Genomic DNA, 57671 nt, shown 5'->3' with positions numbered 1-57671 from the left:
TCGGGAAGCAAACGATTGATCGCCTTTCGCATCGCGTTCCTGTCAGGGAAGATTAGATGAGCACAATCAACGAAACAATTGAAGGTGAAGAAGGCGCCACACGGCGTGATTTTCTTCATGTAGCAGCCACCGGTTTGGGTGGCGTAGGCGCCGTTATGGCTGCCTGGCCATTCATTGACCAGATGAATCCAGCGGCCGATACACTGGCCCTGGCCACTGTTGAGGTAGACCTCAGCGCCATCGGCGTGGGCGAAGCCATTAAGGTCATGTGGCAGGGTAAGCCAATTTTCATCCGTCATCGTACGGCCAAGGAGATCGAGGAAGCTCGCTCCGTTGACATGTCTGAGCTGGTTGACAAGCAAACCGATGCAGAGCGTGTTCAAGAAGGTCGCGCCGAGTGGTTGGTGGTGACAGGCATTTGTACGCACCTTGGCTGTGTACCTGTCGGTACATCCGACGGTGAAGATAAAGGCGACTTTGGCGGCTGGTTCTGCCCATGCCACGGTTCGCACTATGACACGGCTGGTCGTATTCGGAAGGGCCCGGCACCAAAGAACCTTGCGGTGCCAACATACGCCTTCCTCAATGATACGACGTTGCAGATCGGTTAAGGGGAGCAATCATGGCTGAATGGATTGACGCAAAGCCTAAAAACAAGGCTGCCGCCTGGTTGGAAGAACGCCTTCCGGTCATCGGTCTCGTGAATAACGTCGTGGGTGTTGATACGCCAACCCCGCGTAACCTGAACTACTGGTGGAACTTCGGTTCCCTGGCTGGCCTGATGCTGATGGTGCAGATCATCTCCGGTATCGTGCTTGCAATGCACTATACACCGAACACGCTGATGGCTTTCGACAGCGTTGAGCGCATCATGCGCGACGTCAACTATGGTTGGCTGATCCGCTATATGCACGCCAACGGCGCAAGCTTCTTCTTCATCGCTGTGTATATCCACATCCTGCGCGGTCTTTACTATGGTTCCTACAAGGCACCACGCGAAGTACTGTGGATGCTCGGCCTGGTGATTTTCCTTCTCATGATGGCAACTGCCTTCATGGGTTACGTGCTGCCATGGGGCCAGATGTCCTTCTGGGGTGCGACAGTGATCACCAACCTGTTCTCTGCAATTCCGGTTGTGGGCGACAGCATCGTGACCCTGCTGTGGGGTGGCTTCTCCGTTGATAACCCAACGCTGAACCGCTTCTTCAGCCTGCACTATCTGCTGCCGTTCGTGATCACCGGTGTTGTGATCCTGCACATCTGGGCCAAGAAGGTATCCGACAGCGGCAACCCGCTGGGTATTGACGTGAAATCCAGCGCAGACCAGATCCCGTTCCACCCGTTCTACACGGTGAAGGACGCTTTTGGCGCCGCTGTATTCTTCGCGATCTTCGCCCTGTTCCTGTTCTACATGCCGAACGCGCTTGGTCACCCGGACAACTACATTCCGGCTGATCCGCTGGTAACGCCAGGTTCCATCGTTCCTGAGTGGTACTTCCTGCCATTCTACGCGATCCTGCGTTCCATCACGTTCGACATCGGCATTCCTTTCACCGACGTTGTGATCATCCCCGCGAAGCTTCTGGGTGTTATCGCAATGTTCGCAGCGATCATCGTGCTGTTCTTCCTGCCTTGGCTGGACCGCAGCAAAGTTCGCTCCGGTAAGTTCCGTCCGATGTTCCGCTGGTTCTTCTGGTTCCTGGTGATCGACATGGTTGTTCTGACCATCGTTGGCGGCAAGAAACCTGAAGGCATCTGGCCTGTCATCGGCCTGATCGGTACGGCCTACTATTTCGCACACTTCCTGATCGTGCTGCCGCTTCTCGCCAAATTCGAGAAAACGCTGCCACTGCCAGAGAGCATCGCGAACCCAGTAGTCAAAGCTGCAGAGTAAGGGGAATATGACGATGAAACTTGTTAAGAATATCGCGATTGCCCTCACTGCTGTTGCTGGCCTTGCCGGTACTGCGATGGGCGCGGGTGCTGCGAAGCATCCAATGCAAATGGAATGGTCCTTCGAGGGCCCGACCGGTACGTATGACCGTGCATCCGCTCAGCGCGGCTGGCAGGTTTACCAGCAGGTTTGTTCCGCATGCCACAGCCTGAAATACTTCCGTTTCCGTAACCTGGCTGAGCTGGGCTACGAAGACGACATGATCAAGGCATGGGCTGCTGAATACACGGTTGTTGACGGTGTGGACGACGCGGGTGACCCAAAAGAGCGTAAGGGCCTGCCACAGGACGCGTTCCCAAGCCCGTTCCCGAACCCAGAGGCTGCTGCGGCATCCAATGGCGGTGCGGTTCCTCCGGATTTGTCGCTGATCGCCAAAGCCCGTCATGACGGCCCGAACTATCTGTTCAGCCTGCTGACCGGTTATCAAGATGCACCGGCAGACCATGAGGCACCAGCTGGCAAGAGCTACAACCCATACTTCCCAGGTGGCAACATCTCCATGGCGCCTCCGCTTGCCGAAGGTATCGTTGAATATGAAGACGGTACAGCAGCAACGCAGGAGCAGATGGCTAAGGACGTTGTGAACTTCCTGATGTATGTGGCCGAGCCGAAGCTTGAGGCACGCCATCACATGGGCCTGAACGTCCTCCTGTATCTGATGATCCTGGTTGTCGTTCTGTACTTCTCCATGAAGAAGATCTGGAAGCCGGTTAAGGAAGGCAAAAACTTCTATAAGAAGTAAGCCTTTCCAAAGAGAATGACTGAAAGGGCTGCGCGTTGCGCGGCCCTTTTTCTTTGCGCGGGGCAGAAGGGTTCCAAGGCTTGCAACAGGCCGAATATGTGCAAGCTTGTCGTCGGGCAACAGTTATGATTAGATGGCGTTGAAAATACATTTTAAGGCGCGTGCGAGGGGGATAATCTGCCTGATTTTGAAATTTCCGATGCCCAGCATGCTGTGATCGATCAAGTTGTCGAACTGCAGAATAACAGGGAGCATAATTCCCTGAAGATTGCAGAAACGCTGCGTTATATGGCGGCAATGTATGTCAAGCCGCTCAGGGATCATGTGCACATCGAGGATGCGGTCCTGTGCGACTGTGCCGCTGGCTTTGGGTGGTTGGCTTTCGCGTATCTTTTGTCCGGTGGCAAACACGCTATCCTTGTTGAACCGCATGCCGGGAAGCTTGAGGCGTCGCGCAAGTTGGCTGCCGTCCTTGGTGTTGCGGACCGGTGCGAATTTCGGAACGATCTATTGCAGGACCTGTCACTCGCTGACAAATCGGTTGATGTCTTCGCCTCGATAGAGACCCTGGAGCATGTGGGGCGCAAGAACATACGGGCGGCGGTGGCCAATATCGCGCGCGTTACCCGGCGGGTGGTTCTGCTGACAGCACCAAACCAGCTGTCTCCCCTTGTCAGCCATGATGCGGGCGTGCCGTTTTCACACTGGCTGCCCATTGGCTGGCGCAGGCCCTTCTGTCGCATGCTTGGCGTAAGCCATAGCGAGTACCACCATTTTCCTGCTCCATGGCACTTGGGAGGATTGAGGAAAGATTTCCGCCCAAGCGCGTCTGCGCTGGTTTTTAGGGATTTCCGAGCTTGGCGCGACCACTACCCCATCTATAGTCCCTATGCTGGAGGCAGGTGGAAAATGGCTCCCCCGGTTGGCTAAGCATCTATATTAGAATTACCGCCGCCTTGTTCGGTCGGCATTCCTTTTGGATCAGCCCCAACCTGGCAAATGTGTGGGTGGCTCGTTCTACGCACTAGTATGATCGCTCGGCTGGCCCTGTTGTTAAGGTCCATGCGCGAGGCTACTATCCCATGCAGCTTCAAAAAAAGGATAAAAACCTGTGAAAACATTTGTCAGACTGACTGTTGCTCTCATCGCCATGTTTGCCCCTACAGCCACTTCGGCGGACGAGCAGGCAACACTGCCGTTCTCAAAAGCGGTGCGGGTTGGTGACATGCTTTACCTGTCTGGTGAACTGGGCGCGAAGCCAGGTGCCATGATGCTGGTGCCGGGTGGCATCGGGCCTGAGACCCGGCAGACCATGGAAAACATTAAGGCAACGCTGGAAGCCAGCGGGTCAGACATGGATCATGTGGTGAAATGCCTGGTGATGCTGGCAGACATTGGCGAATGGGCGGAGATGAACGAAGTTTATCGCACCTATTTCAAGCCTGGTCGGTATCCAGCACGCAGTGCTTTGGGCGCGTCTGGGCTGGCGCTGGGTGCTCGGGTCGAGATCGAGTGTATGGCCCGAGTGAAAGAGGACAGTTAGGTTCCCTGCGGCTTTATATGGCTGCCTGTGCCGTCGCCACTGGCGAGCCAGGAGCGGGCGCGGTTCTCCGCCATCTTGGCCGTAACCTCTTCGGTGAGGTTGAGGCCATTGAGCTCCATCAGGCGGTAAAGAAGTATGGCGATGTCCGCCGTTTCCTTACCGATTTCCCGCTTGTCACCCTGGGCCGTAGCTTCCAGCAGTTCATCAAGCTCAACCTTTGCCCTGCGCACAAGGACAGTTTGGTCAGAGACCGGGCCGAAGGTCTCCTCAGCCCATTTGGTAATGGATTGTTGCGTTTCGCTGGCCATAGCTAGCCAATGGTTTCCACATCAAGTGTGATTTTCTGCTTTGCCCGAACCTCCGATAGGTCCCCGTTGTGGATGTCGAAAATAAAGCCGACGACGGATAGCGTGCCTGCGTCCACGCGCTCGCGCACGAAGGGGAAGCTCTTGAGGTTCTGCAGGCTCAGGTGCACGGCTGCGCGCTCCAGCATGCGCTTGCTTTCGGTCTCATTCCGCTCGTCGAAGTCTTCATGGGTGCGCAGCCATTCCCTAAGGGGGCGCATCCAGTTATGGACAAAACTGTCGGTTGGCATGCTGTGGTCGATAACGCTGGCGACGCCGCCACATCCGGCGTGTCCCATGACAACGATATTGTCCACTTCAAGCACGGTAACGGCAAATTCGATGGCTGCAGATGTACCGTGATAGCCGCTGTCTTTTTCATAGGGGGGCACCATGGCCGCCACGTTACGGACAACAAAGAGGTCGCCCGGGCCGGCAGACAATATCTGCTGGGGCAGGACACGGCTGTCGGAACAGGCAATCATCAATGTGTGAGGCCTCTGGCCCGATGTGGCCAGTTCTTCATAAAGGGCGCGGTCACTCTCGAAAACCGTATCCCTGAAATTTTGATAGCCCTTGATGAGGCGTTCGTCGATCTTGCTCATAGTGACTAACTTGTCCATTTTGCGACGTCTTGCAAGGTCAATCTTTCCGCGTCTTTGTTCGTACTATTTCTGTGGAAGATGAAATTCTCTATGTAGGCGGCAGGGGCGCCTGCGCCTAGGTCAAGGTACCGCAAGTCTTTGATGTGATCGTCGCTCTGGTCTTCAAGGGGGCGCATGCCTCTGTCGTCAATGGCTTTCCGGCCGAGGCCATAAGCCATGACATACCGAACCTTCCCGGCGTCATCGGCCAGGGGGAGGTGCAGCGTTTCATGCAGGTAGCGGCTACCGCTGTTGGTCGAGATAATGTCCCTTACAAAAGCACCGCAAGGTGTGTCCACGATATAGTCATGGAAAGCAGCGACGGATTTCCTGAACTGATCGGGCAGGAGGTCATAATAATTGACGCCGTTCAGGGGGTAGCCTGCTGCACGCTCAAAGGCGCTTCCAGCATAACGGATAGGCAGGTTCATTTTGCCTATCATCTCAGTTACGCAAATCTGCGGCAGAAACTTACCGAACCTCATGGGTGACAGGTCAGACCGGCGGGGCAGCAACGGGTGTGCTTCGCGCGGCAGCTGTAACCACCGTTCAGTGAACGGCAGAAAAGACTCAGGTAGGATGTTCATGCAGGACCCCTCGTGCAAGTCAGGCCTATCATCGCATGATGTGGCCTCAAGTTCAATTTGATACGAACGATGCCGGGCTGCGGATCAGCTTAAGGGGGCGTTTGTATATTCAGGCAGCGCTGAACTGAAAGTCGGCGACATGCTCGCGCGGTGCTCCATTACCGACATCCATATAAAATAGTTCCTTGATGTTGGATTCGTTGTGGTTGCCAGTTGACCGTGGTGAAAGGTCTCCATAGGGCTTGCGGCCTACGCCATAGACCAGCAGGTAGCGAACAGCACCTTCGTCGTTCACCAGGGGCAAGTGAACTGTATCATGGACGTATCGACTGCCTGATGCCGCAGTTATGACATCACTGACATAGGCGCCGCAGGGGGTGGTCTGGATCAGGTCATGAAATCTTTCGGTCGCGGCCAGGAATCTCTCCGGCAAGATGTCATAGTAATTTTCAAGCTCAGAGCCAAAGCCTGCTAGTCGTTCGAATTCGCTGCCGGCAAATCGGATCGTCATGTTTCTAGGGGCCAGGAACTCGGTGATGCAGACAAGGTGCAGGAATTCGCCAAAGAGGACAGGGCTGATATCCTTTTTATGGGGCAAAAATGAATGCGCCCTGCGGGGTAGCCCCCGCCAAGCCTTTATGAATGGAGCAAATTCACCCGGTGGCTCGAACATATTGATCCCGTTGCTACGACATTGCCCAGTCTATCGTGAGGCAAACCCGTTATTTTTCAATTAATAGCTACGGGGCGGGCAAGATGTCGGTTCATTCGGGGGGGGGCTTTATTTTTCAATCTGCCGCAGAACGGCTTCGCGCTCGTCTTCATTCACGATGTTCAGAAGAACTTCCCAAAAGCCTGCGACTGCTTCGGGCCCGGCCTTTTTATAAGCCTCGGCCACGCGCTGACGCTGGGTTTCAAACAGTTCTTTTTCGAACGCCTTGCCTTTGTCCGTCAGGTAAAGAAGCCGTTGGCGACGGTCCTCGACGCCTGATACCTGGTCCACATAGCCTTCTTCGACAAGTTGGCCCAAGACCCGTGACAGGCTCTGCTTGGTGATCCGCAGGAGACTGAGGAGGCCCGAGACTGTTGTGCCAGGGTTGCGGCCAACGAAATAGAGCACGCGGTGATGCGCCCGGCCAAAGCTTGAGTCTGCCAGAATATTGTCCGGGTCGCGTGTAAAATCGCGATAGGCGAAATACAAAAGCTCAATACCGCGCCGGAGTTCTTCTTCACGTAAATAAAGGTTCGAATGTGGTAATTTTCTTTGCATAAGCCTGATAAGCGATATATGTCAGTGATGTTGACATAATATCGACAGAATGTTACATCGATCAAGTAAAAAGCGACATAATCTTATTTGTTTCGTGTCTGTGGAGAACAAAAATGGCATCTGCCCCTTATGATGACCGCGATGGTTGGATCTGGATGGACGGTGAATACCGTCCCTGGCGCGATTGTACCGCCCATGTGTTAACCCATGCCCTGCATTATGGCGGCGCGGTCTTTGAGGGACAGCGGGCCTATAACGGTAAGATATTCAAACTTAAAGAACATACCGAGCGTCTTTTCAAGTCTGCTGAAATGCTGGGCTATAAAATTCCCTACACGCAGGACCAGATCAATGATGCCTGTATGGAGCTTTTGGACAAGAATAATCTGGTAGATGCCTATTGCCGTCCGGTCGTGTGGCGCGGCAGTGAAATGATGGGCGTTGCAGCTCAGAACAATACCATCCATGCCGCTATTGCCGTATGGGAGTGGCCTTCCTATTTCTCTCCGGAGGCTCGCATGAAAGGCCTGCGACTGGATATTTCCAAGTGGCGGCGTCCGGCGGCTGACACGGCGCCTGTACATGCCAAGGCATCCGGCCTTTACATGATCTGCACCATGAGCAAGCACGCAGCCGAAGCCAAAGGCTTTGATGATGCGCTGATGTATGATTATCGCGGTCAAGTGGCGGAAGCTACCGGGGCCAACATCTTCTTCGTCAAGGACGGAGACCTGCATACGCCAACGCCTGACTGTTTCCTGAACGGCATAACCCGCCAGACAGTGATCGAGCTTGCGAAAAAGCGCCAGATCAAGGTGATCGAGCGCGCTATCATGCCGGAAGAAATGGAGGGCTTCGAGCAGGCATTCCTTACAGGTTCCGCAGCCGAAGTGACGCCACTTTCCGAGATCGGTCCATATAACTTTGAAGTTGGTGATATCACGAAAGCGCTGATGCTTGATTATGACGCGCTTGTAAAAGGGGAAGCCTGAGCGGGCTCCCCGACCCCCGGTTGCGTGTAGTCCTGACCTCAAGAGGTCATGATTTTTGAGTCCTTTATCGCGCGGACCAGATCGCTGAGCGCATCCCGGACATTCACGTTCGGGAGCGTCTCAAGCTCTGGAATGATCAGGTCCATATCCGTGATCTTGCCGCTCAGGATTTCATCTCCCGCCGGTAGTCCCTCATAAAAATCGGACACTTTTGTTTGCAGGATATGTGCAAGAAGATAAAGCCGACCGGCGCTGACACGGTTCTGGCCGCTTTCATATTTTTGTACCTGCTGGTAGGAGATGCCAAGGATATTGGCAATGTCCTGCTGGCTGAGTTCAAGTGCTCGACGGCGGTCCCGAAGGCGCCTGCCGACATGCTTGTCAATCAGGTCGGCCTTGCGCGCCGACAAGCCACCCTGCTTGTCCTCAATTTCGTCACTTTGCGGCGCCATAGAGTCTCCTTCGCTCTTGAAAGGGCTATTCCCCGTTGGCGCTTGCGGCTTCCTGTGCTAGAGAATTCGCCTACGCTGAATTGATGGGTGGGAATTACCTTTCAGTGATTGTTGAAAATATACTAATGGTTGCATTAGGCTGAGACTAGAAATCTTATGCAAGAATTGCAAGCATGCATTTCAGATGTGCGGGAGTAAGGTACTGACATGGCAGCAAATTGGCTGAAAACATCTATTCTGGGCGTCGCGCTTATCAGTGTTGCTGCGTGTAGTTCCAAAGATGAAGAAGACGTATATGTCGCGCGAGATGTTGAGGTTCTTTACAACCTTGGCCAGGACAACCTGAAGAAGAAGCGTTTCCGTCTGGCGGCTGCGGCGTTCGATGAAGTGGAGCGCCAGCACCCTTATTCGGTGTGGGCACGGCGGGCGCAGCTTATGGCCGCATACGCGCACTATCAGACCAACAATTATGATGATGCGGTTCTGGCGGCTGAACGCTTCCTCCAACTGCACCCAGGCAACCGGTCGGCACCTTACGCCTATTATCTGATTGCGTTGAGCCACTATGAACAGATTTCAGACGTCGGTCGTGACCAGGCGCAGACGCTTAAGGCCCAAGCATCGCTGACCGAAGTTATCCGGCGTTTCCCGGACACCGAATATGCGCGGGACGCACGGCTGAAACTGGACCTGACACTTGATCACCTTGCGGGCAAGGATATGAAGGTTGGTCGCTTCTATATGAAGCGGCAGGAGTATCTGGCGGCCACCATGCGTTTCCGCAATGTCATCCAGAATTACCAGACCACCAGCCACACGCCGGAGGCGTTACACCGCCTTGTAGAATCATATCTGGCGCTTGGTGTCTACGACGAAGCCAAAATGGCGGCCGCCGTTCTGGGCCACAACTATCCTGGCAGCAAATGGTATCGCTACAGCTATGCGCTCCTGAGCGGCAAGGATATGAGGCCAGAAGGTAAGAGCGGCTCCTGGTTGGGTAAACTCTGGCCATTCTAAGGGAATCGGCCAATTAAGGGGAGAGCGCGATGCTGACCAGTCTCAGCATTCGTGACATTGTATTAATCGAAAAGCTGACCCTGTCCTTTTCGGCGGGCCTTACGGTTTTGACCGGTGAAACCGGTGCGGGCAAGTCCATCCTTTTGGACAGCCTTGGCCTTGCGACCGGCGCGCGGGCAGACCGGGCCCTTGTGCGCCAAGGCCAGGAAAAAGGCATGGTTTCGGCGGCCTTTTCCGTGGCAGCAAGCCATCCGGCCTGTTTGCTTCTTGAGGATCAAGGGCTCGATGGCGGCGACGGGGAAATCATCCTCCGGCGCCAGATCACCGCAGATGGTCGCAGCAAAGCCTGGGCGAACGACCAGCCGATCGGGCAGGGGCTCCTTTCGGATGTTGGCGCGCTCTTGGTGGAAGTGCATGGCCAGCACGATGACCGCGGCTTGCTGGACAGTGCAGGGCACCGTGCTCTTCTTGATAATTTTGGCGACTATGGCGCGGAGATGAAGGCTGTTGCTGGCGCGCACAGCGAACTTCGCGACGCGTCAAAGGCGCTGATGGATGCGGAAGAAATGCTGGCGAACGCCAAGGCGGACGAGGAGTTCCTTGAGCATGCAGTGGCCGAGTTGGATACGTTGGGCCTTGAAGAAGGCGAAGAAGAGGCACTGGCGGAGCGCCGCACACTTATGATGCAGGGCGAAAAGCTGGCCGATGACCTGAAGACCTATCAGGACGATCTGGCTTCGGACGGCGGCGTGGATGCAACCGTGCGCGGCGTGCTTCGGCGCATGGAGCGCACGGAAGGCGCAGCCGGTGAGCTGCTGGCCCCCGTAATCGAAGCGCTGGACCGCGCGGCGATTGAGCTTGGCGAAGGCATGGCAGCGCTGGATCGGCTGGCGCAAGACCTTGATTTCGACCCGCATGAGTTGGAGCGGACGGAAGAGCGCCTGTTTGAGATCCGCCGCCTCGCGCGCAAGCACAATTGCCAGCCTGACGAGCTTCCTGCGCTGCTTGAAAACCTGAAAACCCGATATGCAGCCGTAAGTGCGGGGGATGAGATGGTGGCTGAGGCCCGCGCCCGCGTGGCTGCTGCCCGCAAGGCCATGACCGCGGCGGTGGAGACCCTGAGCGCCAAGCGCAAGGCCGCAGCTTTGGAACTTGATGCCCTGGTGATGGCGGAATTGCCGCCCCTGAAGCTTGAGAACGCCCAGTTCCGCACGGCGGTGGAGACCCTGCCGGAAAGTGATTGGACGGCGCAGGGCGCAGACCGGGTAAGCTTTGAAGTGAAAACCAACGCAGGCACGCCCTTTGGCGCACTGGTCAAGATCGCATCGGGCGGTGAGCTGGCGCGCTTCATCCTGGCGCTTAAGGTTGTTTTAGCGCGTGGCTCCAGCACACCGGTGATGGTGTTCGATGAAGTTGACAAGGGCATTGGTGGTGCGACTGCCAGTGCCGTGGGCGAGCGCCTTCGCCGCCTGTCCGATAGCGCGCAGGTGCTGGTTGTGACCCACAGCCCGCAGGTGGCCGCACGTGGCAACCGCCAATTCCAGATTTCCAAAGGCGACCATGGAGCGGAAACCCGTACCGATGTGGTTGCCCTTGAAGACGAGGCCCGGCGGGAGGAAATCGCCCGTATGCTGGCCGGCAATGTGATTACCGATGCAGCCCGCGCGGCCGCAGACCAACTTTTGCATATCGATGGATAATTGATGGCTGATTTGTTTACAGTACCCGCCAAGGATTTGACGGAGGATCAAGCGCGCCGCGAGCTGGCGCAGCTGGCGATGGAGATCGCCACCCACGACCGCCTGTATCACGGCGAGGACGCCCCAAAGATTTCCGACGCGGACTATGATGCCCTCAGGCGCCGCAATGACGAGATTGAGGCCCAGTTCCCGCATCTGGTGCGGAAGGACAGCCCATCAAAGCGCGTGGGCGCAACTGTCCGGGCCAGCAAGTTCGAGAAGATCAAGCATGCAAAGCCCATGCTTTCGCTCGATAACGCCTTCAACGATGACGATGTGCGCGAATTTGTGGGCAGGGTGCGGCGTTTCCTAGGCGTGGGGGACAATGTTCCTGTGGCGCTGACAGCCGAACCCAAGATTGATGGCCTCTCATTGGCACTCCGGTACGAACAGGGAAAGTTAGTGCAAGCAGCCACGCGCGGCGACGGCACGGTGGGCGAAAATGTCACCACCAACGCCCGCACGCTGGACAGCATCCCCGAAGAACTTCAGGGAGAGGGCTGGCCCGATGTCCTTGAGGTGCGCGGCGAAGTTTATATGGGCAAGGAAGATTTCCTCGCGCTCAACAAGGCGCAGGAAGGAAAAGGCGCCAAAGTGTTCGCGAACCCGCGGAATGCCGCCGCGGGTTCTTTGCGCCAGCTTGACAGCAGCATTACCGCCTCGCGCCCACTAAAATTCTTCGCCTATGCCTGGGGTGAGGTATCCGAGATGCCGTCCGGCAGCCAGATGGGTATGATTGAGCTCTTCAAATCCTGGGGTTTCGACGTGAACCCGCTGATGGTGCTGTGTGATGGTGCGGACAGCGCGGTTGAGCATTATCACAAGATTGAAGTTGAGCGACCAACCCTCGATTACGATATCGACGGCGTTGTCTATAAGGTTGATGACCTGGCGCTGCAGGACCGCCTTGGCATGGTGGCACGTGCCCCGCGCTGGGCCATTGCGCACAAGTTCCCGGCTGAAAAGGCTATGACCATCCTGCGGGATATCGATATCCAGGTTGGCCGCACTGGCGCCCTGACGCCCGTGGCCAAGCTGGAGCCTGTCACAGTAGGCGGTGTGGTGGTCTCCAACGCCACCCTGCACAACAGGGACGAGATCGCCCGCCTTGACGCCCGTATTGGCGATACGGTCGTTATCCAGCGGGCAGGGGACGTGATCCCGCAAGTTGTGTCTGTTGTGCTGGAACAGCGCCCAGTGGATGCTGTGCCGTTTGAGTTCCCGGAAAACTGCCCGGTGTGCGGCTCTCACGCCGAAGCGTCGGACGATGATGTGGTTATCCGCTGCACGGGTGGGCTGGTATGTTCTGCCCAGCAGGTGGAGCGCCTGCGCCATTTCGTCTCGCGTGGCGCCTTCGACATTGAAGGTCTTGGCGCCAAACAGGTGGAACAGCTGTTCGAGCGCAAGTGGATCGCCGAGCCCGCCGATATTTTCAAACTCGCGGAAAAGAACGAAGCCGAGGGCGGCGCTATGCAGAAATGGGAAGGATGGGGAGACCTTTCCGTTTCCAACCTGATGGCCGCGATCGAGGAGCGCCGGGACATTGATTTCTACCGCGTGATCTTCGGCCTTGGCATTCCGGGTATCGGCGCAGAGACCGCCAAGCTGCTGGCCCGCAATTTCGGCACGCCGGATGCGATGGTGGCTTATCTGGCGCGCGGGCTAGAGCTGATGAACGGCTTGACCGCCAAGGGGCTTTCCGCCCATGAGGTCAGCGCCATCAACTATTGTTTGCTGGCCTTCGGACACCTGAAGGATTTTGAGGCCGCGCTGCAGCCGACAGACCTGTTCGTGGCTGGCGAAGGCTTTATTGGCCTTGTGGCCGCGCGGCTTGCCCGCATTGATGCAGGGACATTGAAGGCGGAAAATATCCGCGTCAGCCGGCTGCGCACAGTGGCGGGGCTTGAAGGTGTCAACCTTTCAAATGAAGGGCTGCGGGCCTTGCGGGCACACAACAGCGAACTGACGGATATCGACGGCATCGGCGGCGATGTGGTGCTGAGCCTTGCTGACTTTTATCTGGAAGAGCGCAATCGCGCAGTGCTGCACCGGCTTTTGGATGCGCTTAATGTGCGTGAAGTGGAGGCGCAGGCGACCGACAGCCCGGTATCGGGCCTGACAGTGGTCTTTACCGGTAGTCTTGAAAAGATGACCCGCAATGAGGCCAAGGCAAAGGCCGAGTCTCTCGGTGCCAAGGTGGCGGGGTCCGTTTCCAAGAAAACCGATATCGTTGTGGCTGGCCCGGGCGCGGGCTCAAAGCTAAAGAAAGCCGAAGAACTGGGCGTGCGTGTCATGACCGAAGACGAATGGCTCACACATATCGGCGCGTAGGGGGCCTGATGCGGATAATCGCGGTTTACATTGTATCTTGTTTTGCTTTTAGCGGCATGGTTGGCGCAGCCCAGCAAGTAGCTCACCCCCTTGGCATTCCAAAGGCGTCTTATATCAAGCGATACGGAAAGGGATTGCCACCCCCGCCGAAGGGTGAGTGCCAGCTTCTAGCCGAGCGCCTTGGAGAAGATCACGTTGAAGCCTTGCAGTGCCGCGCTGCCGATAATGACGTCGTGGCGATGTACCTTATTGGCAGGCATCATGAATTCAAAGTATCTTCGCCCGAAGATATTTCGTTCGCCGTAGAATGGTATGAGCGAGCGGCAGGCGCTTTGGATGGGCCGCTCTGCGAAGAAGTGGATGAAGTCTTTACGGGTATTTCAGGTCAGAAACTGTGCCTCCCTTTGCTAGATTACGGAACGCCTGTTGCGCAATATCATCTTGGACTGCTTTATGCGGCTGGAACCAAGCTGGATCGGGACCTCAAACAATCCCGGTTTTGGTTGCTGGCAGCAAAGGTGAGAGGGCTGGAACAAGTCGACGCGGCGCTAGTGGCTCTTGATGATCTTGAGCGCCGGATCGCCGAGCGGCAGGCGAAGGAAGCCGAGCAATAAGCTTCTTGCCTGCATAGCATCCCTTCGCTAGGCTTTTACCCTTAGGGGAGAAAAGCTATGCCGCTCAAGATGTTGCATGTCACGGTGCCGGTTGCGGCCGAAGCGCAGATCAGGAAGATCGCCAGCGCCAACAGCGTTATAAGCTGTGAACGGGCTGCTGAGCTTGAAGATGATCATGTCCAATATCACTTGCTAACACGGGCAGGCGAACGCCAGAAGGTCATTGACGATATCCAGAAGCTACTGGGGACCTCAAGCCGGGCGCGGATCAATATCATGCCGGTTGAAGCCACTTTGCCTGACGTGGAAGCGCGTGAAGCAGGCGACACCCGCGAAGAGCTAATGATAAAGATGCGCCAGGGCGCCCATCTTGACAGCGGCTATACGGTGCTGACGCTGTTGTCGACCATCGTGGCGCTGATCGGCCTTGTGCAGGACAATGTGGCTGTCGTAATCGGCGCCATGGTGATCGCCCCGCTTCTGGGGCCGAACCTTGCATTCGCTTTCGGCACCTCCCTTGGCGACAAGAAACTAATGAGCGAAGCCTTCACAACCGCCTTTGTCGGTATGTCCCTTGCTGTGGCTATGGCGGCTATCGTGGGTGTGATTTGGGGCGAGCTGCCAGAAAGCCGCGAGCTCCTCAGCCGCACGGAAGTGGGCCTTGGCGGCATGGCCTTGGCGGCTGCAAGCGGTATCGCGGGTGTCTTGTCGCTGACATCCGGGCTTTCAATGACACTGGTCGGGGTGATGGTTGCGGTTGCACTTTTACCGCCTGCCGCAACCTTTGGGTTTATGCTCGGAATCAAACAGTGGCAGTTGGCAAATGGCGCGCTTCTTCTCCTGATTGTTAACGTCGTTTGCGTGAACCTTTCCGGCCTTCTGGTGTTCTTTGCCAAGGGTATCCGGCCCAGGCTGTGGTTTGAGCGGCGGATGGCTACACCCTATATTTTGTCGGGTATGGCGGTGTGGGGCCTGCTGCTGGTACTTCTTTTTTTCGTCATCGACGCGACACCTTCCTGAAAAAACTGACCAATATCCTCCTTTCTTTATTCGTTCAGCGGGATGCTAAAACTTTCAAGCTATGCGTTTTATGCATAGCTTGTCTGCGTTTTTAACGTCTTCTTAATCATGCGACGGAGGCCTATCTAAGCCCTGTCAGCAGGGGCTGGCGAAGCCCACATAAGGGCACAAAATTGGTTAAGGAGAAGACCAATGGCTGCGACAGCAAAAATGAACGAACAAATTTCAGCATTCAGCTTCATGGGCCTGATGGCCGCTGAAGGCAAAATTCCCGGTGTTGTAAGCGGTTCCACTGAAACGCACTCTCTCTTCGCGGCTGGCGAAGAACTGATTAGCGAAGTGGCATCCGACCTGACGGCAACCGGTGACTTTTTCACCCTGATGACCGAAGCAGGCATGATGCGCCCGGTTGAGCCAAAGCAGAAGACAGCGTTCCAGATCAAAATCACCCGCCCAAGTGGCCTTGGTGGTGGTTTCGGTGGCATGAGCGGTGGCGCTTTCGGCGGCGGTGCGTTCGCTCACTAATCCCTGCGGTTGGCCGGGGCTTGAGCCCACAGGCCAATCCCTAGAATTTCCCAGTGGGGCAGTCTTCTCCTGAAACAAGGCTGGCCCACTTATCCCCGAGGCATTTTCCTCCCAAAAATGCTTCACGGCTTGCGTAAAACAAGCGCGAGCCACTCCCCTTTCTCTACTCTGCCCAGAGATACTAGTCCTCGAGCCAGATATGGTTCGAGGACTTCTTTTTCCTGGGTCACGAGAAGCCCGGAAAGTACAAGCGTGCCACCTTTGGAGAGCGCGTCGACAATATCTGGAGCGAGATCCACAAGGGGGCCAGCCAGGATATTGGCGGTGATCAGGTCAAACGGCTTCTCGCCATTAAAGGCCGGGTCATCCAACCCAGGGGCCACGACCACAGCCATGCCCGGCAGACCGGAACCAATCGCACGTGGGATACCACTATTGACGGTGATATTCTCTTCGGTCACCTCAATTGCGATGGGGTCGATGTCAGACGCGACAATGCGCATCTTGGGCCATACCTTTTGCCCCGCCAGTGCCAAAACGCCGGAGCCAGTACCCAGATCGAGCATGGTCCTCGGTTTGATCTCATCCGCCAGCTGGTCCAGCACTTCAAGGCAGGCAGCAGTGGTTTCATGCTTGCCGGTGCCGAAGGCCTGGCCTGCGTCAATCTGCAAGTTGATGGTCTCTGGCTTTGCCTTGTCGGCGTCGTGGCTACCGAAAACGAAGAACCGGCCCGCTTCCACGGGCGCCAGCAGTTTCTGGCTTTCGCTGACCCAGTCCTTGTTTTCAACGGGCGCCAGCTCGTGTTGCCAGTTTTCAAGGCCCATGCGGGAGAGTACGGCATTCAGGAATTCACTATCTGGGCGGCTCGGGAAGAAGATTTCAACGCGCCAAAGCGCTTCGCCCGGTTGTTCGAAATAGGACAGCGTGGGCGGAAATTCACCGCGCTCGTCCGCTGCAAGCTCAAGGGTTGCTTCAAGCTCGCGCGCACGGGCTTCCGGCAGTTCGCCATTCAGGCACCAGATATCGCTCATTCTTGTCTCCTCAGGCGCGGGTGACGAAGGTGTCAACCACGCGCTTGGCGCCGGCCTTATCGAATTCGACGAGCAGCTTATTGCCTTCGACGTCCTCAACCATGCCGTAGCCGAATTTGTCATGAAATACCCGCTCACCGATCGCGAAATCGCTTATGGGGGCAGGGGTCTTTTTCTTCGGTTTTGAAGGCTTCACCGTGATGGTTGGCGGTGCGCTGCGGCGCGGCCGCTGGTCAAACGACTGCTGCTCCTGCCGCCAGGTTTGTGCCCGCTGCCAGCCGGGGCCGTATTTGTCGCCGCCAGAGGTGTAATAGCCTTCGTCAGAGAAGTCATCGCCCCAGCCGCCGCGGCTCTGTCGCTGGTTGCCGTACAGGCCCTGGTTTGATTCCATTTCGATATGGTCTGCCGGCAGCTCGTCAATGAAACGGCTTGGCAGGCTGGATTGCCACTGGCCGAATACCTGCCGATTGCCTGCAAAATAGATGTTGGCTTTCTGTTTGGCCCGCGTGATGCCCACATACGCCAGGCGGCGCTCTTCCTCCAGCCCCTTGACGCCGGTTTCATCCAGCGCGCGTTGGTTCGGGAACAGACCTTCCTCCCAGCCTGGCAGGAAAACGGTATCGAACTCAAGGCCCTTGGCACCGTGGAGCGTCATTAGCGACACTTTCTCGCGGGTGTCGTTATTGTCGTTTTCCATAACGAGCGCGATATGCTCAAGGTATCCCCCAAGGTTCTCGAACTCGCCCATGGCAGAGACCATCTCCTTGACGTTTTCAAGCTTGCCCGGAGCGTCCGGTGATTTGTCATTCTGCCACATTTCCATATAGCCCGATTCCTCGAGCATCATTTCCGTGACTTCCACATGGCTGTGGGTGTGCAGCATCGCGCGCCAGCGGTCAAAATCATCCATCAAGCTTGAGAGCTTGTTGCGTGCGGCGGGCCGCAGGATATCCATGCCGCCGATCATGCGCGCGGCATACGGGAGCGACACACCGTGCGACTGCGCAAGCGCATGCACCTTCTGGATGCTGGCAGTCCCCAAGCCCCGTTTGGGCACATTGACGATGCGCTCAAACGCCAGCGCGTCGTCTGGCTGGGCAATCACGCGCAGATAAGCCATCACATCGCGGATTTCGGCACGCTCATAAAAGCGCGGGCCGCCCACAACGCGGTAGGGAATGCCAAGGGTAATCAGGCGTTCCTCGAATTCGCGCATCTGGAAGCCGGTACGCACCAGAATGGCAATTTCGCTCAGTGCATGCTGCTTTGAATGCAGGTTTTCAATCTCTTCACAGATGGACCTTGCTTCCTCTGGCCCATCCCATACGCCTTTGACTGTGACCTTCTCGCCTTCGCCAGCGTCGGTCCACAGGGTTTTGCCAAGCCGCCCTTCGTTTGACGTAATCAGCGAAGAGGCCGCCGCGAGGATATGGCCGGTAGAGCGGTAATTCTGCTCAAGCCGCACAACCGTGGCGCCCGGGAAGTCAGTGGAGAACTTCAGGATGTTTCCCACTTCGGCACCACGCCAACCGTAGATGGATTGGTCATCGTCGCCCACGCAGCAGATGTTCTTACTGGCCTGTGACAGAAGGCGCAGCCACAGATACTGGGCCACGTTGGTATCCTGATACTCGTCCACCAGAATGTAGCGGAACTGGTTGTGATATTCCTTCAGGACGTCCGGGTGGGATTGGAACAGCGTGATGCAGTGCATCAACAGGTCGCCGAAGTCGGCGGCGTTCAAAATCTTGAGGCGCTCCTGATAGGCGGCATACAGTTTGCCGCCCAGGCCGTTAGCGTAAGCGTAGCTTTCGCCTTCCGGTACGCGCTCAGGCGTCAGGGCCTTGTTTTTCCAGCGGTCGATGAGGCCTGCGAGTGCCCGGGCAGGCCAGCGCTTGTCGTCGATATTTTCGGCCTGAATCAGCTGCTTCAACAGCCTGATCTGGTCGTCGGTATCCAGAATGGTGAAGTTGGACTGAATGCCAACCAGCTCCGCGTGTTTCCTCAGGATACGCACGCAGATCGAGTGGAAGGTGCCGATCCACATGCCTTCGACCGGGCGGCCGATCACGCGGGCGACCCGTTCCTGCATTTCCTTGGCGGCCTTGTTGGTGAAGGTTACTGCCAGGATGTTCCAGGGTGCGGCGCGGCCCGTCGCCATCAGGTGGCCAAGGCGGGTCGTCAGCACACGGGTTTTGCCGGTGCCGGCGCCCGCGAGCACAAGCACAGGTCCTTCGGTGGCCAGGACAGCGTCGCGCTGCGGCTCATTCAGGCCGTCCAGATAGGGCGGCGGCATGTCATTTTGCGGCTGCGGCGCTTGTGGCGCTGGGCTCAGGTCATCTAAATCGAACGGATCACTCATCATGAGGCGTCTATAGCACCCTCGCGCGCGTGCGGGAAGCAGCAGTTGATAAGATTTTGGAAGATGTCCCAGGCTCAGGCGCGTCGGCCCATTTTATGGTCCTGCCCCTGGCTTTCCAGAAGGGCCCGGTTATATTCCTTCATCACATCGCGGTGGCGAATCAAGCCCACAACCACGTTGTTCTGGCTTGGGGAAATAACGGGCAGCACCTCCTCGCCGCTCATCTCCAGGCGGTGAAGTGCAAGCTGCAGGGCATCGGTGGCTTTCACTTTCTGCGGCGCATCGCGCATGAATTTGGCAACCGGTGTCTGGGCCTTTTCCGGGTTGTCGAAAATATCCGGCGGCAATTGGCTGAAGGTCAGGCTGCCGGTCATGTGGCCGGCTTCATCTGTCGCGATCAGCAGACCGCCGCCCTGAGCGACCAATAGTTCCCTGGCTTTTACGGCCGGTTCAGTATCGCGCACTGTGAAGAAGTCGCGGGTCATATGGTCTGCCACACGGGCGGATTTCAACAGGTATGTCGCCTTGCCGCCTTCAAGCCGCACACCGCGGTTTGCAAGCTGCATCAGGAAGAAGGAGCGCTCGAAGAAGGCGCTGGTGACCATGCTTGCGACCGCTGAGGCAATCATTACTGCGATGGTGACGTTATAATCCCCCGTGATCTCGAAGACGATCAGCATTGTGGAAATGGGTGCGCCAAGCACTGCAGAAGCCACAGCCCCCATACCCACAACAGCATACAGGCCGGGGGTGGACGCCAGGTCCGGGAAGATGGCGGCTGCGACAATGCCAAAGGCGCCGCCAAGCATGGCCCCCAGGAACAGGCTGGGGCTGAAAACGCCGCCGCCGAAACGGCCCGCATAGGAAATGACGGTTGCGGCCATCTTGGCCACCATCAGCGACAGGAGAAGCTCGAACCCATATTCGCCGTTGAGGGCCCGGCTTGTGGCTTCATACCCAACGCTGAGGATTTCCGGGTAGAAGATCGCGATGGCGCCAACAAACAGCCCGGCTGTCGCAGGCTGCAGCCAGTATGGAATTTTGCCAAGCTTGATGCGGACCTTGTCGCCCCAGTCCATGCCAGCCATGAAGGTGACCGCCACAAAGGCGGCACCGATGCCCAGGATGAAGAAAGCCGGAAATTCCCAGAAACTGGCAATCATATATTCCGTTGTCTCAAATGCCGGGAAGTTGCCCAAATGTGCACGGCTCACCAACGTACCTGCGATAGCAGCGATCACGATGGGGGCAAAGGCGTGCAGGGCATAGTGCCCTAGAATAACCTCAAGCGCGAAGAAGACCCCGGCGATTGGCGCATTAAAGGAGGCCGCGACCGCGGAAGCGACACCGCACCCCAACAGGGTTCTGGCAGCCGATGGGTTCAGGTGCAGCGCCCGGGTAAGGGCTGAGGCCATTGTGGCCCCAAGATGCACCACCGGTCCTTCGCGGCCCATAGATGCACCCGAACCCAGTGAAACGATGGTGGCCACAGCGCTTGCAATGCCACTTTTGATGCCAAGGCGACCGTTATGAAGGGCTGCTGCTTCAATCACGTTGGGCACGCCGCGGGCCTGGTGCTTGTTGATGAAGCGTAAAATCTGTCCGACAACCAGGCCGCCGCCCACAAGTGCGGCCATGATGTGCCATACGGGCAGGTGCTTGGCACCGGAGGCCAGTTCGGCTTCGCTCAGGCCGTAAACCAGTTCGAGGAGGGCGCCGATGGCAAGATAGAAGCCGATGGCAGCATAACCGCTGATGACGCCCACAATGACCGCGAGCACGGTGATCGCGCCGAATTCATACCCGCCGGCGGAAAACAGCGTGGTACGGACACGGCGCCTGATGCGGCCAAAAAAACCTGATTTTTTGCCAGACATCGGCATATGGGGATTCTCTCCCAAAAACTTCAACGCATGGTCTGGCCGCAAGGTGTGCTTACAAGGCGTAATCACCCGTTTGCGCGATATTCGGCCAGAGAACCAAGGTACCTTAGTGTTTGAAATCAAAAAGGTTAAGCGAATTCGCCGCATCAATGCCCTATTCTAAAGGCAGGCTTGCAAACTCCCCTTGTCAAAGGGGGATTGATTTCGCACTGTTCTCATTGAGGGCAAGTGAATTTGAACGGAGCCAGCTGTGAAAACCGGTAAGTTGTTGAAACTGACATATTGGCTGTTCGGGTCGCTGGTGGCGCTTTTGCTGCTGGCATCTGTAGCAATCGGTTTTCTGGATTGGAATCAGTATCGCGGCACGCTGTCGGAACTGGCATCTTCGCGGCTCGGCATGCGGGTCGATCTGGCCGGGCGGGTTACAGTCGGCCTGTTCCCGCGTCCAGAGGTGTCGGCAGAAACCGTGCGCCTGTATCCAGCAGCCGACCCGGCGGCTGATTTTGTCGCAACCGCAGACCGCATTGATATGCGGCTTGGGTTTGGTGCCCTTCTCAAAGGGGATGTTGCTATTCAGCACCTGGGGTTTGACGGCCTCAATGTGGTGGTGCAGGAAGACGCCGAGGGGGCATGGAACGTAAAGGGATGGCCAAAGGCCGAAACTAAGACGGAAACATCAGCCGTTGCCATTCAAATGGAGCGTCTGAAAATCGTGGGCGGCACGGTTGAGCTTGTGGATAACGCGGGCGTCAGCCGCACCATTGAAGGGTTGTCGTTTAATTTGAAGGGGCAACTGCCGGACGGTCCATTGGAGTGGGACGGGAGTTTTGTTGCAGCTGGGCAGACAGTCACATCCTCTGGTCGCCTGCGACCCAGCAGGGGCGAAAGTACCCTCTCGGTGAAGACTGACATTGGCATGGCCGGTGGGGCGCTGCATATATCCGGCCGGCTGTTCGGTGACGGTTTTGCCGGTCGTATTCAAACAGAAGGCGATAATCTGGCGTCATTTGCCACGGCTTTTCAGTCACTGATGGGCGATACGGCCACTGCGTCTTCGCTACCGGAATCGAATTTTCAGTTGGACGTGCAGGTTGACCGCGAGGCCGGCGTCTATAGGGCGATTTCTCGTACGATGGATGTTGGCGGGACGCGCGGACGCCTTGACCTGACAATTGCCCGCAGAGGCATCGGCTTCCACGCTGCCGGTTCCGCGTCGCTTGGCATTATCGATCTGGCGCCTTGGCTTGAGGCCTTGGAGAAGACTGACGGCCAGGAAACCGCTGCCACTGAGCCGGCGGGCACTGGTCGCCTGACCGGTGCGCTGGACGTGGCAGTGGAAGGTATTGAGGTCGGCGGCGGCGTCATCCAGCAAGTGGATGCCGTGGTGCGCTTTACCGAGAGTGGCTTGGCGCTCACAAACCTGCAGGCGCTTTTGCCGGGTGGCTCGGGGCTGTTTTTCACGGGCTCTGTGACGCCGACTGAGGGGCAGGGGAAACTGCAGCTGATGTCGGGCAATCTGCCGGTTTTGCTGCGGTGGATGCAAATTGACGTGTCGGAACGTATTCCGGCGGGGCGGCTGGCAACCGGTGAATTGTCCGCAGACGTCACGATCAGGCAGGATGAATGGCGGCTGTCCGGGCTTGAGGCACGAATCGATACATCGAATTTCAAGGGACAGGTGATTGGCAGTGCGGGCAGCATTTGGCCGACGGCTGTTGAACTGGCGGCTGATGCCCTCAATCTTGATGCTTACCTCTCAGACAAGGCTAGCGGTGCGGCGCCCAGGGATATCTTTGCGGCCATGCCGGCAGTGCCGGTGTCGGTCAAGATGACGGCGGACGAGGTTCTTTGGGGTGGTGCCAAATATTCAGGGCTTCAGCTAACAGGGGATGTGGGCTCGGAACAGGCCAGGCTGACGGGGCTTTCGGTCAGGCATGCGGGCGGGAGCCTGAACTTGACAGGCAGTTTGCGCCCCATGGGCGATACCCTGGATGTAGAAGCGGAAGCCTCTCTCTCTCGTTGGGCATTCCCGGCTCTGCGCGAAGGAAGCGAAGAGGCGGCAGGTTATCTGCAGGCCCTGGGTCTTAAGGGCGTCAGTGGCACGCTGTCTGCGGCTGGGCCACTGGAGGCCATGCGCTTAACTGTCAGACTTGCTGAAGGAGAACAGCGTAACCTGACGCTTAGTGGCGGGGTGGGATTTGCCGGCGGCGCGCTGAAGATCGACGGCCTGCAGGGAACCCTTGCTCACGAAGACATGTCGCGTCTGGCCATGTTCGAATCGTATGCTTTGCAGGGCAGGGTGCCGGTAGATATTACTTTTGCAGTTAGCGACAACGCTGAAGGCACAAGATCCATTACATTGAGTGGCGTTATTGCAGGTGGCCAGATGTTGGCCGAAGGCAGTCAGAAGGGTGATCGCGAGGACTGGCGCCTCAGCTATGATCACAAGCGCGCGGCGGATGTGCTTGCCCTTTTGGGCCGCGAAGGACAGTTACCACATCCTGCTGAGCCGGTAAGGGCGCGGGCGCGTGTAACAGCCGCAGGCGGCGGCTGGAACGCAGAAGATATTGAAATCCGTAACGGTCCAGCGCGGCTTGCTGGCGCGCTTTCCATGGGGGCGGACGACAAGGTCGCGGGCAAATTGATGGCTTCGGGCCTCACATACAATCCGCTTTTGGGGCAACGGCAGGGTAATGTGCCAACAACGCCAGAAACTGGGCAGGTACCAGCATTCTTTGACCTGGCTGGTCGGGTGGATCTTGCACTCGATCAAGTGGTGATTTTGGGGCAGAAGGTTTCAGCACCAAACGCAAGCCTGCTGGCCGGTGACCGCAGCCTGCGCTTTGCGCTGGGCGACCAGGCGACGGTGAATGGCGGTGGCTCATCAGTAACACTGAATTTGATTGCCGGTGAGGCTATGTCTCTCAGCGGGCAGGTCGATGTTGCCAATATTGATATCGGCGCGATGTTGCGTGCAGAAGGGCTTGCCGCGGCTCTGCAGGGCGCGGCTTCGCTGTCGCTATCCTTTGACGGGCAGGGCGACAGTCTGGACGCCATTCTGCGCGGGCTTAAGGGGCGGGGAGAAATGAAAGGGCAGGCAGGCAGCCTTAATTTCCTGGGTGTACCTACGCTGGTGCGGGAAATGAGCAGTGCGCCGACGGCGTCCGCCTTCCTTGGGTCCGTTGGTAATTGGCTGCGACAGGGCAGCACAAGCTATAGCACCCTTAATGCGCGCTTTACATTGGACGCTGGCACGATGCTTCTTGAAGAACTGACTGCGGCTGGGGGCTGGGGGCAATTCGGCCTTGATGGCCAGATCAACTTCAGGGATTCATTCCTGAACCTCAAGGGCCTGCTGGCCCTGACAACGCCGCCTGACACGCCTGCCATTCCAGTGGAATATACGGGGCCGCTGGATAATCCTAGTGCGTCATGGACTAGCCGGGCGCTGGAGCGATTTGTTATCGCCGGGATAGAGCGGCGGCTTCGCGGCAGCCTGGCTAAAGACCTGGAGAAAATTCAAGGCGATCAGCCGGTGACAAACCCCGGCGCTGAAGTCTTCACGCGGGCTTTTGACTTGTTGTCCCGTTTGAAGGCGAAGCAGGATGCGCAGAAGAAAAAAGCTGAGGATGAAGCTACTGATTCTTCTCAAGAGACTGAAGAACAAAGGCCCTGAGCGCGCCGGAAAGAGAACCGCTCCTGGCTTCATCGATTAGCCGCACAAGCTCGTTCATCGACAGGTCCTGCTCTTTGGCCAAGTGGCGCAAATGACGCCAGAAGCATTTTTCCAGCGAAATTGAGGTTCGGTGGCCAGCAATGGTTACCGAATGTTTTTCCAGTTTTGCATCATCAAGATCCAGCATGGTGCTGATCATGCACCGGAATTGGCGTGGGTCAAGAAGTGTTGCGCGCTTTAATCGCGCTGACAATTTCACCATGCAGTTTTGCGGTGATGGGATAGAAGAAGATCAGCAGGCCGGAAAGCACCAGCGCGGCCATAGGGATCAGGGTGAATATATGACGTATGCCGTCCGCCGTGTTTGCCATGAGCGGTGTGTCCGCCTGATAACCTACAATATTCAACAGGTGACCAAGCGCGAAGGCCGACAGCCCGATGGAAATCTTCTGGAAGGATGAGGCGACGCCGATCAGCAGGCTTTCGTTTTGCACCATGCTTTTGAACTCGCCATACTCAATCGTGTCCGGCAGCATGCTCCAGAATATGACAGAATAAGAACTGAGCCCCAATGTCACCACAACCATGGCGCCAAGGGCTAGAGCCGCGTCATTTCCAACCCCACCAAACAGGAGCGCCAGCCCAATGCTTGCAATCACGCTACCGGCCAGCCATGCGTTCCGCTTGCCGATCTTGAGCGCAATATAGGCCCAGAAGGGGATGCAGAAGAGCCCCGCGCCAGACATGATGAAAATGGCGGTGTTTCCGGGCGCGCGGTCGCCGATCTGGCTTTCAAAGAAATACAGGACGCTTTGGCCGATAATGGTGTTGGCCACTGTCACCAGCATGATGCCACCCACCAGAAGCAGAAATGGTCCGTTGTGCAAAATGGCCGAAAGGCTTTCCCCGATGGCGCTTGGGTGCCTGTCGGGCAGGTCTTCCCGCAGTGTGTGGCGCGTTGAAAAGAAACATATCCACAGAACCACAATGCCAACAATCGCGGCGCTGTAGCCCATGACCGAGAAGGCGATATCGTCTGCCATGCTCTGTTGCAACCATTTGGCAAACGCCGTGATGGAAACGCCGCCGAGGAAACCGCAATACATGCGGATGGCCGCCAGGCGGGTTCGCCCGTTTGATGCCCGGGTGACCCTTGCGCTTAAGGCGGAATAGGGAATGGAAACAAGCGTATAGCAGGTTCTGAATAGCAGGAGTGTGGCCAGGATGTAGGCTGCCTGCCAGAAGCTGTCAGCAAATTGGACAGGCGTGAACAACAGCGCAAACGATATGCCTAGAGGTACGGCGCCGAGCAAGAGGTATGGCCGGTAAGGCCCCCAGCGCCCCTTTGTGCGTTCTGCCAGATAGCCCATGACCGGGTCGGTTGCGGCATCCCAGACCATGCCAATCAGGAAGATGGTGCCGACGACCTCGGGCGGCACGCCAACAACATCTGTGTAAAAGAAGAAAAGGTAAAAGCCCACGCTTTGCCAGAACAGGTTCAGGGCGTAATCGCCCGAGCCATATCCCAGGAAGGATTTCCATTCTTGTCTGGCAGCCTTCTGGTTCAATCCGGTCCCCTGGATGGCCTTCGGCAGGCGGTCATAATGAGGTTAAGTGGCTGACAGCGCTATCATATTTACGTGACTGTCGCAATAGCAACGCTATAGTGTTATTCAGGCTTTGTCGAGCGACGCAGGAGTGTAGAAGTGGATGATTTAAAGGGAAAAAACGCGACCATCAGTGATGTCGCCCGGCTTGCTGGCGTGTCGATGAAGACCGTCTCCCGCGTGCTTAACAACGAAAAATATGTCTCGAAGGACAAGAAGGAAAAGGTGCTGGCCGTTGCGGCTGAGCTCAACTACCGCCCGTCGTTGCAGGCCCGTGGGCTTGCAGGCAACCGGTCTTTCATGATTGGCCTGTTTGTTGATGACCCTAGCGGTGATTATATTTCCAAGGTTCAGCGCGGCATTCTGCGTCGGTGTGAAGAAGCTGGCTGTCATTTGGTTGTCGATGTACTCAGAGAACGCGGCAACGATGCCAAACTTCGTCAAATCCTGAACAGCATTCGGTTCGATGGCGTGGTCCTGTCGTCGCCTGTGTGTGATGATGTGACGGTTCTGGACGCCCTTCGGGAGCGCCAGGTGCCCACCGTGCGGATCGGTCCAGGCGTGGATGCCAAGGACATGGGTCAGATCGAGATAGATGATTTCAAGGCCTCTTTTGAAGCGACCGAATATCTGATCAAGGCTGGGCACAAGCGTATCGCTTTCGTCAAAGGTGACCCGAACCACGGGTGTTCCCTTGACCGGGAGCAGGGCTATTCCAAGGCCATGCGGGCCCACGGGCTGCCTGTCAGTAACGATCTGGTTGTGCCCGGCATGTTCTCGTACGACAGTGGCTATCAAGCGGCCGAAAAGCTGCTGGCGGTCAACGGCCGGCCAACCGCAGTCTTTGCTAGTAACGATGAAATGGCTGCAGGCGTTGTCGCCTGTGCCCAGGCGCATGGATTGCGTGTGCCGGGTGACCTTTCTGTCATGGGGTTCGATGACGACTTCCTGGCAACCATCATATCACCCGCAATTACCACTGTCCGGCAACCGATCGAGGACATGGCCGCGCGTGCGGTCGACCTTATTCTGGAAGCGAAAGGCAAAAGTGCCGCGCTCGAAGATAAGACCATTACCTTTGATTATGAGCTTGTTGTCCGTAAATCTGTTCAGAAGGTTTCTGCGTAAGAAACATCAAATCAGAATTAACGGTTTCGCCGGAATCGTGAGTCGCTACATGGGGCAGGTTTAAACCTTTTCAGTATACATTTGGCGTATTTTCCCCAAATAATTGTCCGGTAGGACTGTCTTGATGCTGCTTTCTAAGTAACTGAAGTTATTGCGGGAAAAGATATTTTGCGGATTTTTGTTGGCTATAATATGACAGCGCTGTCTGAAATGTCTGGACAAATTGCCGCTGTTTTTATAGTTAGATAAGACAGCGCTGTCATGTTTTGGGAGATATGGCTCATTTAAGCGCCTATTAGGGAAATGTACTTAGCTTAGGGGAACGGAAGGGAAATTCATGAGACCTGGAAGCATTTATCGAAATTCGGTAGCGAGTACCATGTCGCTTATTATGGCGGCTGTTACGGCCTCTACCGCAGTCGCGCAGGAGGCTGATGACGCCTCGGCTGATGACCTGGGACTGGAAGAAATCGTTGTTACGGGTATTCGTGGCAGCCTGAAGCAGGCGATGGATGTCAAGCGCGACGCTCGCGGTATTGTTGACGCCATCAGTGCTGAGGACTTCGGTAAGTTCCCCGACACGAACCTGGCGGAATCACTTCAGCGCATTACCGGTGTGTCCATTGACCGCGTCAACGGCGAAGGCAGCAAGGTAACGGTTCGTGGCTTCGGTCCAGACTTCAACCTTGTGACCCTGAATGGCCGTCAGATGCCGACATCCGGCCTTGAAGATACGTCTGCGTCAGCCTCGCGTTCGTTCGACTTTGCGAATATCGCAGCAGAAGGCATTTCTGGCGTGCAGGTATATAAGACTGGTCGCGCCTCCGTACCAACCGGCGGTATCGGTTCCACGATCAATATCTCCACGACCCGTCCGCTTGATGCGCCCGGCATGAAGGCGACCATTGGTGCGAAGGCTGTTGCTGATACGTCAGACGACGACGGTACATCCGTAACGCCTGAGATTTCCGGCCTCTACAGCAACACCTTTGCTGACGACAAATTTGGTGTTGCCCTGACAGGTTCCTACCAGAAGCGCAAGGGTGGATACACGCAGGCATCTGCCGGTTGGCGCGGCGCGTTTGAAGGTACCCAGAACGACTGGGGGACTTTGCCGCAGATCCCGGATGGTGGCACGGAAGCTGACATCAATGTCACCAACCGTCCTGGCGCTGGTGACTATTATTCCACAACGCAGAACATGGCTTATTCCATGACTGGGATCGACCGTGAACGCATCAACGGCCAGCTGACCATGCAGTTCCGCCCGGTCGATACCATCACTGCAACAGCGGACTACACCTATTCACAGAACAAAATCGGTACCGAGCGTCATGACATGTCCGTTTGGTTCAACCATGGCGCAACAACAAGCGCATGGACGGACGGTCCGGTTGCAGGCCCGCTCTTGTATGCCGAAGATTTCGGCGGCAGCCCAAGCGACCTTTCGTTTGGCGGCGTTGAGTTCGCCACCAAGAATGAAAACAAGTCCCTTGGTTTCAATGTAGAGTGGACACCGACCGACAATTTCGAGCTTGAGCTGGATTACCATAACTCTAGCGCGGAGTCCGGTGCAGATAGCCCTTATGGCAGCAACGTCGCGCTCGGCACTGCAAGCTTCACGCTTCAGTCGCAATCGATTGATTTTTCGGAAGAATTTCCGGTTCTGTCCATCTCGCAGGTCGATGGCCTGACGGGAATTGACCCATCACGCATCGTGTCCACAGGCTCGAGCTTCCGCAACAGCTACATGCGGACGGATATCGAGCAGGCGCAGTTCAACGGCTCCTGGCACTTTGATGAGGGTATCGTCGAAAGCATCGACTTTGGCGCGTCCTATACGGAGAATAAAGTACGGTCGGCTTACGCCAACGTACAGCGTGACACCTGGGGCGGTGCAGGGCCGGCTTCGGACCTGCCCGATGACATCTTTGAGGTTATCAGTGTAGCTGACAAGTTTGACAATCTCGATGGCTCCGATAATGCGGCGCTCTTTAACGAGTGGGTCGTCTATGACTTCGAGACCATGGTTGGTCTGATCGATGATCTTTACGGCGCATGTGGCGGTAACGGACAATGTGCTTCTACCGACTGGCAGGTTGATCGTCGCACCACTGAAGAAACCTTTGCTGCCTACTTCCAGGTGAATGCAAGCTGGGAAGTCTCCGGTAATCCGCTGAATATTGTGGCTGGCCTGCGCTATGAGGACACGGATGTGACGTCTCGTGCACTTGTGCCAATCGCGACCGGCACACAGTGGGTTGCAGCCAACGAAGCTGTGGTAATCTTCTCACCGGATCAGGATTTCACAGAACTGACTGGTGGCTACGATAACTGGCTTCCATCCATTGATATCGACTTCTCGCCACTTCAGGATGTGGTGTTGCGGGCGTCCTACTCCAAGACGATCGCACGTCCGAACTATGCAGACATCCAAGGTGGCCAGACCATTAATAATCTCTTCCGGATTGGTGGCGGTACGGGTAGCCAGGGTAACCCGGACCTACTTCCATTCGAATCCACCAACTGGGACTTCAGTGCTGAATGGTACTATGACGATGCAAGCTACTTCGCTGTTGGGTACTTCAACAAGAAGGTGAAAAACTTCATCGGCACGGAAACCATTACGGCTACACCATTTGACCTGCCGAACCCATTCGGAGGCCCACGTTATAACGACGCCGTGGCAGCTGTAGGCAGCGACGACCTGGTGGAAATCCGGAATTGGATTTTCGCGAACGCGGACCCAAGCACCGTGGAAGTCACGGGCGTTGACTCCAACGGCGACACCACAGGCAACATCCTGGGTGTAGCGGGCGAAGATCCAACGCTTGAGTTTGTGGTAAGCATTCCGTCAAACCAGCGGTCTGCCAAGCTGAATGGTTGGGAATTTGCCCTGCAGCACACCTTTGGTGATAGCGGCTTTGGTGCGATCCTGAACTACACCATCGTAAACGGTGATGTTGGGTTTAATGACCTGACGAACTGGAACCAGGAACAATTCGCGCTTTACGGTCTTTCGGACACAGCCAACATTGTCGGTTTCTACGACAAAGATGGCCTTCAGGTTCGTGTCGCCTACAACTGGCGTGACAAGTTCCTGTCCGGGATTATCCAGGGCGAATATGCACAGCGTCACCCGAACTATGTCGAGGCATACGGCCAGTTTGATGTGAACGTCAGCTATGATGTGAACGACCAGATCACGGTGTTTGCAGAGGGCATCAACGTGACGGGCGCCACGCAGCGGAGCCACGGGCGGAGTGAAAACACCGTCCTTTGGGCAACACAGGCTGGTGCGCGTTACCAGGTTGGTGTTCGCTACAAGTTCTAGGGCAACCTCAACTTTCCCAAGCCCAAGGAAGGCCGCCATTCGTGGCGGCTTTCTGCCCAACAGGGGTAAAGCGTCGGTTCAGTGAGCCATGTGCCTTGTCTGGGCCGCCCGAAAGGGCGTAGCATAAACAGCATGCCGGTTCTGGGGAGATGCCGGATAAGCTGATAAACAATAAGAATACCAGTAGAGTGGAAGAGAAGGGTGATGACGCAACATGTCTTGCTGAACAATGTGGATCACAGGGATCTGCGAATTATCACGGATCGGTCGGCTGCGCTTGGCGACGCCATCATGAGCTGCCTCACCTTCCCCATCGAATTCCGGGATCTTCAGGCCCACTATCCGATCCTGTTTCAGAAAGACCCCAATTCAGGTGCTTTTCAGGCCGTGACGCTCCTTGGCCTTGCCCAAGGTGAAAACCTGTTCCTGACCGACAGTGGCTGGGACGCCCACTATGTACCCATGGTGGTGGAGATGCAGCCTTTTGTGATCGGTATTCAGCAGCGCCCAGGCGAAGAAGCGCAAACGGTGATCCATGTGGACATGGACAGCCCGCGCGTTAGCCAAAGCGAAGGACAGCCGGTTTTCCTGCCCCAGGGCGGCAACACGGATTATCTGGAGCATATCGCAGCCATCCTTGACCGCTTGCACATGGGGGCAACCGCCAGTGCTGATTTCTTCCAAGTGGTGGACAGCTATGGCCTTCTGGAGCCTATGGCCGTTGAGATTGAACTGAAGGATGGTTCAACCAACCGGCTGGTGGGCTTTCACACAATCAATGAAGAAAAGCTCTATGGCCTCGACGGCGAGGCGCTGAGTGCACTTAATGAGAAGGGCTACTTACAGCCGCTTTATATGGCTGTTGCGTCGCTTTCGAATTTGCGTGACCTGATTGAGCGGAAAAACCGGACATTGGCCTAACCATGCATGACCTGAAGACCATCCGTGAAATTACTGGTGCTACGGGCGCAGACCTGACGGACGAGCTTTTGGCAGGCCAGGAGCCTGTTGTGCTGCGTGGGCTCGCCGCGGATTGGCCGTTTGTGGCTGCAGGCAGGAAATCGTCCGCCGACGCCCGTGCTTACCTGAAGGGGCTCTATAATGGCTCCGAGGTCATTGTCTCCCACGCCGGGCCTGAAGCGGGTGGCAAGCCCTTCTACAAGGAAGACATGAGCGGGCTGAATTTCGACTATAAGCGTATCAAGCTCGACAAGTTTCTTGATCTTCTGGAGAGACACGAGGAGGAGGCGGATGCGCCGTTCCTTTATGTGGGTTCCACCGCCATCGGAGATTGCTTACCGGCGTTCAGCGACGAGAATAGCGTACCGCTGGGCGACAGGCGCTATATTGAAAGCATCTGGATCGGCAACCGGACGCATATTTCGGCCCACTATGACCTGGCTGACAATGTGGCCTGTGTGGCGGCCGGTAGGCGGCGCTTCACGCTGTTTCCGCCAGACCAGTTGCCGAACCTTTATGTTGGGCCGCTTGATTTCACGCCGGCGGGCCAGCCTGTCAGCATGGTGGATCTGCATGCACCGGATTTTGAAAAGTTCCCGCGCTACCGGGAGGCGCTGGCGGCTGCGCAAACAGCCGAGCTCGAGGCTGGCGATGCCATCTTTATCCCCAGCATGTGGTGGCACGCGGTGGACGGCCTCGCAGCTTTCAATGTGTTGGTGAATTATTGGTGGCGCCAGTCACCGGCTTTCATGGGGCCGCCCAATAATGCGCTGCAGCTTGCGCTTCTGGCGCTCCGTGACCTGCCACCTGAACAGAAAAAGGTCTGGCAGCAGATATTCAATCACTATGTCTTTGAAAACACAGATGAAACATCGGCGCATATCCCGGAACGGGGCAGGGGCGTTCTGGGGCCAATGACTGACGAAAACGCACGGCGTATCCGCGCCTTCCTTTTGAACGGGTTGAACAGATGACAGCACAAACGATTAAACGTGTGGTGATTGTGGGCGGAGGCACGGCTGGCTGGATGGCGGCCACAGCGCTCTCGAAAATCATGGGCGGCGTGCTTGATATCACGCTCATCGAATCCGACCAGATCGGCACTGTGGGAGTGGGCGAGGCGACGATCCCGACGCTCGTGAATTATAACCGGCTGATCGGCATTGATGAGCAAGCCTTCATGGCCGCCACCAAGGCTACCTTCAAGCTGGGGATTGAGTTTGTTAATTGGAAGCAGAAGGGTGAAAGCTATATCCACTCCTTCGGTATCACCGGCAAGGACCACTGGACAGCAGGCTTCTGGCATTTCTGGCTGCGGGGACTGAAGGAAGGCATCGACTATAAGTTCGGTGACTACTGCCTGGAACTGATCGCCGCCGAGCAGAGCAAATTTGCACACCTGCCGAAGCTTGGCCTCAATTACGCCTATCATTTGGACGCCACGGCCTATGCGGGTTTCCTCAGGAAAATGGCGGAAGAACACGGCGCCAAGCGTGTTGAGGGCAAAATCACCAGCGTTAGCCAAAACGGAGAAAGTGGCTATGTTGAAAGCGTGACGCTTGAGGGCGGAAAGGTGATTGAAGGCGACCTGTTCGTCGATTGCTCTGGCTTCCGCGCGCTGCTGATCGAAGGGGCGCTGCACACCGGCTATCATGACTGGACGCACTGGCTGCCGTGCGACAGCGCCATCGCGGTTCAGACGGAAGCAGTCTCTGAGCCGATCCCTTATACCAAGTCCATCGCCCACGACAGTGGGTGGCAGTGGCGCATCCCGCTGCAGCACCGCGTGGGCAACGGCCTGGTCTTCTGCAGCAATTATCAGGACAACCAGTCCGCAATCGATACACTGATGGCGAATATTGAGGGCAAGCCGCTGGTAGACCCGCGGGTGATCAAGTTCCGCACGGGCACGCGACGCAAGCACTGGAACAAGAATGTTGTCGCTGTGGGGCTTTCAAGCGGCTTTATCGAGCCGCTCGAGAGTACAAGCATTCACCTGATCCAGCGTAGTATCTTCCGACTGATGCAGATGTTCCCGCACACCGGCATCGTTCAGGCAGATATTGATGAATTCAACGCCCAGACGTCTTACGAGATGGAACATATTCGCGACTTTATTATCCTCCATTATCATGTCACCGAACGGCGCGATACGCCGTTCTGGCGCCAATGCGCAAACATGGATATCCCGGACGGCCTGAAGCACCGGATTGCCCTGTTCCGCGATGCCGGTCGTGTGTTTCGCCCGAACGACCAGTTGTTCGCAGAAAACAGCTGGGTACAGGTGATGTTGGGGCAGGGGATCATGCCCGGTCAGTATCATCCGATCGCGGACCGCATGACCGAAGAAGAGCTGCATAATTTCCTCGCCCATATCCGCACGAATGTGGAGAAAACGGCGACGCAGCTCCCCTCTCACCATGATTATGTGCAGCAATACTGCAAGGCCGCTGAGATGATGGCGAAGGGGGCCGCATGACTTTCAGGAAATTGCTAACTGCAGCCGGTGCCCTGGCTGCCATGAGTACGGCTGCCATAGCAGAGGATCGCTATGAGCTTGTCTGGTCGGATGAATTTGACGGCACGGAGCTTGATGAAAGTGTCTGGCATGTGGTCGAAGGCAATGGCTGTCCGTCCAACTGCGGTTTCGGAAACAATGAGCTTCAGTCTTATCGGGGCAAGGATAAGAACCTGCGTCTGGAAGACGGCAAGCTCATTATTGAAGCCCGGATGGGCAACAAGGTGACTTCGGCCAAGATTACGACCGAAAACGTGCCCGGCTGGACCTACGGGCGTTTCGCAATGCGTGCCAAGTTGCCGTCTGGTGTCGGCACATGGCCTGCTTTCTGGATGATGCCGAAGGACGCGCGCTATGGCCCTTGGCCCAAGTCTGGTGAGATCGATATCATGGAGCATGTGGGCTATAATCAGGGGCAGGTTCATGGCACCATCCACACGGAAGCCTTCAATCACCGTATTGGCACCCAAAAGGGCGATTTCATGCAGGTGGCAGATGCTTCAACCGCTTTTCACGACTATGCTGTCGAGTGGGACATGGGCGAAATCCGTTGGTATATTGACGGCCGGGAGTACTTCCGCATCGAAAAGCAGAGTGGTGATGGCCATGCCGAATGGCCCCTGGATCACCCTTTTTACATCATCCTGAACCTTGCTGTTGGTGGCGATTGGGGCGGTGCCAAGGGTGTTGATAAGGCGGCTTTTCCAGCCCGGTTTGAAGTCGATTGGGTGCGTGTTTGGCAGAAACCTGCGGATAATTAAATTGGCTTAAATCTGACAGCGCTGTCAGATTTTCATGGACATGTGAAATTTTCATGCTAGGCTGAAGAAGGATATGACAGCGCTATCATATTGGAAGGGAGTAGCGTTGTCGGTAGGGACGCGAGTCAGGGAAGCGGACGTTATGAAGTATCTTGATTACAGAATTTTTATGGCAGCAGTCGCGCTGACCCTTGCTGGCTGCGATGACGCGCCAACGGCAACGGAAAGCAAGGCCGGGCCGGTTGATTGGCCAGCGATTGAGAGCCCGGTCAGGACAGACTTAGCCACCGAACAGAAGGTGGCGGACCTTTTGGCGCAGATGTCAGTTGAGGAAAAGGTTGGCCAGATCATGCAGGTGGAAATCCAGCACATCTCGCCGGAAGAAGTGAAGGTCTATCATATCGGTTCTGTCCTGAACGGTGGTGGTTCGCTGCCGAACCGGAACAAGCATGCGACGCCACAGGAATGGTTGGCGATGGCCGATGCCTTTTATGACGCCTCAATGGACATATCCGACGGCGGTCAGGCGATTCCGATCATCTGGGGCAGCGATGCGGTGCATGGCCACAATAATGTTATTGGTGCCACACTGTTTCCCCACAACATTGGCCTTGGTGCTGCCAACAACCCGGAGCTTCTGCGCCAGATCGGTGCGGTAACAGCGCTTGAGATGCGCGTCACCGGCATTGACTGGACATTCGCGCCAACACTTGCGGTTGCCCAGGATGACCGTTGGGGGCGAACTTATGAAAGCTACTCCGAAAGCCCGGAAATTGTAGAGGCATATGGGCGCGCCATGGTGGAGGGCGTGCAGGGCATTCCGGGCACGTCAGAGTTTCTTGATGTTGACCATGTCGTTTCAACGGCCAAACACTTTGTCGCCGATGGTGGCACCGAAGGCGGTGATGATCAGGGCGATGCGAAGATTTCTGAGCAAGAGCTGCTGGACATTCATGCCGCTGGCTACAAGGGCGCGCTTGCAGCTGGCGTTCAGTCCGCGATGGCAAGCTTCTCCAGCTGGAACGGCCAGAAACTTCATGGCAGCAAATATCTGCTGACTGATGTGCTCAAGGGGCGGATGGGCTTTGAAGGTTTTATCGTGGGCGATTGGAATGGTCATGGCCAGGTGCCTGGCTGCACTAACGCATCCTGCCCGATAGCCATCAATGCCGGCCTTGATATGTTCATGGCAATTGAGGAATGGCGAGACCTTTACAAGAATACGCTGGCCCAGGTGAACAGCGGCGAAATTTCTATGGCCCGGCTTGATGATGCCGTGTCACGTATCCTGCGGGTAAAAATCCGGGCTGGCTTGTTTGAAAAGGGCCGCCCGTCTGACCGTGGTGCTGCGGGGCAGGACGGCATCATCGGCCAGCCGGCGCACCGTGCGGTCGCGCGCCAGGCAGTGCGCGAAAGCCTCGTGCTGCTGAAGAACAATGGCGGCCTTCTGCCGCTCAATCCATCTGCGACTGTTCTGGTTGCCGGTGACGGCGCCGACAACATCGGCAAACAGTCTGGTGGCTGGACCATCACCTGGCAGGGAACCGGCAATGAGAACAGCGATTTTCCTGGCGCGACCTCCATCTTCGCCGGTATCCGCGATGCGCTTGAACAAGCGGGTGGCAGGGCCGTGCTTTCAAAAGATGGCAGCTACAGCGAAAAACCTGACGTGGCCGTCGTGGTGTTTGGCGAAGACCCATACGCAGAAGGCCAAGGCGACATCGATACGGTTGAATTCGAGCCGGGCAGCAAGAAAAGCCTCGCGCTTCTGGAGAAGCTGAAGAGCGAGGGCATCCCTGTGGTGTCTGTGTTCCTCTCTGGTAGACCGCTCTGGGTGAACCCGGAACTTAATGCTTCTGACGCTTTTGTCGCTGCATGGCTACCGGGTTCTGAAGGGCAGGGTGTGGCAGACGTGCTGATCGCGGATGCGGACGGCAACCCGCGCCATGACTTCAAGGGGCGGCTTTCCTTTTCCTGGCCGGCTAACCCGCTGCAGGGCAGGCTGAACCCACAGGATGAAGGCTATGCTCCGCTTTTCCCATTTGGCCATGGACTGACCTATGCTGGCGCCAGTTCCGACCTGGGTGTGCTTCCGGAAGATGTGCCGGGTGTCGCAGCCAGTGGAGGAGGCGACCTGGACCTGTTCGCAGGTCGTCCGCTGTCTCCGTGGCGCTTGTTTGTCGCCAATGATCAGTCCTCGCAGGTGATCAGTGGCTACTATGCCCAAATTCCGGGGGGCGGCATGACAGCAGAACTTGTGGACAAGGATATCCAGGCGGATGCCGTAAAGGTGAATTGGCTTAGCGATGGGGATGGCTATTTCTTCATGGGCGATGCGCCGGCGATGGACGTGAGCGATCAGGCAGTGGCAGGTGCGGCGCTCCGGTTCGACCTTCGCGTGGACAGCTTTGACGGCGAAGGCGCCAGCCTTTCTGTTCGCTGTGGCGAGGCCTGCAGTCGCTCGCTTGATATCGACGTATTCCTGAAGGCTTCCAACGGCAAAGGGTGGACTACAGTATCCGTGCCCCTTGCTTGCCTCTCGAATGACGAAGCCGACTTTGAAGCGCTCTTGGAACCGTTCCGGTTCAGCGTGACAGGGAAGGCAAGCATGACTTTCGCCAACATTGGTTTGGTGAAATCGGGGGAAAACTCCGGCTGGTGCGATCCTGGCGCCAGCCCAGTCGCCAACTGACCCTTTGCAACTTAACCTCTCAGCCTATTGGGGCACTAGGGTCCGCACCTCGCGGGCCCTTTTTTTGTGAATCGCCTAGCTAAAGCCCCGCCGGGAAAAGGGCGGGACAAGACGAGTTGTTTCATAATCAGGAGATGACAGAAGGCTCGGTTCGGCCGGTATGTTTTGCGATTTCCGCCAACTCACCGGCGGTCTCAATGAGCGGCGCTAGAGCTTCCTGGGTGTCTTCATTCAGGCCTTCAGGCCCTGCCACATATCGTTCGATATAGACACGGAGCGTCGCACCTTCAGTTCCGGTGCCAGACAAGCGATACACCACGCGGGAGCCGCTTTTGAAGATCACGCGGATGCCCTGGGCGGATGCGACAGAACCGTCGACAGGGTCAGAGTATGAAAAATCGTCCGCGAGCTCGACAGTCTCGTCGCCGAACTGTTCGCCTGGCAGGTTGGAAAGTTTGGCCCGAAGGGCAGCCATCAGCTCCTGCGCGGCGCGAGCGTCGACCGCTTCATAGTCGTGGCGGGAATAATAGTTGCGGCCATAGGTGCGCCAGTGGCTCGTCAAAAGGTCAGCAACACTGCTGCCGGTTTCCGCCAGGATATTGAGCCACATCAGCACAGCCCAGATGCCGTCTTTTTCACGCACATGGTCTGACCCGGTGCCGGCACTTTCCTCCCCGCACAAAGTTGCACGCCCGGCGTCCAGCAGGTTGCCGAAATATTTCCACCCAGTCGGTGTTTCAAAGCAGGGTATTTTCATGGCGGCAGCCACTCGGTCCACTGCGCAGCTAGTGGGCATGGACCGGGCTACGCCGCGAAGCCCCTGGTTATAGGCAGGCACGACCTGGGCATTGGCTGCCAGCACCGCAAGGCTATCTGACGGGGCCACATAGGTGCTGCGGCCCAGAACAATGTTGCGGTCGCCGTCGCCATCAGACGCTGCGCCCATGTTGGGGGCGTCCGGGCCAAACATAATGTTGAACAGGTCCTTGGCGTAAACGGGATTCGGGTCCGGGTGGCCGCCACCGAAATTCGGACTTGGATCGCCATTGATAACGGTTCCTTCCGGTGCCCCGAGCGCTCCTTCGAAAATCGCTTTGGCGTAGGGGCCAGTGATGGCGTGCATGGCGTCAAAACAGAGGCGAAAGCCCCCCTTGAACAGGCTTCTGATGGCGTCAAAGTCAAACAGGTCTTCCATCAGCTCGATATAGTCAGCGACCGGGTCAACGATCTCGACCTGCATGTCGCCAAGGGTGACTTCCCCAAGAGCCCCCAGATCAAGGTCTGGCGCTTCAAGCATACGGTATTCGCTGATGGTTTGCGTTCTGGCATAGATGGCGTCGGTGATCTTTTCCGCCGCCGGCCCGCCGTTCGAAGCATTATATTTGATGCCGAAATCATCGTCCGGGCCGCCCGGATTGTGGCTGGCGGACAGGATAATGCCGCCCGTGTGCTTCCCCTTGCGGATCACACAGGACGCAGCTGGGGTGGACAGGAAACCATTCTGCCCCACTACAACGCGGGCAACGCCACTCGCGGCCGCCATTTTCAGGATGGTCTGGATGGCAACGTCGTTATAGAACCGACCGTCACCTCCTAGCACCAGCGAAGCGCCTTCGACGCCGCCAAGAGCATCAAAAATGCTCTGGACGAAATTTTCCAGATAGCCGGGTGTCTGGAAAACCTTAACCTTCTTCCTGAGGCCCGATGTGCCGGGCTTCTGTCCTTCGAACGGGCTGGTCTTAACGGTTTTGATGGTCATTGTTCTCGCTCCCGCAATCGTCTGCCTGGCTAGGGCGTATGCCTGTGACGGCTGTCAAAATATCCGATACCGCTTTGTCGCTAAAGATTGTTTCAATTGGATGAGACAACTTGCGGCGCCAGTTCGGTTGTTCTGACGTGGTGCCGGGCACGTTCATCTGCTCCACCTGACCCAGAAGGTCTTCAATCTGAACGGCAATCAAGCTCGCGCCCGTGCTGGCCAGGAACCTGTGCAGGCCTATGATAACATCTTTCTCGTCATCTGTGTCTTGCGCCAGCATGCCGGCGTCACGCAGCATGGCCTTGATGCGGAACCTGTCAGTATCACGGCGGGCGCGGGCGTCTGCGAGTTGCTCATCCGTCGCCCCAATGCCCAGTTCTTCCCGCCAGCGGATGTCTGCGCCGTCCAGAAAGCCTGCGATGGTCGGGAAATCATGGTTCGACAGGGAGGCCAGCCTGTTCGGCGGATAGTCGTATGGTTGTTTGAACGAGCCGTCCTCATAGCGCTCGAACAGGAAAAGCGAACAGCCCATCAAGCCGTTGCGCCCCAGCGTGTCGCGGAAGCCTTCTGGCACCATGCCCAGGTCTTCGCCAACAACAAGGCAGTTTGACCTGTTGGATTCAAGCGCGATGATGCCCAGCAGGTCATCCAGTGGATAGGTCACATAGCCGCCTGGCGTGTCAGATCCAAGCGGGCTCCAGAAACTGCGGTTGGCGCCCAGGATGTGGTCGATGCGGATCATCCCGGCTGAGGCCATCATATTCCGAAGCGTCTTGCGGAACAGGGCATATCCGGTTTCCTTCAGGGCATTTGGGTCAAGCGGGGAAAGGTGCCATTTCTGGCCGTCCGGGTTGGCGTCATCGCCCGGCGCACCCAGACTGGCGCGGGTTGCGGTGGCTTTCTGGTTGGTCCAGACCTCCGCGCCGCCTGGCACCATGCCAACAGCAAGGTCCAGATAGAGGCCAATATCCATCCCGGCGCTGAGTGCAGCCTGCTGGGCGTGGTCTATCTGTTCGGCGGCGATCCATTGCAGGTAGGCATAGAAGTGGATGCGGCTTCGGTTCTCTGCCTCAAAGGATTTGCAGGCGCGCCCTGAAGGCCTGTGATACGCCTTGTCCCATGCCTGCCAGTCATAGAGCGGGGTGTCCTCGCCGCCCAGATGTTCCGCCAGCACTTCATACAGGCAATGATGCCAAAGCGCCTTGCCCTTCTTCTTGAGATACCGGCGATAGGCGACTTTCCGCGGGTGGCGGTCGGGGTGGCTTTCAAAAATGCTGAAAGCCTTTTCAAATGCCTTCAGTTTGAGCGCATAAACCGCCGGATAGTCCACATGGTCAGTGTCGCGGGCCTTTTTGAGCGCGGCCATGGTGGAACGGGATTTCATAAATTTCTGGCCGCTCTCGTCTTCCCAAAATTCCGCGATGCGGTCGACGGCGATGTGCATCACATTGAGGAATTCGCGGCTTGAAGGCGAATAGGGGCTATACATGCCGGGCGCCTTCGGAAACAGCGCATGCACAGGGTTGATGCCGATGAAGGCCGCGCCTTGTTCGCCCGCCGCTGTTGCCAGGTTGGCCAGGTCTTCAAAGTCGCCAATGCCCCAGTTGCGGCTGGACTTCAGCCCATAAAGCGGTGTGGTGATGCCCCAGCGCTTGCGGCTGCTGTCCACATGCCGGGCCGATTGGGGGGCGATGATCAGGAAGCTTTCTTGCATCGCGCCGCTATCGGGCCACAGCTCAAGCCGGTGGTATCCAAGTGGCGTGTTGCTGGGGATTTCAATGCCATTATCGCTGCGCGCCTCGCCTTCAAGAAAATTGCCGTCTTCCATGATCAGCCGCCACGGGATTGTATGATCGTCCGCGCGGGCAGGCCAAAGGGTCATGCCCTCGTGGGCGTAGCGGATGACAACCGTGTGCGGCAGCGGGCGCCGCTGGTCTTCCTCGCGGCCCAGCAGGTGCTGCCAAGCGCGCTTTTCATCGCCGATCGGCACGCCGAAGTTTTCAAGCAGCATGTTCCTGGTTTCGGCTGACGCCTGGTGAAAATGGCCGCTCAGGTCATGGAAGCCTTCCTGAATGCCATACGCGTGGCAAAGCCGGTGCAAGAGTTCGCCATCAAGCATGTGGGCTGCCTTTCAATAGCATGACACTTTCGCCCTTGAGGCTGATAGCCTGGCTATCGGTGCGGGTTTCTTTAAATGGCGTCTCGCTGCCGGTGTCTAGCACGCATGCCCAATCTCCGCCAGGCAGGCGGAAGTCCACATCTGTTGCGTCCGCGTTCATCAGCATTAACAGCGCTTCCGATTGGCCCTTCAAGAGGCATCCGAAATGGCTGGTGTCGGAGTGCCAAGCGCTGCCTTCAAGCGGTCCGCCACCGGCGTCCAACCATTCAACCTCGTTGGCGTCATGCAGGTATTTCTCTTGTCTTAGCAAAGCGTTGGTTTTCCGTAATCGGATTAGCCCCGCCACAAAATCCGTCAGGTCGGCGTCAGTGCCTGCCCAATCAAGCCAGGTGATTTCATTATCCTGGCAATAGGCGTTATTGTTGCCTTGCTGGCTGTGGCCGATCTCATCTCCCGCCAGCAGCATCGGCGTGCCCTGCGACAGCATCAGCGTGGCCAGAAGGTTGCGCTTGCGCCTTGCGCGGCGTGCCAGAATGGCCGCATCATCCGTCGCGCCTTCATGGCCGCAATTGTCACTGATATTGTGGCCGTGCCCGTCGCGGTTCTGTTCGCCGTTGGCTTCATTGCGTTTGTGGCTATAGCTTACCAGGTCCGTGAGGTTGAAGCCGTCATGGCTGGTGATGAAGTTCACGCTATCCTGCGGTTTGCGGTGGCGCGCATCGAATATGTCGGCAGACCCCAATAGGCCGCCTGCCAGGTCGGCCTTCGCGCCCTTGTGGCCGCGCCAGTAGCTGCGCACCTGGTCGCGGTAGCGGTCGTTCCATTCGGCCATGCCTGCCGGGAAACTTCCAAGCTGGTAACCGTGCGGTCCCACGTCCCACGGTTCCATGATGAGTTTGACACCTTTGAGCACCGGGTCCTGCTGCATGGCGGCTATGAGAGGGGCATCGGCACAGAAGCCTTCTTGGGTGCGGGCCATGGTGGGGGCCAGGTCAAAGCGGAAGCCATCCACATGCATGTCTGTAACCCAGTAGCGCAGGCTGTCCATTACCATGCACATCACCATGGGGTGGTCGGTACGCAGGCTGTTGCCGCAGCCGGTGTCGTTAACGTAAAAGCGCGGGGCATCCGGTTGCAGCCGGTAATAACTGGCGTTGTCAATGCCGCGGTAGGAAAGGGTTGGGCCAAGTTCCCAGCTTTCGGCTGTGTGGTTATAGACCACATCCAAAATGACTTCGATCCCGGCTGTATGCAGCGCACGCACCATCTTCTGGAATGATTGTTCGCCCGAAGGGCCCATATAGGCGGGTTCGGGAACAAAATAATTGATGGGGTTATAGCCCCAATAGTTAGTGAGCCCCATGTCCGTCAGGCGGGGCTCCGGGAAGAAGCTTTGGACCGGCAGCAGTTCAATGGCCGAGACGCTCAGCTTGACCAAGTGATCCAGCATCTTGGGTGCTGTTAGCCCTTCAAATGTGCCGCGCGCCTTGGCGGGAACGCCCATATGCAGGCGCGTCAGGCCTTTCACATGGGCTTCATAGATAATGGTGTTTGCCATGGGGGTGCCTGGTGGCGTGTCCTCGCCCCAACGAAAGGCAGGCGCGCCGACCACACATTTGGGCATGTGGGATGCGCTGTCTAGCGTGCAGAAGGACAGGTCTTTCTCTGTGTGGCCGGGATCATACCCCAGAAGGACCCGCCGGTCGCCGAAGGTGCCCGACAGCCTTTTGGCATATGGGTCGATTAGCAGTTTGTTGGCATTGAAACGGTGGCCTTCCTTGGGCGCATAGGGGCCGTGAACACGGTAGCCATAAAGCTGGCCGTCTGTCACGCCCGGCAGGAAGCCGTGCCATATGTTGCCTGTACGTTCCGGCAGCGCATGGCGCGCGACTTCACGCTTGCCATCTGGCGCAAAGAGGCACAGGTCCACCCCTGTTGCGTTCTCGGAAAACAGCGCAAAATTGGTGCCGCCTTCAAGTGGTGTGGCGCCAAGGGGATTCGGTCGTCCCGGCTGGATCACAGCCCCTTTTGCCATCAAACACCCCTCAGTCTTTGGTCAGCGCGTCATAGACGGCGGCGTAGGCTGCAGCCGGTGCTTGCCAACTGACGTCATATCCCATGGCGCCACGCACCAATTTGCGCCAGGCGGCTTTGTTGCCATAGGCCTTAAGCGCCCGGTCAAATGCAGCGCGCAGGGCATCCTGTGTGACCGGGCTGAACATAAAGCCGGTGCCGGTGCCCGCCTGCAACGCAGCCAGGTTGGCGTCAATCACGGTGTCAGCAAGGCCACCCACCCGTGCCACCAGCGGCAGCGTGCCATAGCGCATGGCGCAAAGTTGTGTCAGGCCGCAGGGCTCGAACCGGGACGGGACAAAGATCACATCCGCCCCCGCCTGGATGCGGTGGGACATGGCTTCATCATAGCCGATTGTGGTGCTCACCATACCAGGGTGGTCTTTGGCGGCTTTCATGAAGCCGGCCTCCAGATCCTTGTCGCCGGATCCGAGCACCGCGAGCTGTGCACCATTACCGACAATATGCGGCACGGCCTCCAGAAGTAGATCAAGGCCCTTCTGGTCTGTCATCCGGCTGATCACGCAGAAAAGCGGTGTTTTGGCGTCTTGCTTCAGGCCCATTTCTGCCTGCAGCGCCTGCTTGCATTTTGCTTTGCCTGCAGCCTTCTGACGGCTGTAAGAAGCGGGGAGGGTAGGATCTGTTTCCGGGTTCCAGACATCCGTGTCGATGCCGTTCACAATGCCCGAAAGTTTTGGGCCCAGGCTCGCCAAGAGCCCGCCAAGCCCCATACCTTTGTCTTCTGTGGCGATCTCCGCCGCGTATGACGGGCTTACTGTCGTGACATGGTCGCTATAGACTATGCCTGCCTTGAGGAAGCCGATCTGGTCCCAATATTCGATCCCGTTCTGGTGGAATAGGCTGCGGGGCAGTTTAAGGGAGGCCAAGTGCTTTTTGTCGAACAGGCCCTGGAACGCTAGGTTATGGATGGTGAAAACGGTTTTGGGGCGCGGGCCGTCTTCAAGGGCGATGTAAGCCGCTGTCAGTCCCGCCTGCCAGTCATGGGCATGGACAGTATCGGCCTCCCAGTCAGTGTGCCGACCCATGGCCAGTTCCGCCGCAGCAAATGAAAGCGCAGCATAGCGGATATGATTGTCCGCCCGGTCCTTGCCTTTGCTGTCCAGATATGGGTTGCCTTCAATGTCATAGAGATGCGGTGCATCCAGCATGAACAGCTTCAGTCCTGTTGCCGCCGTTGCGCTATAGAGCGCTGCTGGCCCGCCGAACAGGTCCTTGATTTCCGCCAGTTTCTTTGGGCGCTTCGCCCCAGCTTTCACAGCCGGGAAGGCAGGCAGCAGCATGCGCACATCGAGACCCGATTTGGCAAGCTCAAGGGGCAGGGCACCAGCAACATCCGCCAGCCCCCCGGTCTTCAGGAGTGGAAAGCATTCTGACGCAACGAAGAGAACTCGCCGCGCGCTGGACTTGGGCATTAATTGTCCTCCAGCTTGTCGATCATGGTCTGGGTGATCAGGCAGACGCCTTTATCTGTGCGGCGGAAGCGGCGCGCATCCTCGACAGGGTCTTCACCCACGACAAGCCCTTTGGGAATGGTCACGCCCCGGTCAATCACCGCGTCCTTGATGCGGGCATCCCGGTTGATGGTTACGTAGGGAAGCACAACCGTTCGCTTGAGGCGGCTATAAGAATGCGCATGCACGCCGGTGAACAGGAGAGACCGGTCAACCCGGCTACCTGACACGATGCAGCCACCGGCTACAAGCGAGTTTACGCCCGCGCCGCGGCGGCCGTCCTGGTCGTGAATGAACTTTGCGGGCGGCGTGATTTCCGCGTAGGTCCAGATGGGCCATTCGCGGTCATAGAGGTTCAGGCCAGGCTCAATGGTCGCGAGGTCGAGGTTGGCTTCCCAGTAACTGTCCACTGTGCCCACATCTCGCCAGTAGGCTTCTCCGCCGGGTACGGCACGCACGCAGGATTTGGTGAAGCGGTGGGCGAAGGCCTTCCCGTTTTCCACGATGTAGGGGATGATGTCCTTGCCGAAATCTCGGCTGCTTTTCGGGTTTGCGGCGTCGCGGCGCAGCAGGTCAAAAAGGAACTTGGTCTCGAACACATAGATGCCCATGGATGCCAGGCAGGCATGCGGCTTGCCCGGAATCGTGGGCGGGTCCGCCGGCTTCTCCAGGAAGTCGGTGATGAAGTCGCCATCGTCCACATGCATCACGCCGAAACCTTTGGCTTCCTCGGGCGTTACTTCCAGGCAGCCGATGGTGACATCCGCGCCAGAGTTCACGTGCTCCTCCAGCATGATTTCATAGTCCATCTTATAGACATGGTCGCCCGCCAGGATCACCATGAATTTAGGCGCGTATGATTCGATAATGTCGATATTCTGGTATACCGCGTCTGCCGTGCCTTCATACCATTGGTTCTCGGTGACGCGCTGGCTTGCCGGTAGAATGTCGAAGCTTTCGTTCCGTTCGGCGCGGTAGAAGTTCCAGCCCCTTTGCAGGTGCCTGATCAGGCTGTGCGCCTTATATTGGGTTGCAACCCCGATCCGCCGGATACCCGAATTCATGGCGTTCGATAAGGCAAAATCGATGATCCGGCTTTTGCCGCCAAAATATACAGCTGGCTTGGCGCGCTTGTCTGTCAGCTCCTTCAGGCGACTACCGCGACCACCGGCCAGAACATATGCCATGGCATGACGAGAATACGGTTTGGATGCGAGTGGTGGGGTCAAGGTTGCCTCCCTGTTGAAATGCGGGCATAAATCTATAATCTGGCAAATAATATTGCAATGACAGCGCTATCATTGCATAAATAGTTCAAAGCGTGCAACTGAAACACGCAAAGAAAAACCGATTTGTGCTGAGTGTGCCACACAATGAAAACATCATCGGCAAATAACCAAACTGCAACATATTCGGTTTTCTTTTCTATACATCCGTCGATGGCAACGAAGCCCCCGACCGCCATGACCGATTACCCCAGCAAGGCTAAGATATTATGACAGATACCAAGCTTGAGAAGTTGCCCGAATCTCTCGACCCGAAAAATGTTCCCCTCGGTGAGGCCGTTCTTCGGCACCTTGTTTATTCCGTGGGCAAGGATGCATCGCACGCGGTTCGGCGTGATTGGTGTGCGGCCCTATCGCTTGCGGTGCGGGACCGCATGGTGGACGGCTGGATGGATACCACTCGCCGCATATACAAGGAAAAAGCCAAGCGGGTTTATTATCTGTCGATGGAGTTCATGATCGGGCGGCTTCTTGAAGACGCCATCTCAAATATGGGGCTGACCGCTGAGGCGAAGGGCTTTTTCTCAGAGCATGGTCTTGACCTGCAGGAAATCCTGGAGGCAGAGCCCGACCCTGCGCTTGGGAACGGCGGGCTAGGGCGTCTGGCGGCCTGTTTCCTGGATTCGATGGCCACAGTGGGCGTGGCCGGCATGGGCTACGGTATCCGGTACGAGCACGGCATTTTCCGCCAAAGTTTCCAGGACGGCTGGCAGCTAGAGGAGCCCGAAGACTGGCTGATCTTCGGCAATAACTGGGAATTCCACCGGCCTGAAGTATCCTACCCCATCAGTTTCGGTGGCTCTGTGCAGCAGGACGCGCAGGGCAAAATGGTGTGGACGCCAAGCGAGCGCATCCTGGCCGGTGCTTTCGATACGCCGATCGCAGGCTGGCAGGGCAAGCATGTGAACACGCTTCGGCTGTGGTCTGCCCGCTCGGCTGAAACGCTGAACCTGCATCAGTTCAACCAGGGTGAGTTCATGGCCGCATCGCGCCAGCAGGTGCTGGCGGAATCGATCACTAAAGTGCTTTATCCGGGCGATCATACGGCGGAAGGGCGGGAACTTCGCTTGAAGCAGGAAGTCTTCTTCACGTCCGCCAGCTTGCAGGATCTGCTGCACCGGTTCCTTCTCGATAACAAGGACCTGACGGCGCTGCCGAAGCATGTCGCGATCCAGCTTAATGATACCCACCCGGCGATTGCTGTGCCCGAGCTGGTGCGCTTGCTGGTGGACGAGCACGACATGGAGTTCGTGCAGTCGTTCGAGATCGCGCGCGGTTGCCTGAACTATACCAACCACACGCTTCTGCCTGAAGCGCTTGAAAAATGGCCGCTTGAGCTGATCGAGCGCTGCCTGCCACGCCACCTGCAGATCATCCGCGAGATCGATAATCTGTTCGCAGCCGAAATTCGCGCCAAGTTTGAAGGCAAGGACCCCGCACCGATGCAGGCGATTGACCCGCACCATGGTGGCTGGGTTCGCATGGGGAACCTGGCCTTCATCGGGGCGAAACGGGTGAATGGCGTATCGGCGCTGCATACCGAGCTGATGAAACAGACGGTGTTCAAGGACCTTCACGAAGTGTATCCCGACCGCATCCTGAACCAGACAAACGGCATCACGCCGCGCCGCTGGCTGAAGGAGTGCAACCCCGGCCTTGCGGAGCTGATTACCGAGACAATCGGTGAGGATTGGGTTGGGGACCTGAGCCATATTTCTGAGCTTGTGCCTTATGCCGAAGACAAGGCGTTCCGTGATAAGTTCAAAGCCGTAAAGCTTGAAAACAAGAAGCGGCTGGCGGCCTATATTCAAAGCGAAGTTGGCATCAAGGTGGACCCGACAGCGCTTTTCGATATCCAGATCAAGCGCATCCATGAATACAAGCGCCAGCTGATGAACGCGCTGGAGACGATGGCGCTTTATAACGCCATGAAGGCGGACCCTAAGGCCGGATGGCAGCCACGCGTGAAAATTTTTGCTGGCAAGGCCGCGCCAAGCTATACGCTGGCGAAGCTGATCATCAAGCTGATCAACGACGCGGCCAAGGTGATCAATAATGACCCAGACGTGGACGGCCTTCTGAAGCTCGTGTTCCTGCCGAACTACAACGTGTCGGCCGCGGAAATCCTGATCCCGGGCGCTGACCTGTCGGAACAGATTTCAACGGCGGGCTTTGAGGCCTCAGGCACCGGCAATATGAAATTTGCCCTCAATGGTGCACTGACCGTTGGCACACTTGATGGCGCGAATGTTGAGATCAAAGAGCATGTCGGTGACGACAATATCTTTATCTTTGGTCTGGAGGCAGACGAAGTGGCTGCCCGCCAGCACGGCGGCTGCCAGCCTTGGGTGACAGTGGCGGAAACGCCGCGCCTTCAGGAGGTGGTAACGCAAATCTCAAGCGGTTTCTACTCAAATGGCGATACCGAGCGCTTCAAGGGCATTGTCGACAATGTCCTTGCGCATGATTATTTTCAGGTAACGCCGGACTTCCAGGCCTACTGGGACATCCAGCGTAAGATTGATGGCGAGTTCAAGGACCAGGATACCTGGCAGCGGATGGCGGTGCTGAACACAGCCAACATGGGTTGGTTCTCGGCTGACCGGACAATCCGGGGCTATGCGAACGATATCTGGAAAGCGCTCTAGTGTGCGAGGGGACGGTATGAGTTCACACAGTAACGGGACCTTGGCGGCTGAAGACGTCAGTGCGCTGGAAGCGGGCCGTCATGGCGATCCGTTTGCATGCCTTGGTCGCCATCCTTCGGGCAAAACTACCGTCATTCGCACGATGGCACCTGGGGCAGAGCGCGTGGAAGTATTCACGCCAAAGGGCAGGGCGCCAGTCACAACGCTCAAGAAGATTGGCGACCACGGCCTGTTCGAAGGTACGCTCGCGGCCTCAAAAGCGAAAAGCGGTTACCTTTTGAAAGCCTGGCAGGGCGAGCAAAGCTGGACCTATGACGACCCATACCGCTTTGGCCCTGTGCTGGATGATTTCAACCTGCATCTCCTGTCAGAAGGCAGTCATGAGCGGGCCTATGAATGCCTTGGCGCGCATGTGATGACGTATGAGGGCGCAGATGGCACGCATTTCGCCGTTTGGGCGCCATCGGCCTCTAACGTGAGTGTGGTGGGGGATTTCAACCATTGGAACGCGGCCCAGCACCCCATGCGGTCGCGTGGTGCCAGCGGTATCTGGGAACTTTTTGTGCCGGGCATCGAGGACGGTGCGCACTATAAATTCTGTATCTTCGGGGCAGGCGGCAGGCAATTGCCGCTGAAGTCTGACCCCTTCGCCTTCGGCACCGAATACCGCCCGAACACGGCTTCTGTCGTGCGGGACCTTAAGGGCTATGACTGGACAGACGAAGGCTGGATGAAGGGCCGCGGCGCCCTGCAGGACCGTACCAAGCCGATTTCGGTTTACGAGGTCCATTTGGGGTCATGGCAGCGCACATGGGACGCGGAAAACCCGTTCCTGGACTATCACGAGCTGGCTGAAAAGCTGATCCCTTATGTCAAGGGGCTTGGCTTCACCCATATAGAGCTTTTGCCGGTGACGGAGCATCCATTTGACGGTTCGTGGGGGTACCAGCCCGTGGGGCTTTATTCGCCCACGCGCCGGTTCGGCACACCTGCGGACTTCAAAGCCTTTGTGAACGCCTGCCATGAAGCGGGCATTGGTGTGATCCTTGATTGGGTGCCGGGGCACTTCCCGTCAGATGAGCACGGACTGGCGCATTTTGACGGCACGCACCTTTATGAGCACGCCGACCCGAAGAAGGGCTTTCACCCGGACTGGAATACGCTGATCTTCAATTTTGGCCGCCGGGAGGTGGAGAACTATCTGGTTTCCAACGCCCAGTTCTGGCTGGAGGAATATCATCTGGACGGCCTGCGCGTGGATGCCGTGGCTTCGATGCTTTACCTGGACTATAGCCGCGAGGACGGCGAGTGGATCCCGAACGAGCATGGTGGCAACGAGAACCTGGAGGCGATCCAGTTCCTCAAGCATATGAACGAGCGGGTCTACAGCCTGTCAGACGGCATCATGACAGTGGCGGAAGAATCGACGGCCTGGCCTGGTGTTTCCACCCCCACAAGCGCTGGTGGGCTTGGCTTCGGCTTCAAGTGGAACATGGGCTGGATGAACGATACGCTCGATTACATGAGCAAGGAGCCAGTTCACAGGAAGCATCATCACCACCAGCTAACCTTCGGTATTAATTATGCTTTTTCGGAAAATTATATCTTGCCGCTCAGCCACGATGAAGTGGTGCACGGTAAAGGTTCGCTGATTGGGCGCATGCCGGGGGACCGCTGGCAGAAGTTCGCGAACCTGCGGGCCTACTACGGCTTCATGTGGACGCATCCAGGCAAGAAATTGCTGTTCATGGGGGGCGAATTTGCCCAGGAACGGGAATGGAATGCGGATGCCAGCCTAGACTGGCATCTCTTGGAAAACGCCGACCATAAAAACATCCAGACACTGGTGAGTGACCTGAACCGCCTTTACGCCAGCACACCAGCCCTTCACCGCCGTGACTGCACGGCCGATGGCTTTGAGTGGATAGACGGCGGGGCGGCGGAAGACAATGTAGTCAGCTTCCTGCGCTGGGGCGACCCCGGCGACCCGCCATGCCTTGTGGTGTGCAACTTCTCGCCCGTGCCGCGCCATGGCTACCGCGTTGGTGTGCCTTATGGCGGCCACTGGGCGGAGGTGATGAATACGGATTCCGCCCATTATGGCGGATCCGATGTTGGCAATTATGGTGGTCACGCGGCAGAAGACGTGCCGTGGCATATCAAGCCCTATTCGCTGATGCTGACCTTGCCGCCTCTTGGCACTGTCGTTTTCCGGCACGAAGGCTAGGGGGCAGGGGGTGGCCTCAGCCACCCTTTCTGCGTTGCACTCGCATATAACTTTTGGAGAATGCCGCTTTCTTGGTAAGCTTGCCGCCAAATTGGCAGGAAAGCGGGAGGCCCTTCATGCAGCTTACAGTCAACGGCACGTCCTATGATGTGGATGTGGAAGACGATATGCCCCTTTTGTGGGTGCTTCGCGACGAACTGAACATCAAAGGCGTGAAGTATGGCTGCGGTGTGGCCCAGTGTGGTGCCTGCACTGTGCATATTGACGGTGTTGCCATGCGGTCTTGCCAAGTGCCTGCGGCGGATGCTGTGGGCGTGGAGGTCACAACCATTGAAGGCCTTGGTACGCCAGATGCCTTACATATCGTGCAGGAAGCTTGGATTGAAAAGCAGGTGGCCCAGTGCGGCTATTGCCAATCGGGTCAAGTGATGCAGGCGGCTTCCTTGCTTGCGGAAAACCCGAACCCATCCGATCAGGATATTGATGATGCCATGTCGGGCAACCTGTGCCGCTGCGGCACCTATCCGCGCATCCGCGAGGCCGTCAAGGCCGCGGCTGCCAAGCTGCAGGAGGCTTGAGCATGGGCAAGATCAAAACCTATACCCGCCGTGCTTTCCTCGTGGGATCAGCCGCCGTAATCGGCGGGGTGGCTTTCGGTTTTTATATGGTCAAGAAACCGCATGCGAACCCGCTTCTTAAGAACCTCAAGGACGGTGAGGCGGCGCTAACGCCTTGGGTGAAAATCGACGCAGATGGTGTGACGCTGATCGCGCCCCACGCAGATATCGGGCAGGGTGTTCGCTCCATGCAGGCCATGCTGATTGCTGAAGAACTGGACGTTGATCCGCTGAAGGTGAGGGTAAGCCCCGGGGATCCAGCGCCAGCCTATTATAACACCGCGCTCGCGACAGAGGCAGTACCCTTTATGTCCACGGACGAAAGCTTCGCAGCAGAGACCATGCGCGATGTGATGGGCGGTGTGATCAAGCTGATGGGGGCGCAGGTAACGGGTGGCTCAAGTGCTGTGCCGGACTCATTTGACAAGCTGCGTCTTGCAGGGGCAGTGGCGCGCGAAACGCTGAAGAAAGCCGCTTCAAAACAGGCGGGCGTGCCAATAAGCGCGCTCAAGACCGATGCGGGCACTGTTGTGCTGCCGGATGGCACACGTGTGCCCTATGAAGAGTTGGCGGCAGCCGCGAGCCAAATAGAACCCGTTACGGATGTCAGCCTGCGTGAGCCCGGCGAATGGCGTTACATTGGAAAGCCGCAGCAACGCCTTGATATCGTCGCGAAATCCACCGGTACGCTGACCTACGGCATCGACCTCGAATTTAACGGCATGGTGCACGCGACAGTCAAATTGAACCCGCGCCAGGGTGGTGAGCTTGTCAGCTATGATGCCGCTGCTGCTGAGGGTATGCGGGGCGTGAAGAAAATCATGCGCGTTTCGGGCGGTGTCGCCGTAGTGGCGGACAACACGTGGCGCGCCATTCAGGCGGCGAACGCTATCGACTGTAACTGGGGCCCGGTGAGCTACCCGGCTGAGATGGAAGGCCACTGGGACCTGCTATCGAACAGCTTCACGGAAGAGCATGTGGATAATGTCTGGCGCGAGGAGGGGGACGTAGAAGCAGCGCTTGCGGACGCAGATGTGATTGAGGCCGAATACCGTGCACCCTATGTCGCCCACGCACCGCTTGAGCCGATTTCGGCGACAGTGCTGGTGACAGATGGTGGTGTGGATGTCTGGACGGCGGCTCAGTTGCCGCGCTTCGTGCAGGCCAATGTGGCCCAGATTGTGGGCGTGGAGCCAAGCCAGGTGCGGCTTCACAACCAATATGCGGGCGGCAGCTTTGGCCACCGGCTGGAGGACGAGCATGTCAAGCGCGCGGCTGAGGTTGCCATGGCCATGCGCGGCACGCCGGTGAAGCTGACATACAGCCGCGAAGAAGACTTCGCCCACGATTTCCCGCGCCAAATTTCCATGGGACGGATGCGGGGTGTGGTCAAGGACGGCAGAATAGAGGCCTATGACCTGGGTATCGCCAGCCCGTCTGTTCAGGCGTCCCAACTGCCGCGCCAGAACCAGGTGGCCCCTCCGGGTGCGGATCGGCAGATCGCCGCTGGCGCCTGGAATATCCCATACGACCTGCCGCATTTCCGCATGACAGGCTACCGCACAGATGGCCTGGCGCCTGTCAGCAGTTGGCGGTCAGTAGGGGCATCTACAAACGGATTTTTTGCTGATTGTTTCCTTGATGAGCTGATCCATGCTGCGGGCGCTGATCCGCTGGAGGAGCGCATTCGTCTGTGCGCTGAGCCGCTCGCGCGCGGTGTGCTTGAAGCGGTGGGGGAGATGTCAAGCTGGGGCAGTGACCTGGGCCCAAACCGGGGCAGGGGTGTGGCTTTCGTTGAAAGCTTCGGTGTGCCGGTTGCGGAAGTGGTGGAAGTCACCAACACGGAATATGGCATCAGGATTGACAAGGTCTATGTGGCAGCTGATGTCGGCCGGGTGATCGATCCCGTGAACTTTGACAATCTGGTCAAGGGCGGTGTCGTGTTCGGGCTTGGACACGCCATGAACTGCGAGATCACTTATTCCGACGGTATGGCAGAGCAACAGAATTTCTATGACCATGAAGCCATGCGGCTTCACCAGTGCCCGGAAATCATTGTCCGCGGGCTTGAGAATTCTCCCAAGATCCGGGGCATTGGCGAGCCGCCAGTGCCGCCCGCGGCGCCTGCTCTTGCGAATGCTATCTTTGCAGCGACCGGCAAACGGCTTCGTGAAATGCCGTTCTACAAGCATATCGATTTCGTTTGACATGAGCCATACGCTGGGAGGGCAAAGTCTCGTCCTCCCTTGCCGTGGTTCTTCTTCCTCAGGTCTTGATATTCACAAAGCAAGTTGAGAAAGCCGATACAGTTTTGTTCGCTTGGTTCTGCGCGGCAGTAAGCCTTCGATTTCTTCCGGGGAGGGGCATTTGTATTGAGGCCTTATAGCATCAAAACATATCATGATAAAATATCATTGAATTATGAAAATCGATCATATCTTGTCATGATTTAAGCCCCGCCGTTATATTTCTCTTCCTGAAAGTCCGCAGAAAACAGCGGATGCGCTCAGGTAAGGAGGAAAGCAAGTGACTTGGAATGTGAAGTGGAAGCGCAACCAAAAGGTGGTTTCGCGTGTAATGAATACTGCGTCTGCAGTGGCGCTGATGGCTGGGGTGGCCGCGGGTGCTGCGTACGCGCAGGATAATCAGGAAACAGAAGAAAAAGCGGATCAGTCCGCCTTTCAGTTTGAAGAGATCGTAACGGTCGGTACGCGTTCCCAAGGCCGCTCGGCTCTCAGTTCGCCAGCGCCGATCGATGTGATTTCCGGCAGGGATTTCGAAAGCCAGGCCGACAATGACATCAGCAACCTGCTACGTACGGTCGTGCCGTCCTATAACGTAAGCGCACAGCCTATCAGTGATGCGTCTACCTTCGTGCGACCTGCCAGCCTGCGTGGCTTGGCTGCGGACCACACGCTTGTGCTGCTCAATAACAAGCGTCGTCATCGCTCTGCTGTGATCAACTTCTATACGGCGGGTGAATCCAACGGTGCCCAGGGGCCGGATATTTCTGTATTCCCGACGATCGCCCTGAAGCAGGTTGAGGTGCTGAGGGATGGTGCCGCGGCGCAGTATGGTTCTGACGCGATCGCGGGTGTTATCAACTTCCGCCTCAAGGACGATACAGAGGCGGGGTCCATTGAAGCCAAGGTTGGCAGCACTTATGAAGGCGATGGCGACAATCTTCTGATTTCCGCCAACAAGGGTTTTGAGCTTGGCTCTGACGGCTTCATCAATATCAGCGCATCCTATGGCGAGAGCGACCCGACAGACCGGTCCGTTCAAACCGCAGCGGCGGCTGAAGCCGCATCACTCGGCTTCTCAGATGTGCCAAACCCGGCACAGGTTTGGGGCACGCCGCGCGTTCACTATGACTTTAAGTCTGTCGTCAATATGGGCGTGAACATCAGTGATACCACGCGCTTCTATGCCTTTGGTAACTATGCCAAGAAAAAAGCCACGAACGGCCTATACCACCGTCCTGTGCTTAGCCGTGATGGCGTATACACGTTTGGAGAAAATGCTGCGATTATCGACCTTGACGGTGACGGCGGCGAAACATGTCCGACTGTAGCAGCAAACGATCTCGCTGGTTTGCAAGGCTTGTCGGCCAACTGCTGGTCTCTCTTCAAGGTCTATCCTGGTGGTTTCACACCGTCTCTGACGGGCACCGTGACCGACTATTCCATGGTGGCTGGCGTTGAAGGCGAGTTGGATAACGGCCTGACATATGACATCAGTGCAAGCTATGGCCGCAACAAGACGGGCTTTATTGTAGATTCCTACAATGCATCCTATGGACCTGATTCAGCCACGGAAATGAGTGCCGGCGCTTTCGTGCAAAACGAGACAAACCTGAACGCTGATTTCACCTATCCTGTGGCGATGGACAGCCTTGCGGACGACTTGATGGTTGCCTTTGGGCTGGAATATCGCCGTGAAGAGTTTGAGTCGATCGCGGGCCACCTGCATTCCTATTCTGTGGGCCCTTATGGCGAACTTGGTTTTGGTGGGTCATCGCAAGGCTATGCCGGTGTGAACGCTGCGGCAGCCGGTAGTGCGTCGCGTTCCAACATCGCGGCCTATCTTGATCTTGAAGCACAGGTTACCGACAGCCTGCTGCTGACAGGAGCCGTACGCTGGGAAGATTTCGACGGCTTTGGCTCCACAACCAATACAAAACTGGCTGCCCGTTGGGATGTTACGGATACCGTAGGGCTGCGTGGGTCCTTCTCAACAGGTTTCCGCGCGCCAACGCCGGGCCAGGCGAATGTGCGGAACATCAGCTCGCTTCTGGATGCAGGTAATATCACCCTGAGCGGTATCGTTCCGCCAACTGATCCACTGGCGGTCAGCGTTGGCGGCACCGAGCTTCAGCCGGAAACATCAACCAGCTTCACGGTTGGTACTGTCATGTCCCTGGGTGACATCGACCTTACGGTTGACTATTTCGACATTACGATCGATGACCGTATTTCCCTGTCGCCTTTCTTTGATGTGGATAGTCCGGATTTCGCTAATCTGCGGTACTATTTCAATGACTTCAAAACCAACACAAAAGGTATTGATGTTGTTGCGACCTATTCCGTGGAAATGGGTAATGGCACGACGTCCTTCTCGCTCGCCGGTAACTGGACCAGCACCAAGGTGAAGGAATCCGCAAGCCTAGACCCACTGCGTATCCGCACCATTGAGGACGGCACACCAGCCATCCGCGGCAACTTCACCATCAACCACGTGAACGACAAATGGCGCGCGCTTGTGCGGGCCAACCATTTCGGCTCCTACTACAACGGCCACATTTCCTTCACGGACATGGTGCCTGGCGCAGAAATGACGTTTGACCTGGAGGTTGGCTATAATGTCACCGAAAATGTGGAACTTGTTGTTGGCGCAAGCAATATCTTCAACAACTTCCCGGACGAGGTTCCAGACGAAGGCCTGCCAATGACAACACTTCTTGGTACAGACGCGCTGTTTGACACCAAAAGTGCCTGGGGCGCCAAGTATCCGGAATTCTCCCCTATGGGCATCAATGGCGGGACATATTATGTCCGAGTTCGGTATGCCTTTTAAACAAGGGTAATCTCTGAGGCGGGTTTGAAGGCCATTCCCGTCTCATCCCGTTCCGGCCCTCACCAGAGTTGCGGTGTGGGGGCTGCCTATTTGGAGATATGCCTTGGTGGCGCCTTGTCTTCGTTTTGATCCGGTGTCGCCACAATCTTCCCCACCCCCTTTCGATGGCGGGCATATATCTCCAGATACCGCATGTGTCGGCGGCTTGCCTAAGCTGCCATCCCATTTGTCGCAAAGGGAAGTGCCGGCACATGCTCCCTTTCTTCCAAACAACAAAAACCCCGAACTACCTTGAGGGGCAGTCCGGGGCCAAGTGAGGGAACGCTAAGCTTGCCTATTTGGCAGCCAGGTTCTTGAGGGTAGTTGCGAGGATGTCCAAGCCTTCCTCCAGCACCGCGGTTGGTGCAGTCAGGGCTGGCAGGAAGCGGATCACATTGCCGCGGACACCGCAGCTCAGAAGGATCAGGCCGTTTTCGGCGGCTGCCTTCACAAGCGCGCCGGTCAGGGCCGCATCTGGCTTGTTGGCGTCGCCATCCTCAACCAGTTCCATGGCGATCATGGCGCCAAGATTGCGCACATTGCCGATCACATTCGGCAGTTCTGCCTGCAGTGAGGTCAGCCGTTTGTTGAACAGATCACCAATCTCATTCGCGCGGTCGCACAGGCCG

42 protein-coding genes (1 of these 42 only partly in view) are annotated in these 57671 nt (G+C 57.0%); 25 read left to right on the top strand and 17 right to left on the bottom strand.

Going from position 1 to position 57671, the window contains the following annotated elements:
• Window positions 1–56: 56 nt before the first annotated feature.
• The 5 genes from petA to ACFO5Q_RS08215 all read left to right on the top strand — a co-directional run bounded on the left by petA (window position 57) and on the right by ACFO5Q_RS08215 (window position 4239).
• Window positions 57–611 (top strand): ubiquinol-cytochrome c reductase iron-sulfur subunit, encoded by a 555-nt coding sequence (gene petA, locus ACFO5Q_RS08235; protein WP_068152290.1) that lies wholly within the window; start codon window positions 57–59, stop codon window positions 609–611.
• 11 nt (window positions 612–622) lie between these two features.
• Complete coding sequence (locus ACFO5Q_RS08230; protein ID WP_068152291.1) at window positions 623–1894, top strand: cytochrome b; 1272 nt, start codon at window positions 623–625, stop codon at window positions 1892–1894.
• A gap of 7 nt (window positions 1895–1901) precedes the next feature.
• The gene (locus ACFO5Q_RS08225) at window positions 1902–2696 is read left to right on the top strand and encodes a cytochrome c1 (protein WP_082720066.1); all 795 of its coding nucleotides are present in this window, start codon (window positions 1902–1904) and stop codon (window positions 2694–2696) included.
• A gap of 213 nt (window positions 2697–2909) precedes the next feature.
• Complete coding sequence (locus ACFO5Q_RS08220) at window positions 2910–3626, top strand: class I SAM-dependent methyltransferase (protein WP_156432062.1); 717 nt, start codon at window positions 2910–2912, stop codon at window positions 3624–3626.
• A 220-nt stretch (window positions 3627–3846) separates the two neighbouring features.
• On the top strand, window positions 3847–4239 hold the full coding sequence (locus ACFO5Q_RS08215; RefSeq protein WP_068152300.1) for a RidA family protein: 393 nt from the start codon (window positions 3847–3849) through the stop codon (window positions 4237–4239).
• Here ACFO5Q_RS08215 and ACFO5Q_RS08210 read toward each other — a convergent pair.
• The 5 genes from ACFO5Q_RS08210 to ACFO5Q_RS08190 form a co-directional block, all read right to left on the bottom strand.
• The gene (locus ACFO5Q_RS08210) at window positions 4236–4547 is read right to left on the bottom strand and encodes a dATP/dGTP pyrophosphohydrolase domain-containing protein (protein WP_068152301.1); all 312 of its coding nucleotides are present in this window, start codon (window positions 4545–4547) and stop codon (window positions 4236–4238) included. The two genes, ACFO5Q_RS08215 and ACFO5Q_RS08210, sit on opposite strands and share 4 nt — an antisense overlap.
• 2 nt (window positions 4548–4549) lie before the next feature.
• Entirely contained in the window at window positions 4550–5188 is a 639-nt protein-coding gene (locus ACFO5Q_RS08205; RefSeq protein ID WP_068152303.1) for a carbonic anhydrase, read from the bottom strand.
• Window positions 5189–5193: 5 nt separating this feature from the next.
• Window positions 5194–5814 carry a PAS domain-containing protein gene (locus ACFO5Q_RS08200; RefSeq protein ID WP_068152306.1) on the bottom strand — a complete coding sequence of 207 codons (621 nt, stop codon included), beginning with the start codon at window positions 5812–5814 and terminating at the stop codon, window positions 5194–5196.
• Window positions 5815–5923: 109 nt separating this feature from the next.
• Window positions 5924–6487, bottom strand: a complete 564-nt coding sequence (locus ACFO5Q_RS08195) for a PAS domain-containing protein (protein ID WP_269448991.1) — start codon at window positions 6485–6487, stop codon at window positions 5924–5926.
• 108 nt (window positions 6488–6595) lie between these two features.
• A complete protein-coding gene (locus ACFO5Q_RS08190) occupies window positions 6596–7084 on the bottom strand; it encodes a MarR family winged helix-turn-helix transcriptional regulator (protein WP_068152311.1) in 489 nt (162 codons plus the stop codon).
• A gap of 113 nt (window positions 7085–7197) precedes the next feature.
• Between ACFO5Q_RS08190 and ACFO5Q_RS08185 the strand changes: the two genes are divergently transcribed.
• Window positions 7198–8076: a branched-chain amino acid aminotransferase gene (locus ACFO5Q_RS08185; protein WP_068152313.1), complete on the top strand. Its 879-nt coding sequence runs from the start codon at window positions 7198–7200 to the stop codon at window positions 8074–8076.
• 38 nt (window positions 8077–8114) lie between these two features.
• Here ACFO5Q_RS08185 and ACFO5Q_RS08180 read toward each other — a convergent pair whose 3' ends face one another.
• A complete protein-coding gene (locus tag ACFO5Q_RS08180) occupies window positions 8115–8528 on the bottom strand; it encodes a helix-turn-helix domain-containing protein (protein ID WP_068152317.1) in 414 nt (137 codons plus the stop codon).
• A gap of 207 nt (window positions 8529–8735) precedes the next feature.
• Here ACFO5Q_RS08180 and ACFO5Q_RS08175 point away from each other — a divergent pair, with 207 nt between their 5' ends.
• The 6 genes from ACFO5Q_RS08175 (at window position 8736) to ACFO5Q_RS08150 (ending at window position 15774) form a co-directional block, all read left to right on the top strand.
• Window positions 8736–9545, top strand: coding sequence for an outer membrane protein assembly factor BamD (locus tag ACFO5Q_RS08175; RefSeq protein ID WP_068152322.1), 810 nt, complete (start codon window positions 8736–8738; stop codon window positions 9543–9545).
• 29 nt (window positions 9546–9574) lie between these two features.
• The gene (recN, locus tag ACFO5Q_RS08170) at window positions 9575–11245 is read left to right on the top strand and encodes a DNA repair protein RecN (protein WP_068152324.1); all 1671 of its coding nucleotides are present in this window, start codon (window positions 9575–9577) and stop codon (window positions 11243–11245) included.
• Window positions 11246–11248: 3 nt separating this feature from the next.
• Complete coding sequence (gene ligA, locus ACFO5Q_RS08165) at window positions 11249–13615, top strand: NAD-dependent DNA ligase LigA (protein ID WP_068152325.1); 2367 nt, start codon at window positions 11249–11251, stop codon at window positions 13613–13615.
• A gap of 8 nt (window positions 13616–13623) precedes the next feature.
• A complete protein-coding gene (locus ACFO5Q_RS08160; RefSeq protein ID WP_068152328.1) occupies window positions 13624–14229 on the top strand; it encodes an SEL1-like repeat protein in 606 nt (201 codons plus the stop codon).
• A gap of 57 nt (window positions 14230–14286) precedes the next feature.
• The gene (locus ACFO5Q_RS08155; RefSeq protein WP_068152330.1) at window positions 14287–15249 is read left to right on the top strand and encodes a TIGR00341 family protein; all 963 of its coding nucleotides are present in this window, start codon (window positions 14287–14289) and stop codon (window positions 15247–15249) included.
• Window positions 15250–15441: 192 nt separating this feature from the next.
• Window positions 15442–15774, top strand: coding sequence for a hypothetical protein (locus tag ACFO5Q_RS08150; protein ID WP_068152334.1), 333 nt, complete (start codon window positions 15442–15444; stop codon window positions 15772–15774).
• A 122-nt stretch (window positions 15775–15896) separates the two neighbouring features.
• Here ACFO5Q_RS08150 and ACFO5Q_RS08145 read toward each other — a convergent pair whose 3' ends face one another.
• The 3 genes from ACFO5Q_RS08145 to ACFO5Q_RS08135 all read right to left on the bottom strand — a co-directional run bounded on the left by ACFO5Q_RS08145 (window position 15897) and on the right by ACFO5Q_RS08135 (window position 21050).
• Window positions 15897–16805 carry a 50S ribosomal protein L11 methyltransferase gene (locus ACFO5Q_RS08145; protein WP_068152336.1) on the bottom strand — a complete coding sequence of 303 codons (909 nt, stop codon included), beginning with the start codon at window positions 16803–16805 and terminating at the stop codon, window positions 15897–15899.
• Window positions 16806–16815: 10 nt separating this feature from the next.
• Window positions 16816–19170 (bottom strand): ATP-dependent helicase, encoded by a 2355-nt coding sequence (locus ACFO5Q_RS08140; RefSeq protein WP_068152337.1) that lies wholly within the window; start codon window positions 19168–19170, stop codon window positions 16816–16818.
• 71 nt (window positions 19171–19241) lie between these two features.
• Complete coding sequence (locus ACFO5Q_RS08135; RefSeq protein ID WP_068152339.1) at window positions 19242–21050, bottom strand: chloride channel protein; 1809 nt, start codon at window positions 21048–21050, stop codon at window positions 19242–19244.
• Window positions 21051–21300: 250 nt separating this feature from the next.
• Here ACFO5Q_RS08135 and ACFO5Q_RS08130 point away from each other — a divergent pair, with 250 nt between their 5' ends.
• Complete coding sequence (locus tag ACFO5Q_RS08130) at window positions 21301–24726, top strand: AsmA family protein (RefSeq protein ID WP_068152341.1); 3426 nt, start codon at window positions 21301–21303, stop codon at window positions 24724–24726.
• Here the strand turns inward: ACFO5Q_RS08130 and ACFO5Q_RS08125 are convergent.
• Together ACFO5Q_RS08125 and ACFO5Q_RS08120 are read right to left on the bottom strand one after the other, a co-directional pair.
• Window positions 24686–24913: a ribbon-helix-helix domain-containing protein gene (locus ACFO5Q_RS08125; RefSeq protein WP_068152578.1), complete on the bottom strand. Its 228-nt coding sequence runs from the start codon at window positions 24911–24913 to the stop codon at window positions 24686–24688. The two genes, ACFO5Q_RS08130 and ACFO5Q_RS08125, sit on opposite strands and share 41 nt — an antisense overlap.
• 31 nt (window positions 24914–24944) lie before the next feature.
• Window positions 24945–26294 carry an MFS transporter gene (locus tag ACFO5Q_RS08120; RefSeq protein ID WP_068152343.1) on the bottom strand — a complete coding sequence of 450 codons (1350 nt, stop codon included), beginning with the start codon at window positions 26292–26294 and terminating at the stop codon, window positions 24945–24947.
• 138 nt (window positions 26295–26432) lie between these two features.
• Here ACFO5Q_RS08120 and ACFO5Q_RS08115 point away from each other — a divergent pair, with 138 nt between their 5' ends.
• The 7 genes from ACFO5Q_RS08115 (at window position 26433) to ACFO5Q_RS08085 (ending at window position 37726) form a co-directional block, all read left to right on the top strand.
• On the top strand, window positions 26433–27461 hold the full coding sequence (locus tag ACFO5Q_RS08115) for a LacI family DNA-binding transcriptional regulator (protein WP_068152346.1): 1029 nt from the start codon (window positions 26433–26435) through the stop codon (window positions 27459–27461).
• 337 nt (window positions 27462–27798) lie between these two features.
• Entirely contained in the window at window positions 27799–30795 is a 2997-nt protein-coding gene (locus ACFO5Q_RS08110; RefSeq protein WP_068152350.1) for a TonB-dependent receptor, read from the top strand.
• Between the two features lie 204 nt (window positions 30796–30999).
• Window positions 31000–31716 (top strand): SapC family protein, encoded by a 717-nt coding sequence (locus ACFO5Q_RS08105; protein WP_068152353.1) that lies wholly within the window; start codon window positions 31000–31002, stop codon window positions 31714–31716.
• A 2-nt stretch (window positions 31717–31718) separates the two neighbouring features.
• A complete protein-coding gene (locus tag ACFO5Q_RS08100; protein ID WP_068152356.1) occupies window positions 31719–32729 on the top strand; it encodes a cupin-like domain-containing protein in 1011 nt (336 codons plus the stop codon).
• On the top strand, window positions 32726–34234 hold the full coding sequence (locus tag ACFO5Q_RS08095; protein ID WP_068152364.1) for a tryptophan halogenase family protein: 1509 nt from the start codon (window positions 32726–32728) through the stop codon (window positions 34232–34234). Before ACFO5Q_RS08100 ends, ACFO5Q_RS08095 begins: the two co-directional genes overlap by 4 nt.
• Window positions 34231–35034, top strand: coding sequence for a glycoside hydrolase family 16 protein (locus ACFO5Q_RS08090; protein WP_231727348.1), 804 nt, complete (start codon window positions 34231–34233; stop codon window positions 35032–35034). The genes ACFO5Q_RS08095 and ACFO5Q_RS08090 overlap by 4 nt, the downstream gene beginning before the upstream one ends.
• A gap of 142 nt (window positions 35035–35176) precedes the next feature.
• Window positions 35177–37726, top strand: coding sequence for a glycoside hydrolase family 3 protein (locus ACFO5Q_RS08085; RefSeq protein WP_068152366.1), 2550 nt, complete (start codon window positions 35177–35179; stop codon window positions 37724–37726).
• 127 nt (window positions 37727–37853) lie between these two features.
• Here ACFO5Q_RS08085 and ACFO5Q_RS08080 read toward each other — a convergent pair whose 3' ends face one another.
• The 5 genes from ACFO5Q_RS08080 to glgC are packed head-to-tail and all read right to left on the bottom strand — an operon-like array spanning window position 37854 to window position 46336.
• Entirely contained in the window at window positions 37854–39485 is a 1632-nt protein-coding gene (locus tag ACFO5Q_RS08080) for an alpha-D-glucose phosphate-specific phosphoglucomutase (protein ID WP_068152368.1), read from the bottom strand.
• Entirely contained in the window at window positions 39466–41604 is a 2139-nt protein-coding gene (gene malQ, locus ACFO5Q_RS08075; protein WP_068152370.1) for a 4-alpha-glucanotransferase, read from the bottom strand. The genes ACFO5Q_RS08080 and malQ overlap by 20 nt, the downstream gene beginning before the upstream one ends.
• Window positions 41597–43639, bottom strand: a complete 2043-nt coding sequence (gene glgX, locus ACFO5Q_RS08070; RefSeq protein ID WP_068152372.1) for a glycogen debranching protein GlgX — start codon at window positions 43637–43639, stop codon at window positions 41597–41599. Before glgX ends, malQ begins: the two co-directional genes overlap by 8 nt.
• 10 nt (window positions 43640–43649) lie before the next feature.
• Window positions 43650–45110: a glycogen synthase GlgA gene (gene glgA / locus ACFO5Q_RS08065; RefSeq protein ID WP_068152373.1), complete on the bottom strand. Its 1461-nt coding sequence runs from the start codon at window positions 45108–45110 to the stop codon at window positions 43650–43652.
• The gene (gene glgC / locus ACFO5Q_RS08060) at window positions 45110–46336 is read right to left on the bottom strand and encodes a glucose-1-phosphate adenylyltransferase (protein ID WP_068152585.1); all 1227 of its coding nucleotides are present in this window, start codon (window positions 46334–46336) and stop codon (window positions 45110–45112) included. The genes glgA and glgC overlap by 1 nt, the downstream gene beginning before the upstream one ends.
• A gap of 308 nt (window positions 46337–46644) precedes the next feature.
• Between glgC and ACFO5Q_RS08055 the strand changes: the two genes are divergently transcribed.
• From ACFO5Q_RS08055 to ACFO5Q_RS08035, 5 genes are all read left to right on the top strand, one after another.
• Window positions 46645–49083 carry a glycogen/starch/alpha-glucan phosphorylase gene (locus tag ACFO5Q_RS08055; RefSeq protein WP_068152375.1) on the top strand — a complete coding sequence of 813 codons (2439 nt, stop codon included), beginning with the start codon at window positions 46645–46647 and terminating at the stop codon, window positions 49081–49083.
• A gap of 16 nt (window positions 49084–49099) precedes the next feature.
• Window positions 49100–51310 (top strand): 1,4-alpha-glucan branching protein GlgB, encoded by a 2211-nt coding sequence (glgB, locus tag ACFO5Q_RS08050; protein ID WP_068152378.1) that lies wholly within the window; start codon window positions 49100–49102, stop codon window positions 51308–51310.
• 116 nt (window positions 51311–51426) lie between these two features.
• Window positions 51427–51888 carry a (2Fe-2S)-binding protein gene (locus ACFO5Q_RS08045; RefSeq protein WP_068152380.1) on the top strand — a complete coding sequence of 154 codons (462 nt, stop codon included), beginning with the start codon at window positions 51427–51429 and terminating at the stop codon, window positions 51886–51888.
• Window positions 51889–51890: 2 nt separating this feature from the next.
• Entirely contained in the window at window positions 51891–54134 is a 2244-nt protein-coding gene (locus tag ACFO5Q_RS08040) for a xanthine dehydrogenase family protein molybdopterin-binding subunit (RefSeq protein WP_068152387.1), read from the top strand.
• A 319-nt stretch (window positions 54135–54453) separates the two neighbouring features.
• Window positions 54454–57003, top strand: a complete 2550-nt coding sequence (locus tag ACFO5Q_RS08035) for a TonB-dependent receptor plug domain-containing protein (RefSeq protein WP_068152389.1) — start codon at window positions 54454–54456, stop codon at window positions 57001–57003.
• Window positions 57004–57337: 334 nt separating this feature from the next.
• On the opposite strand, the gene gabT is transcribed toward ACFO5Q_RS08035, so the two are convergent.
• A protein-coding gene (gene gabT / locus ACFO5Q_RS08030) for a 4-aminobutyrate--2-oxoglutarate transaminase (RefSeq protein ID WP_068152391.1) crosses the window boundary here: on the bottom strand, window positions 57338–57671 show its 3' portion. The gene runs 950 nt beyond the window's last position; only the last 334 of its 1284 coding nucleotides appear in the window; its start codon lies off the right edge, out of view — the gene reads right to left on this strand; its stop codon occupies window positions 57338–57340.

Source organism: Kordiimonas lipolytica (genome assembly GCF_042651265.1).
In the GTDB taxonomy this organism is placed as follows: Bacteria; Pseudomonadota; Alphaproteobacteria; order Sphingomonadales; family Kordiimonadaceae; genus Kordiimonas; species Kordiimonas lipolytica.
Note: the sequence above shows the minus strand (reverse complement) of the source record. Positions and strands in the feature narration are given on the sequence as shown.

Excerpts from the sequence above, each read along its gene's own strand:
- ACFO5Q_RS08145 (WP_068152336.1), bottom strand. The coding sequence starts at position 16,805 with ATGAGCGATATCTGGTGCCTGAATGGCGAACTGCCGGAAGCCCGTGCG.
- ACFO5Q_RS08135 (WP_068152339.1), bottom strand. The coding sequence starts at position 21,050 with ATGCCGATGTCTGGCAAAAAATCAGGTTTTTTTGGCCGCATCAGGCGC.
- ACFO5Q_RS08105 (WP_068152353.1), top strand. The coding sequence starts at position 31,000 with ATGACGCAACATGTCTTGCTGAACAATGTGGATCACAGGGATCTGCGA.
- ACFO5Q_RS08180 (WP_068152317.1), bottom strand. The coding sequence starts at position 8,528 with ATGGCGCCGCAAAGTGACGAAATTGAGGACAAGCAGGGTGGCTTGTCG.
- ACFO5Q_RS08155 (WP_068152330.1), top strand. The coding sequence starts at position 14,287 with ATGCCGCTCAAGATGTTGCATGTCACGGTGCCGGTTGCGGCCGAAGCG.
- ACFO5Q_RS08185 (WP_068152313.1), top strand. The coding sequence starts at position 7,198 with ATGGCATCTGCCCCTTATGATGACCGCGATGGTTGGATCTGGATGGAC.
- ACFO5Q_RS08085 (WP_068152366.1), top strand. The coding sequence starts at position 35,177 with ATGAAGTATCTTGATTACAGAATTTTTATGGCAGCAGTCGCGCTGACC.
- ACFO5Q_RS08190 (WP_068152311.1), bottom strand. The coding sequence starts at position 7,084 with ATGCAAAGAAAATTACCACATTCGAACCTTTATTTACGTGAAGAAGAA.
- glgX (WP_068152372.1), bottom strand. The coding sequence starts at position 43,639 with ATGGCAAAAGGGGCTGTGATCCAGCCGGGACGACCGAATCCCCTTGGC.
- ACFO5Q_RS08110 (WP_068152350.1), top strand. The coding sequence starts at position 27,799 with ATGAGACCTGGAAGCATTTATCGAAATTCGGTAGCGAGTACCATGTCG.
- ACFO5Q_RS08100 (WP_068152356.1), top strand. The coding sequence starts at position 31,719 with ATGCATGACCTGAAGACCATCCGTGAAATTACTGGTGCTACGGGCGCA.
- ligA (WP_068152325.1), top strand. The coding sequence starts at position 11,249 with ATGGCTGATTTGTTTACAGTACCCGCCAAGGATTTGACGGAGGATCAA.
- ACFO5Q_RS08175 (WP_068152322.1), top strand. The coding sequence starts at position 8,736 with ATGGCAGCAAATTGGCTGAAAACATCTATTCTGGGCGTCGCGCTTATC.
- ACFO5Q_RS08205 (WP_068152303.1), bottom strand. The coding sequence starts at position 5,188 with ATGAGCAAGATCGACGAACGCCTCATCAAGGGCTATCAAAATTTCAGG.
- ACFO5Q_RS08230 (WP_068152291.1), top strand. The coding sequence starts at position 623 with ATGGCTGAATGGATTGACGCAAAGCCTAAAAACAAGGCTGCCGCCTGG.
- ACFO5Q_RS08040 (WP_068152387.1), top strand. The coding sequence starts at position 51,891 with ATGGGCAAGATCAAAACCTATACCCGCCGTGCTTTCCTCGTGGGATCA.
- glgC (WP_068152585.1), bottom strand. The coding sequence starts at position 46,336 with ATGGCATATGTTCTGGCCGGTGGTCGCGGTAGTCGCCTGAAGGAGCTG.
- malQ (WP_068152370.1), bottom strand. The coding sequence starts at position 41,604 with ATGCTTGATGGCGAACTCTTGCACCGGCTTTGCCACGCGTATGGCATT.
- ACFO5Q_RS08160 (WP_068152328.1), top strand. The coding sequence starts at position 13,624 with ATGCGGATAATCGCGGTTTACATTGTATCTTGTTTTGCTTTTAGCGGC.
- ACFO5Q_RS08055 (WP_068152375.1), top strand. The coding sequence starts at position 46,645 with ATGACAGATACCAAGCTTGAGAAGTTGCCCGAATCTCTCGACCCGAAA.
- ACFO5Q_RS08095 (WP_068152364.1), top strand. The coding sequence starts at position 32,726 with ATGACAGCACAAACGATTAAACGTGTGGTGATTGTGGGCGGAGGCACG.
- ACFO5Q_RS08210 (WP_068152301.1), bottom strand. The coding sequence starts at position 4,547 with ATGGCCAGCGAAACGCAACAATCCATTACCAAATGGGCTGAGGAGACC.
- ACFO5Q_RS08200 (WP_068152306.1), bottom strand. The coding sequence starts at position 5,814 with ATGAACATCCTACCTGAGTCTTTTCTGCCGTTCACTGAACGGTGGTTA.
- ACFO5Q_RS08195 (WP_269448991.1), bottom strand. The coding sequence starts at position 6,487 with ATGTTCGAGCCACCGGGTGAATTTGCTCCATTCATAAAGGCTTGGCGG.
- ACFO5Q_RS08045 (WP_068152380.1), top strand. The coding sequence starts at position 51,427 with ATGCAGCTTACAGTCAACGGCACGTCCTATGATGTGGATGTGGAAGAC.
- petA (WP_068152290.1), top strand. The coding sequence starts at position 57 with ATGAGCACAATCAACGAAACAATTGAAGGTGAAGAAGGCGCCACACGG.
- glgB (WP_068152378.1), top strand. The coding sequence starts at position 49,100 with ATGAGTTCACACAGTAACGGGACCTTGGCGGCTGAAGACGTCAGTGCG.
- ACFO5Q_RS08225 (WP_082720066.1), top strand. The coding sequence starts at position 1,902 with ATGACGATGAAACTTGTTAAGAATATCGCGATTGCCCTCACTGCTGTT.
- ACFO5Q_RS08080 (WP_068152368.1), bottom strand. The coding sequence starts at position 39,485 with ATGACCATCAAAACCGTTAAGACCAGCCCGTTCGAAGGACAGAAGCCC.
- ACFO5Q_RS08090 (WP_231727348.1), top strand. The coding sequence starts at position 34,231 with ATGACTTTCAGGAAATTGCTAACTGCAGCCGGTGCCCTGGCTGCCATG.
- ACFO5Q_RS08215 (WP_068152300.1), top strand. The coding sequence starts at position 3,847 with ATGTTTGCCCCTACAGCCACTTCGGCGGACGAGCAGGCAACACTGCCG.
- glgA (WP_068152373.1), bottom strand. The coding sequence starts at position 45,110 with ATGCCCAAGTCCAGCGCGCGGCGAGTTCTCTTCGTTGCGTCAGAATGC.
- ACFO5Q_RS08140 (WP_068152337.1), bottom strand. The coding sequence starts at position 19,170 with ATGATGAGTGATCCGTTCGATTTAGATGACCTGAGCCCAGCGCCACAA.
- ACFO5Q_RS08150 (WP_068152334.1), top strand. The coding sequence starts at position 15,442 with ATGGCTGCGACAGCAAAAATGAACGAACAAATTTCAGCATTCAGCTTC.
- ACFO5Q_RS08125 (WP_068152578.1), bottom strand. The coding sequence starts at position 24,913 with ATGCTGGATCTTGATGATGCAAAACTGGAAAAACATTCGGTAACCATT.
- recN (WP_068152324.1), top strand. The coding sequence starts at position 9,575 with ATGCTGACCAGTCTCAGCATTCGTGACATTGTATTAATCGAAAAGCTG.